The sequence below is a fragment of the Ancylobacter oerskovii genome, from assembly GCF_018390555.1.
Classification (GTDB): Bacteria; Pseudomonadota; Alphaproteobacteria; order Rhizobiales; family Xanthobacteraceae; genus Ancylobacter; species Ancylobacter oerskovii.
Map to the genome: position 1 here is coordinate 338,871 of NZ_JAHBGB010000006.1, position 57,671 is coordinate 396,541.

The window sequence follows — 57,671 nt, forward strand, 5'->3', positions numbered from 1 at the left end:
GCCTCGTCATTCATGACCTCCTCGTCGGGCTGGCCCGGCAGGGTCGGGAAGACGGCGCGCCAGCGGCCTTTCCCGTCGTCGCCGGCCACCTTGAAGAGGTTGGTCCACTGCTCGGGATCGGAGAAATACGCCCGGTAGGCGACGCCGTGCTCGGCGGCGAAGTCATCCAGTGTCGTCAGGACCAGGAAACGCTCCGGGAAGGTGTACCCCTCGAAATCGATGCCCAGCGCCTTGCGAATGGTCGAGCGTCCGCCATCGGCGCCGACCAGGTAGCTTCCTTCGATAATCGAGGGCCCCTGCTCCGTCTCCACCGTGGCGATGACGCGATCGGCCCGCTGTTCGAGGCCGCTCACCGAGGAGAGGAAGCCGAACTGCGCATGCGGGAAGGCGCGCAGGGCATCCAGGCCCATCTGCGCGAGCTTGTGCTGCTCGCACTGGATGACGAAGGGAAAGGCGGTGTCGTCCGACAGGGCGGCATGGTCGAACTCGGCCACCACCCGGGATGTCGGGCGGTCCCAGAACTGGAACGTGCGGGCCAGCAGACCGCGGGCCGCAATCCCCTCCATCAGCCCGAGGGAAGCGAGCATCTCCAGCGACGCGGGATGCAGCGTCGAGGCACGCGGCGCGGCGTTGATCGCCGCGCCGGCCTCGAACACGCGCACGGCAACGCCGCGCCGCGCCAAGGCGAGAGCCGTGAGGATGCCGACGGGCCCGCCGCCGGCGATGAGCACCGGCAGGTCAGCTTCATGTCCCATGACTTGCTCTCTTTCAACGTTTCGGAGAATGGCGCCGGCACGTCCGGCCGGCGCGCCCGATCAGTATTTGCGCATCAGCGGCAGCATCAGCAGGCCGCCGATAATCGAGGAGCCGACCAGGACGAGGAATGCCGCATCGAAGCTGCCGGTCCTGGAGACGATCACGCCCATCACCAGCGGCGCCAGAGCGCCGGCGAGATTGCTGAGCCCGTTCTTCAGGCCGACGGCGGTGGCGAGGGCCCCGCGCGGCACGACATCGAGGATCAGGGCGTAGCTGACGGGAGTGACGGTGCCCCAGCAGAGGCCGCTCAGGCTGAGCATCAGCGCCGTGGTCTGCGGGCTCGGCATGAACGACACGAAGTACATGAAGACGCCCGCCATCGCGAGGCCGAGACCCGCGACGAGCGCCCGCTTGCCGAGCCGGTCGGAGAGATAGGAGCCGCCGATCTGGCCGAGGAAGACCGAGAGGAAGGGCAAGGCGGCGTAGAGGCCCGCCTTGTCGGGGGCGATGTGGCGCTGGTGGATGAGATAGCTCGGAAGCCAGCTGTTCAGCCCCCACAGATAGATGAGGGTGCCGCAGGAGGACACGACGATCAGCCAGAAGCGCCAGTCGGAGGCGAACAGGCGGACGCTCTCGCGATAGGAGGGCTGCGGCCCCGAAACCACCGGCACCGGCGCCGCCTCCATGCCCTTGGCATTGTCGCGGACGAACAGGAGCGCGAGCGGGAGGATGGCGAGGATGTTGAACGCCGCCAGCACGAAGAACGATTCCCGCCAGCCATAGGAAATGACGAGCCAGGTGGTCAGCGGAAAACCGATGGCCGAGCCGAGCGGGCTGCCGATGGTCCAGATCGAGTTACCCCGCGCCCGGAGATGCGGCGGAAACCACCGCGCCACCAGCGAGTTGGCGATGCTGAACTGGGGACCCTCGGCAACGCCGAGCAGCGCCCGCAGGACGATCATGGCCGTGAAGCTGCCGACGCCGCCCATCAGCGCCATGAACACGCCCCACAGCACGATGCTGAGGTAGAGCATGCGGCTCGGGCCGAAAAGGTCGACCAGCGTGCTGAGGAACACGTTCGAGAAGCCGTAGGCGATCACGAAGGCCGTCATCAGCAGGCCGAGCCGGGTGGGATCGAACCCGGTGCCCATGGCGGCCTGGAAATCGGTATTCGTGAAAAGGACGGCGATGCTGATGCGGTCGAAGAAGCCGGCGAGGACGGATAGAAACAGGACCGCCGCGACGATCCAGCGGCGGGAGCCGGCGGACGAAATGGCCTGAACCGGCGGAGAGGTACTACGCTCCGAGCTGGACATATCCATGCTGAATACCCTCTGGATGTATTTTTATATTGGTAATTATTTCATCTCGATGGAAGTTTTATTGTTTATATTTCAAGCATTACGAGGGGATGGATCCTCCCGCCTTCGCCTCAATGGGACGGTGCGGAAAAATCCTGCGGCACCCGGTTCTCGGCGACGCTCACCGGGCGCATGGTCTGCGGGGTATTGCGGGAGCGGCCGACGAAGCGCGGCATGCCGGCGGTGATGACCGCGCCCACCGCCGCGACATCGCCATTGGCGAGGGCGGCGCAGGCATCATTCGTCGAGCCGCCGGCGCACGCATCGATGAGGGCGATGTCGGCATCGCGCCCCGGCGCGATCACCCCCGAATTCAGCCGGTAGACGCGCGCATTGTTGCCGGTGGCGGCGGCGATCGCGAGTTCCGGCGCCATGCCGCCGAGGCTCGACAGATGCGAGATCGTGTAGAGCATGCCGAGCGGCATGATCCCGCTTCCCGTCGGTGTGTCCGTCGCGATCAGGAGGCGGGCGAACGCATCCGCCTCGGTGAGCAGCCGGGCGCATAGCAGGGTGGTGCGCAGATTTCCCGCCGTGCAGACCTGCAGCGCCATGTCCGATTCCTGCACGAGGCGCGGATAGTCCGCGTCGGGCATGGCGATCGGCCCGCCATTGGTGTGGAACGACACGTCCGGCTTCAGGCGCAGCAGATGATCGGCCCAGATGCCCGAGGAGCCGGGGATCGACGAGCCGCCGGTATGGACCAGGGTGATCATGCCCAGTTCCCGCGCCCAGGCGACGCTTTCCTCATAGCCGTAAGGCGTGGGAAACGCCCCGAAGCCGGCCTTGGCGAGCCACACCCCCTGCTCCCGGATCTCGGCGAGGTCGGCCCGGGTCAGGCCGGGCTCGAGGATGACGGCGCCGGCATGGACGCGCATGCCGCCGGGCCGATAATTCTCGAACGACTTGTGCGCGGCCACCGCCAGCGCCTTCACCCCTGCCGGGTCCTTGGGCCGCCCGGGCACATGGACCTCGGAGGCGCTGATCGCCGTCGTCACCCCGCCATGCAGGTAGCTTTCGAGGAAGCCGACGGTGCGCTGCCGGGGGGTATAATCGCCGAAGGTGATGTGCACGTGGCTGTCGATCAGCCCGGGAATGGCGGTCGTGCCCCCGGCGTCGATCACCACATCGCAGCCGGCGAGGACCGACGCGGCCGCGGTTCCCACATGGGCGATCACCGGCCCCTCGCAGACGATGCAGTCGCCGTCGACGGTCGGGTTCGTCCAGTCTCCCGTAACGATGCGGCCGATATTCACGATAGCGGTGCGCATGTGCGCTTCTCCAACGGCTGCAGCCATCCTCAGGCGGAAACGGTCGCGAGCGAGTCCTGATAGGACAAGCCCCCTACCCGCGCGTTCAGCCTGCCGCGATTGGCGAGGCAGAAGATGAGCGCGATCTCGTCCGGCATGGGGGCACCGGACAAGGTGAGGCTCATGCCGTCGTAATGGGAGCGGACATAGACGTCGGTCGCCGCGTTCATGGGCACGTCGATCGCCGCGCCCGGAGCCGCGACCTTCGTCATCGACGAGATCCAGGCGGCGCCGCCGCCCATCGCCTTGCGGAACGGCGTCGCGAAGGTGGTGGTGAGCAGCGCATTGGCGTGCTCCTGCTCCCCCGCGAGGCCGACAATGCCCGCCTTGCCGTAGCTTTGCACGCCATGGGGACCCATCGCCGCCATGGCGACCTCCGCCATGCGGGCGCCGATGCCCTCGCTGGCATCGATCAGCGGCGTCAGATCCTCCACATATCGGCCCAGGCAGGGATTTTGCACCACGGCGATCACCGCCACCTTGCGCAGCACGGGCGCCGCCTGCCGCCCCGCCTCCTCCAGCTTGTCATCGATCACCGTGCTGATGCGTCGGATCGAAATATCCATTGGCTGCCACCTCATTGTCGTATAATTGTCAGTAGATGCATATGTTCAGACAATCTGTCAATCGGAGGCGGACATGAGTGGGTACCTGGCGGGCAACGCGGTCTTGTTTTCGGAAATGTCGCCTCCCGCTGCCGAAGAGGCGGCGTTCAACAGCTGGTACGACGAGGAGCACATCCCGATCCGCATGAAGGCTCCCGGATTCCGCAGCGCGCAGCGCTATCGCGACGGAGACCAGCGCAACTATCTCGCGGTCTACGAGCTCGACGATGCCGGGGCGCTGAACACGCCGGAATATGCGCGCATCAAGGGCGAGCCCTCGGACACCACGCGCCATATGCTGGGCGCGGTGTCGGGCTTCACCCGCTACATCGGCACGCTCCTGGGCGAGCCGCTTGTCCAGCCGGGCGCGGACTTCCTCGCGGCGCCCGTGCTCTATGCCGTCTTCTTCACCGTGCCGGAGGACAGTCTCGCGGAGTTCGACGCGTGGTATTGCGATGACCACGTGCCCCTGCTGCTCTCAGATCCACGCTGGATCGGAACCCGGCGCTTTGCTATCCGTGACGGGATTCCAGAGGGCTACAACCGACTTGCGCTTCATCATCTGGCCGATCGCAAGGTTCTCGATTCCGAGGCTCGGGAAAAGGCCCGTGCGACGCCGTGGCGGGCGCGGCTGGCCCAGCAGCCCTGGTTTCGCGGAAACTATCTGGTGTTCGACAGCTTGGGACCCCGGCAGACGGCTCGGAACGATCGATGAGTGACAACACGGCCGATTTCCTCGCGCTGACGCGCGCCCCCGTCGGGGTGCGCGAACTCGTGGCAGACACCCTGCGGCAGGCCATCATCCGGGGCGACCTGCTGCCCGGCGAGCGGCTGATGGAGGCGGATCTCGCCAAGCGGATGGGGGTGTCCCGCCCCTCGCTGCGCGAGGCGCTGAGCCAGCTCGCCGCGGAGAAGCTGATCACCATCGTGCCCAATCGCGGGCCGTCCGTCGCGAGCATCAACTGGAAGGAAGCCCAGGAGATCTATCAGGTCCGAAGCCTGATGGAGGGCGAAGTCGCCCATCTCTTCGCCCTGAAGGCGACCCGGCCGCAGCTCGATTCCATGCATGCCGCGCTCGCCAGGTTCAAGCAGGCGATGGACCCGTGCGATACGCTGGGGCTGGTCTCGTCCACGGCCGAGTTCTACGCCGTCATGTTCGAGGGATGCGGCAACGGCATCATCACCGAATTGCTGGCGGGGCTGAACGCGCGGATCGGCATCCTTCGCGCCCGCTCCATGTCGCGTCCGGGCCGGGCGGTGCATTCGCTCGCCGAGATGGGGGCCATTCTGGCGTGCCTGGAAAAGGGCGATGCGAAAGGCGCGCGGGCGGCCGTGGAAGCGCATGTCGAAGCGGCGGCCGCCGCCGCGCGCGAGAGCTTCAACCAGCTGAAAAAGCAGGAAGCCGCGTCGAAGGCCCGGTAAGCGGCGTTGGCGGGGCCGGCCGATGAAGAGGCTACGCCACGGCCTCCCCGCCCCTCCTGAATCGAGCTGCGAACAAATCGCGCGGATTGGCGGAAAGCGGAAAAAGACAGCGTCGAGGGAGCAAAGAGCAGGGCCGGCCGTTATTCAACGGGCAACGGGCATCAGATCATGGCCGGATGTCATGGGAGCCTGGCCGGTCAAGGCGACATCCTGTCCGATCTGGCCGGAGAAGGAGACGCCGGATGCCGTCGCACAAAATCTACACGTTCTTGCTGACCTCCGATCTCACGGCGGCCGAAGCTTGGTACACCAGATTGTTCGGTCGCGGACCGGACAACCGGCCGATGGACACGCTGGTGCAATGGGAGCTTTTCGACCAGGCCGGGGTCGGGCTTTCGGCTGACGATGAAATCGCCAGCAAAGGCGCGATATTCCTTATCGTGGACGATGTGGAGGCCGAGCGTCAGAGGCTGCAACGCCTGGGGATCGTGCTGGGCGACGATATCGAAGGCGACTATTCGACGCTGGCGCAGGTGCGCGATCCAGACGGGAACCTCATTACGCTCGCGACGCCCCCCTCGCCGCGCTATCCGCCAGCCTGAGCACGTGGGAAGCGAAACGCGTTGCGAGCTTGAACGCGAGGGCCGATGAAGGCCGGCTTTCGGATACGGCGAGGAACGCGGCGACTGAGAAGAGGTCGTCAGCCGCCTATATTGCGCGGGTTCAGGTCGCCACTCCGAACAGGATTATCGGGCGATAGCGGTGGCCATGTCGCGCCATGGAGGGTAATCGGCGGCGGTTGGCGGGCCGCGAGCGACCAAGAAGAGAACTATGTGTTCGCTATACCCCTATGACGCGCGTTGGCCCATACCTGTCCCCCGCCGCCTTTCAGCGATGTCCGCTTTGCGCCGCCTTCTCGGCCATTGATCTAGCAACGGCCGCGGCCCAAAAGCCGCTCGAAACTTAACGAAATTAAACTTGCTGCCGCCGCCATCGACGGCCACCTTCCGCTCGTCGCGACCATATTTCCGATGGAGCTGAATCGTCGGCGACGGGGCTTGCCCGATCACGGCCAGCCCCTAGGCCGGAGCCACTCAAAATGCAGCGGAGCCTTGGAGGATAAGGTGGCTCGACGTCTTCTCGCAGCAGCTGGACGCTTCAAGCTCCTTAACACTGCCAAATGGATGCCGACGGACTCTCCGAAGCATGCCGGTCCGAATATCATTCGACTACCTGCAATGAGCTCCTGGCTTGGTCGTCTTACAGAGGCGCTGTTTGCAGGGTGCTTTATCACAATCACATTTGCCAGCTTCGCCTATCTCTTCTTGACCTCGGTCGGATCCGAAGAGATCGCGAAGCTCCATGACCGGACCGACCGATGGGAACTTCTTCTGGCGTTCCTGGGCTTCATGAGCCTGATCGGCAGCTCCGGCTGGTTCGCAAATCAATTCGCCAGGCGTCATCTCCTCGGCAACCGGCGACCCGAGGCCGAACGGGAACTGCGGAATGCCATCAACACCATTCCCGCCATAGTATGGAGCACGTCGCCCGACGGTAACAACGATTTCCATAATCAGCGATTGCTTGCCTACACCGGTGTCGACGCGGCAACCGCTCTGGGAATGGGTTGGGTCGACATGCTTCATCCGGACGACTTGGAGAGGCACGTGGCCGCTTGGCGCGATGCCGTGGCGACCGGGACGGCCTTTGAGTGTGAGTCGCGCCTTAAGCGGTCGGACGGGCAATATCGCTGGTTTCTGGCCCGGGCGGAGCCGCTGCGCGACCCATCCGGCAGGGTGATCCGGTGGTATGGCACCAACGTCGACATCGACGATCGCCGCCGGGCGGAGGAGGCATTGCGCCGCAGCGATGCCTATTTGGCCGAAGCGCAGAAACTCAGTCGCACCGGCAGTGCGGTCTGGAACCTCGCGACCGGAGAGGTCGTATGTTCCGATGAATTCTACAGCATTTTCGGCTTCGCACCGAGGTCACGACTGTCGGTCGAGATGATTCTGCAACGCACACACCCGGATGACGCCACGTTCGTTCGACGTGAGCTGGCGCGTGCCGTCGCCGAGGTCGGCCAAATCGATCTGGAGCATCGGCTCCTGATGGAGGACGGCAGTGTGAAGCACGTCCACCTCGTGGCCCACAGCACGCGTGATGCCCAGGAGCGGTGCGAGCTCGTCGGCGCGGTCATGGACGTGACCGCGAGAACGAAGGCATATGCCGCGCTTGAGGCGAGCGAATGCCGATACCGACATCTCTTCGATCATATGCCCGTCGCGCTGGGACAACTCGACCTGGGCGAGATCGCAATACTCTTCGCGGAACTCCGAGCGCGTGGAGTGACCGATCTTGACGCCCACTTCGACGCTCACCCGGACCTCCTGACTTTCTGCCAAGGCTCGCTTGTCATCACCGCGGCCAACGGGAACCTGATCCGACTGCTCGGCGGCGCCAATGAAGGCGCCATCATTGGGCGCTCGGCATTGGGCGGTCTTCTTGGAAATTCCGACACCATCAGGAGGTCCTTGGTGTCGTGCTTCCGCATGGAGACAAGCTTTCAGGACGAGACCAAGATCGAGACTATCGACGGCAGAAGGATCGATGTCCTCTTCACGAGTTCGATCACTAGCTCAGGGCCGGACAGGGACACCGGCGTTCTCGGATTGATCGACATCTCGCAGCGCATCCGCGCCGAGGAAGGTCTGCGGCGGGTTCAAGCCGATTACGCTCACTCCGCGCGGGTGTCGACCCTCGGTCAGCTGACCGCATCCATCGCGCATGAGATCAATCAACCTCTCGCCGCGATAGCCACCCATGGAGAGGCCGGTCTACGTTGGCTGGACAATGCCACGCCGGATCTGGATGAAGTGCGGAAGTCGACCCGGCAGGTGATTGCGAATGCGCATCGCGCCTCCGACATCGTGGGACGCATTCGGGCGATGGCGGTCCGGCGGGAACAGCCGCACGAAGTGCTGGCATTCGACACCCTTCTGCGGGAGACCATTCTTTTTCTGCGCCACGAGGCGCAGTCGCGAGGGGTTACGATCATACATCGTAACAATGCGGACAACCTCGCTGTACGCGCCGATCGAGTTCAGCTGCAGCAGGTCGTCGTCAATTTGATAATGAACTCGATCCAGGCAATGGCGGACGGCGAAGCAGACAGGCGCAGGATCACCATAAACACCGCACCGGACGGAATGGCTGCCCTGCTCTGCCATTTCGATGACAGCGGCCCCGGCATCAAGCCTGAGCATCTCCCTCGCCTCTTCGAGAGCTTCTTCACGACGAAATGCGACGGGATGGGCATCGGCTTGCCCATTTGCCGATCGATCATCGAAGCGCATGGCGGAAGCATGAGTGCGGAGAATGGCGGCTCCGAGGGCGGCGCCCGATTCATCCTTAGGCTTCCGACCGACGTCTCCTCCGCCAACTAGGTCGAGCACATAGGAAGACCAGGGCGTCCCACAGCATCAACTTTCCTCTGGTCGCCCGCCGACGAGGTCCCAGAACTCGTCGCGCGTGTTCGTGCGCGGAAAGTCATCATCCGGAACGGGCACTTCGAGAAAACGACACAGAGGCTCCCATCCCTCTGCCGGGTTGAACACGAGCAGGCGCCCCGGAGCGATCACTTCGCGAACCCGCTCATTGTTCTTGCGATACGCCTCTATCGCGCTCTCGCGCTCGATGCGCGGCCCGAAAGTCTCGGTGACGAACCACCCCTTCATCACGTCGAAGACAGGGACGAGGTGCGCAGGTAGCGTGGGCACGGGATGGGCATTGAAGAGCATCCCGATCGTCCTGCTGTAGCTCTCCCACCACTCTTCCGCCGGTCGTTCAGTATGTATCACTTTGGCCCCGGGGAACGCCTGTTGGACTTCATGCCATACGGCCGCCCCCGGCCAGTCCACCTGAGAACCATAGCCCTCGTAGACATCCTCCCATTCGACGTGTTGCCCCGCGGCAATGGCCTGCCAGAAGCGAAGTTGGCCCGGATTGCTTAGGACCTCGACCATGTGATGGCAGGGGCCAAATCCGAGACGTTCGAGGGCAATCTTGGTCGACATGGTGCCGGTCCGACCGAAGCCCGAGCCAATCACTTTGAGGGCCATGCCTACATCCCATCCATTTTCGCAGTCCTGTCTCAGAGAAGTCGAAGATTACGGGGTTTGGCCAGGTCGTTCAGAAGTTGCCGGGCGGACTTCAGATCACCCGTGTCGAAGCCCTCTCGAAAGCGGCCGTAGATGGCGTCGAGAGTCTCGCGGGCGTGATCGCGCCTCCCTTGTCGTACCAGCAGCCGCGCCAGGCTCGTCGCACAGCGAAGCCCCCACGAAAGCGCTGTTTGTTCCTCGGCAAGCGCGATCGCACGACCATATTCCCTTTCGGCTGCCTCATTGTCGCTTGCTTCGACGGCGAGCGCCTTAAGCCTCAGCAGCTCAGGCCAACTGAGTGACCCCCCTCCCTGGGATATCCTTGCAAGCGCTCGATCGACGGTCGCCTTTGCTCCGTCCACATCCCCGCACGCCAGAAGAGCCTCCGCCAGGGCACAACTCAGCATGGGAACGAACAGCTCGTAGCGATCGGCAAGGAGTGAGGTCACCGACGACTGCAAAAGGCGGATACCGGCGTCGCCGCCGCCTTGTCTTGCCAGTATCTCCCCGGTTATCCCCTGGATGACGGCTTCATAGGGCTTGAGGGAATACCGGTTGGCGAGATCGCTCAGTTGATTTCGACAGGAAGAGGCATTCGCGATGTCCCCGGTCCAAAGGAATATAAACGTCGTCCATAAAAGAGAAATGCAATGCGTGATCGGCTCGCTCTTCTTCGACGCGCTGCTCACGCTTTGCATCGCTACCGCGAGCGCTTGATCCGGAAAGCCTTGCAACCACAGGACCTGAGCCAGGGCATTACGGGCCCGCTCGGCATAATCGAAGCCGATGTCAGTTGCCCCCTGCGAAACCGACGGTTGGGGTTGCAGCGCCCGCTCCAGGTGTACGCGAGCGGCCGCCTGGTGCCCGATGAAGTGGTGGGAAATTCCGGTCATCCAGTGCGCGGCGGGCAACATGTCACTGTTCCCGCTCATGTTGCTCAGGGACTCGGCCTGCTGGGCAAGCGCGAGCATCTCGCGGAATGCCCCCGTACGGATATGGTACATCAGTAGCTGGGCGATCGCTCTCAGATGCACCCGGGGCTGTTTTTGGCCCGCAGCGAGTTCGGCGGCCCTTGAAAGGGCTGCGTGAGCATGTTCGCCATGACCCTCTACGAACATGGACGAGAGCCCCAAGGCGCCCTGGAGTTTCAGCTCCACGTCCGAGCCAAGCATGCCCTCCTCCAGTTTATGCAGGGCGACTCTGCACCATCGTTCGCACTCGCTTAGACGCGAAGATGCCAGCAGGAAGGACGATGCCTGGGCAGCGAGACGGACGAAAAGGTGGGCATCCTCCGGTCTATCGATGCTCCACGTCAGCGCGGCTCGCACGTTGTCGAGCGCCTCGGAGAATTCATCCAGCCCGGGGGCGCCAGGACGCAGGGAGCTGAGATGGGAAAGGAAAAATCGAGCATGCCGACGACAAACGTCGTCGCGATCCGCTCCTCTACCGAGCCGATCGACGGCATATGCCCGCGTCGTATCAAGCAGGCGGTAGCGAGCGGTCGGTCCCGGTGCCGTTGAGACGAGCGACTTGCTGACCAGAGAACCCACCGCTCGTCCCACGAGAGACTCGTCGAGCAGATCGTCCGAGACGACCGCCATCGCGGCTTCGAGGCTGAACGGGCCCACGAACGGGGACAGCCGAATGAAGACCCGCCGTTCCGCGTCATCGAGGAGCTGGTAGCTCCAATCGATCAAGGATCCCAGCGTTTGGTGTCGCTGTTGACCGGTACGCCGCCCCGGCCAAATCAACGGCAGCCGATCGCCGAGCAACGACGCCGTCGCTGTAATGCCGTGGATCCCCACTCCGCCCGCCGCCAACTCTATGGCCAGGGGCAGTCCGTCAAGCCGTCGACAGATCGAGCCGATGGCGAGCGCGTCAGCCTCATTCCCGGCCGCGTATCCGCTCGCGATCGCTCGCTCGACGAAGAGGCGCACGGCCGGGTAACCGAGGGCCGCTATCGGCTCCACGTCAGGCCTGTCCGGAGGACAATCGAGTGGCGAAAGGCGAAAGATGTACTCACCCTCGACTCGCAAGGGTTCCCGGCTTGTCGCCAAGATGCTGACCTGCGGACCCTCCTGGAAAATCCGTTCCGCCAACGCCGCCACGCTGTCTACGAGAGGTTCACAACTGTCCAGCACGAGGAGGATACGTCGCTCCGTCAGCGAACGAATGACAGTGGCAAGCATGTCATCGGCATCGACCATCAGCCCGAGCCGTGACGCGAGCCCGTTGATAAGCGAGCTGGAATCTTCGTAGGCACTCAGATCAAGGAAGAGGACGGCGCCGCCGAACCGATCGATCTGCTCCTGCACGACCGCCAGGGCGACCGTCGTCTTCCCCAGGCCCCCGGTGCCCAAGATCGTGACGAAACGATGCCGTGTCAGGTGCTCAGATACCGCCCGTACCGCGTTGTCTCGACCGACCATGCGCGCCAGTGGCCGTGGAAGATGGCCCCAATTTTCGCGGCCTCCTTGGCGTTGATCGATGCTTTCCGTCGGCCTTTCGGCATCGGCGACGCCCACGAATGAATAGCCTCGCGTCGGCACGTTGATGATGTAACGGGCGCCATCCTTTCCATCCTGCAACACCTTGCGCAGGCTGGCGATATGGACACGCAACGCCACCTCTTCGACGGTGATGTTCGGCCAGGCGCGCGACACCAATTCTTGCTTGGAGACTACCTCGCCGGGGCGCTCGATCAGCGCGACCAGAATGTCGAATGCACGCGCTCCCAGCCGTACCGGCGAGCCATTCTTCTCCAGCAATCGCTTCGCGACCGAAAGCTTGAACGGGCCGAAAGTCAGGACGCGGTCGCTTGTGCCATCCTCAAGCATCTGACCTACGGGTTATCACAGTGGTACCAGCCCGATGCTACCGCAGTTCCCTAGCGGCACGCTAGATCAGAGTGGAGGTATCATGCTCCCGCCATCTGATCGGAAACTTCTCGCGCGCCGCCATCACGCAACAGTCCCGACCTGTTCGCCCGACGGCCTGCTCTAGGCGGCATTGTTAATAATCGTGCCATTCGATCTGGTAATCACCCCTCGCAAATATTACCTATGCTGCGGCAAGTTGATTGATCCAACGATACCTAAACGTGTGGTCGGGACCGATCATTTCACCTGCGGAGATGCTTGCAATGACGTCATCTGAGCCAGACCTTCTGATGAAGCGTGCCTATGAGCCCGCGCGTCCCGACGACGGCGCTCGCGTCCTCGTCGACAGGTTGTGGCCCCGAGGCGTGCGGAAGGATGAGCTGAAGCTGACCTTGTGGCTGAAGGACATTGCACCGAGCACCGAACTGCGGGAGTGGTTCGGCCACGATCCGGCCCGGTTCAAGGAATTCGCGCGACGGTACCGCGAGGAGTTGAGGTCGAACCAGGATGCGCTCGCGCCCCTTGAGCAGCTCCTCCGGAGCGGTCGGGTCACGCTGATCTACGCCGCCCGGGACGTCGATCACAATGAGGCGGTGGTTCTTGCCGATTATCTTCGCGAGCGCATCCGGACGGGATGAAGGCGGGTCAGGAGACGGCGGCGGCAGCTTTGCCCTTCAACCTACGGCTATCCGGCCGACACCATCTGTCCGGAACACCCGGCTTCGCCCTGAAGATCGCCCCCCGTTTCGCCGTCGGTCGGCAGCGTGAAGGGCATCAGAGCTATGCGGCGCGCGTGGTTGCCGGTTGAGGCTCGCAAGCGACGCGGGAGGTGAGACAGGACGCGCCGTATCGACATCCGTCGCGCTCGTGCAGGCGTGCGGCCTGCTGACGATCGGCGGGGCGGCTGGAGCCGCCGCCGCCGTCACCGGCGATCCTGGGGAAGGTCGCGAACCGGCCTCTACCGCAAAAGCGGGTGCTCCCCAGCGGGAATCCTGTTGATGTCCTGGTCGCTGAGATTGGTGTGCGACCGTACGGCCTGTGATGGCAATGCGCGGAGCCACTGGTTGAGCGAAATCTGCTGGAACTCCGGGGCCGCGAACATCTCGAGGAATACGAGATCCTCCTCGCCCGTATTCTCGATATAGTGGCCCGCCATGTTCGAAACGAAACCAACGTCGTTCGCGTTGAAATCCATCGTGCGGGCGGCTTCCTGACCGGGGAATACGGTCATGCGGCCCTTGCCCTTGATCCAGTACTGCCATTCGCTGCCGTTGGGGTGCCAATGGAGCTCCCGAAGGCAGCCGGGCCTTACCGTCACGATCGCGGCCGTGATCTTGGATGAGGCCGGAAAATTGCGGGAGTCGATGATCTTCACGCTTCCGGCTTCGCCCTCATAGGTGGGCTTCATCGTGCCCGCCTTGAACGTATAGGAAAGCGACGGCCGGGAAGCATGGCGTGCGACCTCGACGATCTCTTCGTCGAGCGACTTGTCCGGTTCATCGCTTCGAAAGATGTAGAGCGGCTCGCCCTTCGGCAATTTCGCGATCGCGTCGGCGTCCAGGCCGCAATTTCTCTCGAGGATTTCCGGGGGCGTGTGTTTCAGCCAGTCCGACAACAGGAGCGTACTCTCCTCGGAGAAGTCGCCCTGATTGAAGACCAGCAGGAATTCGCAGCCCTCATCTCCCAATGCCTGGATTGAGTGTGGGGCGCCCGCAGGGAACAACCAAAGATCGCCGGACTCGACGTCATCGACGAACATCGCCCCTTCCGGCGTGAATATGGTCACGCGAGCCCGTCCGCTCAACATGATCGCCCACTCATCGGCGAGATGCCAGTGGAGTTCACGAAAGCTCCCCTTGGCAAGGCGCATGTTGACCCCGGCGATCTCCGTGGAGACCGGCAGTTCGCGGGAAGTGACCTGGTGCGTCCACCCGCCTTCCTGAACGCGTCGATGCGTCAGGTCGAAGGAATACCAGAATGGCTCGACGACGCCGTGATCCGTTGGCGGCGGAACATCGGCGTTTGGGTTGAGCCTGGCGAGAGCCTCGTTGGTGGGGCCCGGGTTCACCGCTGAATCATCGTGTTCGGCGCGGAAGGTCTGGTCTGACAGGGAACCGAAAAGACCGTCGGAAAGAGGCGAGCCTTCTGTAGACATGTTCCATCCTCGTTGGTCACCGGGTTGATCGCGGCCAGAACGTTCTTCCAGCCACGTCATCTGGCGAAAGAGGTGCACGCACTTCCCAATTGGGCCACAAGGCCCCCGAAAGGCTGCGCACGCGAGTCGTCGGACGGAGCGACAATGTCACCGAAGGCATCGGATGGGTTCGGCGTCCATGAGCTTTGTCGACCGACATCTCGAGTACTGTGGTAGCTACGAAGACTCCTGGCGAGTTTATTTTCGTTAATTCTTGCGACCTATTTCGGAACACGAGACCAGAGGCATCCAGGACGACCCGTTGTTGTCGTTTACTGTGCAATCGGTCCAATCCCGCGTCCTAAATTTTAACAATCTTTAACTGGCGACGCGGCCAGTTTCCGTCGATCGTCTCGTCCGCCAGATCGGCCCAGCCGATGCCGCGCCACCGATCGGAGCCCGTCATCGCATGGCTTGGCACCTGCTGAGCAGTCGCCTAGGGAGCAGAACCATGCGCAATGGCTACGTCACCACCAAGGACGGCGTTGAGATCTTCTACAAGGATTGGGGCCCGAAGGACGCCCTGCCGATCTTCTTCCATCACGGCTGGCCGCTCAGCTCGGACGACTGGGACGCCCAGATGCTGTACTTCCTCGGCAAGGGCTTCCGCGTCGTCGCCAGCGACCGCCGCGGCCATGGCCGCTCGGCCCAGGTGAGCGAGGGCCACGACATGGACCATTACGCCGCGGACGCCGCCGCCGTGGTGGAGCATCTCGACCTCCACAATGCCATTCACATCGGCCACTCGACAGGGGGCGGCCAGGTTGCTCGTTATGTGGCGAAGTTCGGCGAGCCGCAGGGCCGCGTCGCCAAGGCGGTGCTCGTCAGCTCGGTGCCGCCCCTGATGGTAAAGACCGCCGCGAATCCGGAAGGCACGCCGATCGAGGTGTTCGACGGCTTCCGCGCCGCACTCGCGGCCAACCGCGCGCAGTTCTACATCGACGTTGCCTCAGGCCCATTCTACGGCTTCAATCGCCCTGGTGCGACCATCTCGCAGGGCGTGATCGACAATTGGTGGCGCCAGGGAATGATGGGCAGCGCCAAGGCGCATTACGAGGGCATCAAGGCCTTCTCCGAGACCGACCAGACCGAGGATCTGAAGGCTATCTCCGTGCCCGTGCTGGTGATGCAGGGCGACGACGATCAGGTGGTGCCCTATAAGGCCGCATCGCTGAGGCAGGACAAGCTGCTGAAGAACGGCACGCTGAAGATCTATCCGGGCTTCCCGCACGGCATGCTCACCACCCATGCCGACGTGCTGAACCCGGACCTGCTCGCCTTCATCAAGGCTTGAACCATCGACCGCAGACGATGAGGTCGCGAGCGGTCAGCCTGCCGGTGCCACTCGATTGCAACTCGGCTGTTGAACGAGTCGGCGCTTTGACTGCACGACCTGCTCGAAGCCCTCCCTCTCCCTACGCCGGGTTCGTCGCTTGGCTTCTCGCAAATGGCTTTTCACCGCGACGGATCATCGGTCACGAAGCGAACGTGAAACTGCCCGCAACGAACGATTCGTTCGAAGAAAGAATGATTCCCTTTGTCGAATCATCGGTGCGTTCGGGGAAGAACTGGTCGGTGGAGCCGCTAGAACCATTCATGTTGCCAATGGCCGGAGACGCCGGGGATGCTGGGAGCCGTGACCGATCTCATCTGGGTGGCGCTGGGCAGTGCACTCGGCGGACCGTCCCGCTACTTCCTCTCCGGGCTGATCGACCGTCGCCTCGCCACGACGTTCCCGTGGGGCACGATCGTGGTGAACATCAGCGGCGCGACCATGATGGGCGCGCTGGCGGCCGCCGCCGCGGTGAAGGGGCTGCTGCCCCTCCCCGCAGCATGGGAATTCGCGGCGGTCGGGTTCATGGGCAGCTACACGACCGTCTCCTCGTTCAGCCTGCAGACGCTGATGCTGGCGCGCGACGGCGACTTTACCCGGGCGGGCGCCAATGTGGGCATCTCGCTGATCGCATGCCTCTCGGCTATCGCCGTCGGCTTCGCCGCCGCGACGTCCGTTCTGCCGTAGGAGAGCGCCGTGAAAGATCGCGTTCCGACGCAGGAGAGAGTTCAAGGTCATTCCTCGGCTGCGTGGAGGCTTGTCCCTTCGGTTGCCATGGGCGCGACGGCCGAACTGTATCTGGCGGTCAGCGCCGGGGCCGTTCTCGGATCGGTGGCGCGGGCACTTGTCGCGATCGTGGCGGTGGCCTCCCTGGGCGACGCCTTTCCGGTCGGCACGCTGTTCGTCAACGTCGTCGGCTCCTTCGTCATCGGCTATTTTGCCGCTCTTACCGGCCCGGGCGGGCGCATAATGGCCTCCACGCGCCTGCGCCAGTTCGTCATGACGGGATTCTGCGGAGGCTTCACGACGTTCTCCACCTTCAGCCTGGAGACGCTCATGTTCGTCCGGAGCGGCGACGTCCACCTGGCGGCGGCCTATGTCTCCGTCTCCATCGTCACCTGGCTGCTCGCGGTGTGGCTGGGTGCCACGCTCGCGATGCGCTTCAACCGCATGTGAGGGACGTAATCATGCAGGTGCCGACGCAAGCCATGCTGCTTCGGATATTCATCGGCGAGGACGATCGCGCCGAGGATCGACCGCTCTATGAGGCCATCGTGCTCAAGGCGCGCGAGGCGGGGCTCGCCGGGGCAACCGCATGGCGAGGCGGCATGGGCTTCGGAAGATCGAGCGTCCTGCACACCATGAAGCTGCTCCGCCTGTCCGAGGACCTGCCGGTGATCGTCGAGATCGTCGACGCCGAGGCGAAGATCAGGGCTTTTCTCCCGACGCTGCATGGCCTGATGGACGGCGGCCTCGTGACCATGGAGAAGGTCGAGGTTCTCAAATACGGGTCAGATGCGTCAGCAACCGATCGCTGATGACCGCGCCGCAGGAACGCCAACGGCCTCGCGACTATTTACGCGCACTCATGTGAACGCCGCTTCTCGTACCGCTTCCTTCCGGAAGGCACCCGGTGTCCGACCGGTCTCCTTCTTGAAGGCGCGATTGAACGCCGCCAGCGACTCGTAGCCAACGCTGCGCGAGACCTCGGCGAGGGCCGCGCCCCGCTTCCGGATCATCCTCGTTGCACGGTAGATGCGCCAATGGGTCAGGTAGTCGAGCGGCGTCCGACCGACGATCGCCTTGAACCGGGCGGCGAAGGCCGAGCGCGACATTCCCGCCTGTCGCGCCAGAGTTTCGACGGTCCAGTCACGCGCCGGCTCCGCATGAATCGCCCTGATCGCGTGCGCCAGGTTGCGGTCGGCGACCGCCCCCAGCCAGCCATGCGAGGGCCCCTCCGGATGCGATGCGAGAGCGCGGATGGCGTGCACGAACAACAGCTCGAACAACCGGCTCGTGACGGCCTCCGAGCCGAGCCCGGGCGCCTCCGTCTCGGCGGCGAGGAGCTCGAGAACGGACTGGAAGGCCAGCGATCGGTTCTGGTCCAGCTTCAGGTGAAGCAGTTTCGGCAGGACGTCGAGGAGCGGCTGCGCATCGAGCGCATCGATCTCAAAGGCGCCGCTGACGAAGGTGGTGAGCGCACCACCCCCGCCGAGCTCGATGCGGTGACCGACGCGCAGCTTCTCGACGTCGACGCAGTCGATCATCTGCGAACTTTCATGATCGAACAGGCGATAAGGCACGTCGTCGAGCATGATGAAGACGTCACCGCTGCGCAGGGGAATGGGATCGGAATTCCTCCCCGCCGTGAGGATTCCCGATCCTCGCACCACCAGCACGAACTTCACGGCCTGCTCGCCCTTGGACATGAAGCCCCAGGGCGCTGTCGCGTCGAGCCGGGTGAAGCTCGCCCTGCGGATGCGCATCTGCGTGAAAATTTCCGTCAAGGGGTCCATGTCCGGCACCTGTTCTGGACGATAGAGCAAAAACTTTGGCTCATCGATATCTATTCGTTCCGCCGCACCGGAGCAATATGTGCCGCAGAAGGAGACCACCAATGGATGCGACCAGAGACGACATCGAGCAGGTTCGGCGCGCCAAGGCACGCTACGCCCGCTTCCTCGACACCAAGGACTGGGATGGGTTCGCCGCGCTCTTCGAGCCGAACGTGCGGGTGCGCATGTTCGACCCGGCGGGAAACATCATCGTCTCCCATGACGACCGCGACAGCTTCGTGGAAGCCGCGCGGGACGGGCTGGAAGGCGGACAGTCCATCCATCAGATGCACAACGATGAGATCGATCGGGTTTCAGAGAACGAGATTTCCGCGATCTGGTCGATGGAGGACATGATCATCTTCCGTCCGGGTTCGGTGGGACCGGCGCGCATGCATGGCTACGGCCACTACCATGAGCTCTGGCGCCGCGGCCCCGACGGTTGGCGCATCGCGCGTCTCGAGCTTCGCCGCACCATCCTCGAATTCACCGAGAAGTAGGAGGCGACGATGACGGCAAACCCACTTCCCGCCGCTACGATGCGGGCGCTCGTGATGGCGCGCGCCGGAGGGCCCGAGGTGCTCGAGCTACGCGAGATCGTGCGGCCGCGCCTCACAGCCGATACCGACATCCTCGTTCGCGTGAAGGCGGCGGGCATCAATCCCGCCGACTGGCAGAACCGCAAGAATGGTGCGGTCTATGGCGATGGACCGACCGGCGCGTTCACGATCCTGGGGATCGATGGCACCGGCGTGGTCGAAGCGGTCGGCGCGGGCATCACGCACCTCAAGCCCGGCGACAAGGTCTGGTATGTCGACGGCGGCTATGCCGGTAATTTCGGCAGCTATGCCGACTACAAGGTGCTGAACGGCCATTACGCGGCCCGCATGCCCACGAGCCTCGGCTTCGTCGATGCCGCCGCGCTGCCGACCGTCGCGCTGACCGCATGGGAAGCCGTGTTCGACAAGGCCAGCGTCCGGCCGGGTGACTTCGTCCTGGTCCATGGTGGCGCCGGCGGTCTCGGGCACATCGCCATCCAGTATCTGCGCACGTTGGGTGCGCGTATCGCGGCGACGGTCTCGAGTGAGGTCAAGGCGGAGTTCGTCCGCTCGCTCGGGGCCGAGCTCGCCATCAATTATCGCACGCAGCACGTGCTCGCCACCCTCCGCGGATGGACCGGCAAGGAAGGCGCCGACACCGTCTTTGACTTCGTCGGTCACGAGAATTTCGCGCGCAGCTTCGACCACGTGGCGCCCTTCGGGACGCTGGTGAATACTGTCGTCTCGGCATGGCCGTCGGGGACCAATGCCGCCGCGGAGTGGAACAACCTCGACATCCGTTTCGTGAACATCGGCCAGCCGCAGATCGCTCGCGATCACGCCCGGCGCCTGCGCGCGGCGGCAATCCTCACGCAGGTGGCGGAGATGGTTGATCGCGGCGAGCTTCGGCCTCGCGTTGACCGGGTCGTTCCGTTCGAAGGCGTGGGGGCCGCGCATGACGCGCTGGAGGCGGGCGAGACGCTCGGCCGGGTCGTCCTCAACGTGTCGCTCTGATGGCGACGTCCACCCCCGTTGCCTACTGAAGGGCTCCACTACAGGAAGAATGACATGGATCTGCAACTTCACGGGAAGCGCGCTCTGGTGACCGGCTCGACCGGCGGCCTCGGGGAGGCAATCGCGAAGATGCTTGCCGCCGAAGGTGCGGCGGTCATCGTCCACGGACGCGACGAGCCCCGCGCCCGGGCGGTAGCCAGCACGATAGCCCATGATGGGGGGCGTGCTGACATCGCACTGGGCGATCTGACGAGTGACGAGGGAGCCGACGCGGTTTACGAGACGGCGTTGGCCCACGGAGAGGTCGACATCCTGGTGAACAACGCGGGTTTCTACGACCACCTCGATTGGAACACGGCGGCCCCGCGGAACTGGGCGGACACCTACGAAATCAACGTCATCGCACATGTGCGCATGATCCAGCGTTTCGTCCCCGATATGCGCAAACGAGGCTGGGGTCGCGTGATCCAGATCGGAGGCGGGCTAGCGGGACAGCCCTTGCCGTCTCTGCCCGACTATAGTGCCTCGCTCGCCGCCCGACACAATCTGGCGGTTTCCTTGGCGCGCGAGCTCAAGGATTCCGGCGTGACCTCCAACGTGGTTGCCCCGGGCGCAATCCTGGTACCCGCGGTCAGAGCACTGCTGGAACGGATCGCGCCGCGGCACGGATGGGGCGAGCGCTGGGAAGACATCGAGCGAGGCGCCGCGCGCGACCTGGTGCCGAACGACGTCGGCAGGCTCGGTCGACCCAACGAAATTGCCGCGGCAGTCGCATTCCTTGCAAGCGCGCACGCCGACTACATCAGCGGCGCGATCTTCCGGGTCGACGGCGGCACCATCCGCTCGGTCTTTTGAGCTGGCGGGAGCGTCTCGCATGCACACGATTGATACCGCTTACATTGACGGCTCCTTCGTGCCGACGAGCGGGACCGTGGCCGACATCGTCAATCCTGCGACGGAAGCCCTGATCGGCCGCGTTCGCTTGGCCGATAGAGACGATGCCCGGCGCGCCATCGCCGCGGCACGACGGGCGCAAGATGCTCTCGCCTCGACGACCAAGGCCGAGCGAGTCGAGATGCTCAGGCGCCTGGAAGCTACGGTCCTGGCGCGGAGCGACGATATTCGCGAAGCAACGATCCAGGAATACGGTGCCCCGCTCGCCCGGGCCCGCTTCGTAAGTGAGTATGCCTCCCAGGCCTTCGCCTACGCCGCCCGGACGCTCGAAGACTACGAATTCATCCGTCCCGCCGGGAGGGCCATCGTGCGCATGGAACCCGTCGGAGTTTCGGCGCTGATCGCGCCTTGGAACAGCGCCGCCGGTACGATCGCCAGCAAGCTAGCGTCCGCTCTTGCGGCCGCCTGCGCATCGATCATCAAACCCAGCGAACTCAGCCCGATCCAGGCCCATATCATGGCCGAGGCCTTTCATGCCGCCGAGCTGCCGCCTGGGGTCGTCAATCTCGTGGTCGGTACCGGCGCCGAGGTGGGAGATGAGTTCAGCGTCAACCCCGACGTGGCCAGAATTTCGTTCACGGGGTCGACGACCACCGGCAAGATCGTTGCCCGAGCCGCAGCGGGTGGTCTGAAGCGGGTCGGTCTCTCGCTGTCCGGCAAGTCCGCTTCGATCATCCTGGACGACGCCGATCTTGCTGTCGCGGTACCCCTCGCATTGGATGGCGGGTTCAACAACAACGGGCAAGCGTGCATCGCCGGTGCCAGGATTTTGGTACCCCGTGCGCTAATGCCCGACGTCATTGATCGGGTAAAGGCACACGTGGCGCAGCTCTGCGTCGGCGACCCGCGTAATCCGGCGACGACGATCGGCCCACTTGCGAACCGGATGCAATTTGATCGCGTCCAGCATTACATCCGCCGCGGCCTCGAACAGGGAGCGAACCTGATCGCCGGGGGCTTAGGCAGGCCTGATGGACTGACCTCCGGCTATTTCGCAATGCCGACCGTTTTCGCCGACGTGCACAATGGAATGGATATCGCGCGCGAAGAGATCTTCGGTCCGGTCCTGGTGCTCATCCCATATGAAACCGACGACGAAGCGGCGAGCCTGGCGAACGACTCTCTCTACGGCCTTCAAGCTTACGTCTTCTCCCGCCAGCGGGAACGAGCCCTGCGCCTCGCCGACCGTCTACACGCCGGAAGTGTCTTGGTGAATACGATCCGACCCGATCTACTGGCCCCATTCGGAGGCGTCAAGCAATCAGGTCTCGGCCGCGAGTTCGGGGTTTTCGGCCTGGAGTCGTTTCTCGAACCCAAGTCAATCATCGTCGAGTGAACATGCGCACCGCTCGAGGCCGCGCTCCGGGAACGTCCAGGCGTGCCGTCGGAGAGCGGATCAGTCGACGCAGCTAAGCATAAGGAAGAGATGTCATGTCCCGTCAAACCTGGTTCATCACCGGCGCCTCCAGCGGGCTCGGCGCGGCCACCGCGAAAGCAGCGCTACGCGCGGGCCACCGCGTGGCCGCCACCGCAAGAGACAGCGCACGTCTCTCAAGTCTGGCCGAAGCCGGAGGCGAGCGGGTACTCGCCCTCTCCATGGATCTGACCGTACCGGATCAGATCGAGGAGGCTGTCGCCGCCGCCGAGAGCTGGCACGGCATCGACGTGCTCGTGAACAACGCGGCGCTGGGCTATCTCGCCGCCGTCGAAGAGGGAGAGGACACCAAGATCCGCACTCTCTTCGAAACAAACGTGTTCGGCCTGGCGCACACCATCCGTGCCGCCCTTCCGGGCATGCGCCATCGGGCGGCGGGCACGATCATCAACGTGTCGTCCTTCAACGGCGTCGTCGCTATGCCCTCGCTCGGTTATTACAGCGCCACCAAGTTCGCCGTCGAAGGGCTGACCGAGGCTCTGGCGCAGGAGGTTGCGGCGCTCGGCATCAAGGTGTTGGCCGTCGAGCCCGGCGGCATCCGCACTGGTATCGTCGAACGCAACCTGCGCAGCCCACCCATCGAGGCCTATCGCGCAAGCGCTCACGCGATCATCGACCTTCTGGAGAACGACAGGGATGGCACGCTGGCTCCGGGCGATCCCGATCGCATCGCCGATATTCTCGTCCGGCTGGCGGAAACCGGCGACATGCCGCGCCGCCTCATTGTTGGCGCGGACGCCTGGGCCGGGATCACCGCGGCTCTCGACGCGCGCCGGGCCGAGTACGAGGCCTGGAAGGACCTGTCGCACGCCACGTCCTTCGCTTAACGACGGGCCGCTCGGCTGCCCGGCCGCTTCCTCATCGACCGGCAATGGGAACTCGGAAATGACGCGTATCGGGTTTGTGGAATGGCCGGACGGGCTGCTTCCGGAGGGCGCGGCGTGGGAGCGGATCGCCGGCGACCTGGACGAGGCGCGGCCCGACGTGCTGGTCACCAACGAACTGCCCTTTGGCAAATGGATCGCATCCGCGCCCGTCTTCGATGCCGCCGCCGCCGCGGCCAGCGTCGAGCTTCACCAGCGCGGCGTGGAGGCGCTGCTCGGGCTCGGCATTGCGACCATCGTGTCCTCGCGCCCCGTCCGGGAAGGGGACAGCCTCGCCAACGAAGCCATCGTCATCGAGCACGGCCGGGTACGTGCCGTTCACAGGAAGCAGTATTTCCCCGCCGAGCCCGGCTGGCACGAGACCGAGTGGTATGACGGGGATTCCTCGGGCTTCGAGCCTACCTCCATGGGAGGGATTACGGCCGGGGTGCTGCTGTGCACCGAACTGATGTTCAACGAACATGCCCGCGCATATGGCCGCGCCGGAGCGAGCCTGATTGCTGTGCCCCGCGCAACGGGCACCGACCAACGATCGTGGCAGATCGCCGGGGCGATGGCCGCTCTCGCGAGCGGCGCCTTCGTGGTCAGCTCCAACCGGGCGGGACGGGCGAACCCGAGCGGCCCGACCTTCGGCGGGCAAGGATTTGCCTTCGCTCCGGGCGGGCGTCTGATCTCGACCACGTCCCCGGGACGTCCGCTGTCGATCATCGAGCTGGATGTCCAGCGATCAGCCGACGCCCAGGCCTCCTATCCGGTTTACGTCGCGGAGTTGCCTCAAGGATAAGAACAAGTTCCACAACGACCCCGTAATGGCACGCGGCGCGCGGCCGCACCTGGTCGCAGCAACGGCGGACGTCCGTGCTGTCACCGATAGGATGTTCGACCGGGGGCTGATCAGTCTGACGGACGATCTCGACGTGCTGATCTCCCGGCACGCCAACGATCCCGATGGCGTGCGCGCCTTCATCAATCGGAGCGGACGCGCCATTGCCCCGCAACGGGCGTTCGAGCGTCCGCATCCGCACTTCCTGCGTTGGCATCGGGAGCACTGCTTCAAGCAGTGAGGCCAACTGCATCGTGACGCTGCAGCTGCATCAAACGCGCAACATCCCGGCGGATGCGCCGCAGTTCTGGCCATGGGAAATGCCGCCCCTCGGCGCCATCAGCACCGATGGCGATCAGCACGTCGAGCTTCGCGGCCAGACCGCGCAGAGACGAAGCCTGCGCTGCCAAGAGCTGCGCAATCAGGTGTTCCTCATCCGCCGAGGCCGCCTCCTCTTGCTGCCGAGCGACGGAGTAGCCAATAGCGTGATCCGCGTCGTCCCAACGCTGCTGATGTGCGCGCAGCGCCTCCGCGACTTCGGCGGGCCGAGTGCGAAGCGACGGCACATCGACCGCAAGCTCGTCGAACTGCCGCAGAGAGGTCACCCGCACCGGGACCGGCAACTCGGCCGCAGTAAGAACCGCCTGCGGAAAGCCGATCGTCCGCGCAAGTTCGGACTCCAGACGCTGCTGCTTCCGACACAGGGCGAGCGTACGCCGATGCGCGGCGCGCCACGCTTTCCACGCAATGACGGCGGCATCCGTCGTGCCGTCATCCTGCGGCGCGGCTGCGCCCGAACTGTTGAAGGAGGTGCTGCCGACCGACAGCAGGACGGTGGAGAGAACGGCCCTTCGGGATGGCCGGAACAGACTCGTGCTAATCTCAGAATCAGCCATGATCCGAGCTCCAAGCAGCTAGGGTTGTGGTCAGGCCAAGTGGAGTGTTGCAAGCGCTCTGCTTGGCCGCTTCGCGAAAATTCCAGCGAAGGAGAGCGAGTGTGAATCGCTCAGAAATTATGTCAAGGTGCTAATTTGTTGACGGCTGAACAGGTGCGGATGGGGCGGGCGGCACTTCGATGGGGCGTCCGGGACTTAGCAAAACACGCGGGCATAACTCCCGCCACGGTGACGCGGATCGAGAGTGGCTTCGCCGCGCACGACAGCACGTTGGCGACCATTCGAAGTGCATTCGAAGCCGCCGGCATCGAGTTTATTCCGGAGAATGGGGGCGGCGCCGGCGTACGCTTCCGCAAGCCATCAGCGTCAGCTTAAGGCCGCGATTGTTGCATCAAATGCACCAAGCAGTTGCGAGCTTAGTGTAGTTCAGCGGCAGCATCACTGCGATGTTTCTGCACGGTGACGGGCACCAATTCGCATCTCTAACGCAGGTTTGACGGCAGCGCGGCGGCGGCCCAATCGGCCTTTGACCGCGAACTCGCGGCATCAACGATCACTCGCGACAGGCCGGCCGTAGCAGCTGCGGCGATGCTAGCGCGTCACAGGTTGACTCGGGCTGCCGCCAACGTTGCTCGGCTGCTTCTTCGTAGTATGTTTGGCGCACCGGCTCCGTTTAGGTGCGGCCGTAACAAAGAAGAAGGAATTGAGCGCAAGATAAAGCGATCTGTCGATCGCAATGTCTGGCGACATTATCTAGATGTCTGCACATTGGTTTTTGCAGTGTGGAGGAAGGTGCGGAGGCTAGTGTGCAAGGTGCTGGCGAGGCGGCCGGCTGAGCTAAGGCTCTGAACAGGATTATGTTTGTCGGTTGGGAGTGCAATGTGCGCTCCACCCTTTGCCCGCTATCGCAAGCCTTTGCACGCTGCTCTGCGAACCCGCCTTTTCTACGCTTGAAGCTTTGAGGCGATGCCGCTCATCGTGCCGGCATGGCACAGGAAGACAGCGACAAGTTCCGGGTTCGGCCCGGCCGGATCCGCCAGCGCGGCACGCGAGGAAGTAGCTTTGCGAAGGTGCCGTTCCGGCGCCAAGTCGAGATTGCCGTGCGCGAGGCCGGCGGGTGGTCAGGCCGGAAGGGAGGCGGACGTTACAACGCCCGCGGTCGCGGGGTCCGGGCGGCGGGTACGCTCTCCAGTGTCGATCGTGGCTGGAAGGCCGATGCTGGTGGACGACACCGCTCGCGCCGCGTGGTGGTCAAGGCGCGGGTGGTGAAGCTCGGCGTCGTCCGTGGCCGCGGCGGGAGGAAGACGGTCGGCGCTTCCGCCAAGGCGGTCGACGCTCATCTGCGCTATCTCCAGCGCGATGGCGTGACGCCCGACCGGCAGAAGGGTCGCTGCTACTCGGCGTCCGAGGATGAGGTCGACGGCAAGGCCTTCCTGGAGCGCGGCCGCGAGGACCGCCACCAGTTCCGCTTCATCGTCGCGCCGGAAGATGGGCTGGAGCTCGGCGACCTCAAAGGCTTCACCCGAGAGCTCATGGGACAGATGGAGAGCGATCTCGGGACGAAGCTCGACTGGATCGCGGTCGATCATCACAACACCGGTCATCCCCACACCCATGTGCTGGTGCGTGGCGTCACCGATGAAGGACGCGCTCTCACCATAGCAGGCGACTACATCGCCCATGGCATACGCCATAGAGCCAGCGACATCGTCACCCGCGAACTCGGCCCGCAGAGCGAGATCGAGCTTCAGCAGAAGCTCGTCTCCGAGGTGGGAGCTGAGCGGCTTACCCGACTGGATCGCCTCTTGATCCAGGAGCAGGAGCGCGAGGGCTTTGTCGATCTGTTCACCAGCGGCAATCGGCTGATCCGCGAGAACCGCGACGTGCTCATCGGCCGGCTGCGCAAGCTGGAAGCCTATGGCCTCGCCCGAGAGGATTTTGCCGGAGAGTGGATGGTCTCGTCACGCACGCAGGCCACGCTCATTGAGATCGAAGCGCAGAACGATGTCATGCGCTCCATACATCAGGCACTCAAAGACAATGGCATTGCTGATGAGCGTGGCAGCAGCCAGTATCGTCGCCATGGGCAGGAGCCGGACCAGACGCTGACCGGCCGGGTGCTGGGCAAGGGGCTGGCCGGCGACGGCCTCAGCGAGGCCAGCTATCTCGTGATTGATGGCGTCGACGCCCGCGTCCACCATGTCGAGTTCCCGGACGCCAGCAGGCTCGACGAGCTCCAACGCGGCATGATCGTCGAGGTGACGCCGCCGATCACCCAGCCGCGTGTTGTCGATCTCAACATCCAGCAGAACGCAGATCAGGATGGCATCTACAGTCCGGGCACCCATCTCGCCCGCATCCGCGACCGCTTCGCCGAACAGGGCAAGGACCCCGAGGCCTATATCCGCTCGCATATCCGCCGGCTGGAGGCGCTCCGGCGCGCCGGCCATGTCGAGCGCGTTCATGCCGAGCACTGGACCATTCCGAAGGATCTCCCAGAGCGCGGGCTGGCATACGACCGCTCGCTTACCGGAGAAGGCCCGGGCATCAAGATCGCCTCGCAGCTCTCGCTCGACCGCCAGATCAGCGCCGACGGCGCCACGTGGCTCGACCGGGAGCTCGTCGCGCCGACACCGCGCTCACCAAATGCCTTTGGCAGAGACGTCACCCTCGCTCTCGAACAGCGCCGAGCCACGCTGGTCGACATGGGCTTCGCCACCCGCGGCCCCGGCGGCGGCATCGAGGCGCCCGATCTTATCAACCGTCTCCAGCGTCGAGAGGTCGAGCGCGTTGCTGCCGACCTCGCCAAGTCCACCGGTCTGGCCTACCGCCCGTCTGGCCGTGGCGAGTATGTCTCGGGCACTGTCACCCGCCAGCTTCAGCTGATCTCCGGGCGCTTCGCTATGCTGGAGGACGGCCTCGGCTTCCAGCTCGTGCCCTGGCAACCGGTTCTCGACAAGCAGATCGGCCGTCACATCTCAGGCGTCATGCGCGGGGATGGCGGGATCGAGTGGAGCATCGGTCGGCAGAGGGGGTTGGGGTTGTGAACGCTCGGTCCCAAGCTGATGTCGCTCCCGGATGGAATAGTGCCGATCGGCGTCACCCCGCCCACAACAGCAGTTCAAGAAGGGATCTTCTGCGCAGAACAGAGTGCCGGTCAGCCACCACTGCCTCAAGGCTGGCGCTCCGCGCCACCGCTCACGCGGCTGCGGCCTTGACCCAGCCGCGGCAGACCGGCAGGGGCTGGTCATCGCGAAAGGAGTGTTGTGAGCAGCCTCTCACTTCCGATGGGATTTTGGACGCGGAGGATACGCCGGGAGGACACGTTCGCAGCGGCTATCACCAATGACGGTTTGGGGGCCGTATCCTGCCTGTCCGGTTTTGGTGGCCCAAATGAGGGAACCTGCCGCTCGGTCGCACAATTCTGGCGGTAGATTTCGCGCGCCATCTCGGACATTCGCGACCGCTACGGCGCTGACAGGACGCTGCTTCCGCTAGCCAGGCTTTAGTCGTCGGCCTTGTCGAGTGCCGAGACGCGATCCAAGATGCCCCTAGTCAGCTGAGCGATTGTCCTCGAGGTGGAATCGCCATCGTGCTACGCTCAATCGAGTCATCATTTTGTATTCTGAGAGCAGCTCGTGAAATGTTCCTGAAATCGATCCTAGGCGAACCTCTCGACTCGCAAATGGAGGGCACCGTATTAACCGGCGCTCCACCCGCACCCGGACCGATTTCTAAGAAGCATTTCACCGTCGTCGGCATGTTCGCTGGCATCGGGGGGCTCGAATGCGGTTTTCATCAACACGGTCATCGGAGCGTCCTGCTCTGTGACGCAGACGATCGCGCCCGTGCGGTCCTCGCCAATCGCTTCCCCAAAGTGCAGATAAGCGACGATGTTCGCACTGTGGGCAAGCTGCCTGACTGCGATGTCTTGACCGCGGGATTCCCCTGCCAAGATCTCAGCCAGGTTGGTCGCAGGAAGGGAATCTCGGGGCCAAACTCGGGCCTGATCGACGTACTGCTTGAGCTTCTCCGGAAGGCTAGGCCGGGGCCTGCATGGCTGGTTCTTGAGAACGTTCCATTCATGCTCAGCCTCGATGGTGGACGCGCCATCGATCGGATCGCAACCGAGCTTGAGGCGATGGGTTTCATGTGGGCCTATCGCACCGTGGATGCGCGCTCCTTCGGCCTGCCGCAGCGACGCCGGCGGGTGGTGATCCTCGCCTCTCGCGTAAATGATCCACGGCCGGCCCTGCTCGGAATCGACGCCCGTGCGCCGTTGATCGACAAACGCGGGGTACATGCGTGTGGCTTTTACTGGACGGAGGGCAACACCGGCATTGGATGGGCCATCGATGCGACACCTCCGCTCAAAGGTGGGTCATCACTGCACATCCCATCGCCGCCGGCCATCTGGTTCCCGAGGCGTCGATTGATCGGCGTGCCCTCAATCGAGGATGCGGAACGCCTACAGGGGTTCGATCCAAAATGGACGGAGGTTTGCGGCGAGGATGCTCGGCAGGCTCGCCAACGCTGGCGTTTGGTCGGCAATGCCGTAAGCGTACCCTTCGCCGCGTGGATCGCGGAGCGACTGCAGCACGCGGGCGAGTATCATAGCGACGACGAACCCTTGCTCACCGGGACCCGCTGGCCGAGTGCCGGTTGGGGATGCGAGGGCCAGCGAGGCCGATCCACGGTGTCGGAATGGCCGGTCGCCCGCCCACAGCAGCACCTCGCCTCATTCCTATCTGGAGTTGTGAAACCGTTGTCCCGCAAGGCTGCGTCCGGCTTCCTTTCCCGGCTTGAACGAAGCACCTTGCGATACGAGGAGGCTTTTCGCCTCGATCTCCATCACCATATTGCAGTGCATGACGCGGCCGAAGCGTCTTGAAGCCGTCGCACCGGCGACCTCTAAACGGATGGCAGCGACAACGGCACGCGACAATTCACGCGAGCGCGCCCTGCGTTCCGAGCTGCACCGCCGAGGTCTGCGGTTCCGCCTACATCAGCGCTTACTGACAGGCTCGCGTCGTACCGTCGATATCGTTTTCCTGGGTGCGCGGACGGCCGTCCTTCTCGATGGATGCTTCTGGCATGGTTGCCCGACGCACGGCACTTGGCCGAAAAATAATGCGGTGTGGTGGCGCGAGAAGATCGAGGCCAATATTGCCCGCGATCGAGACACCGACCGCAAATTGATTGAAACGGGTTGGAAGGTGATGCGCATCTGGGAGCACGAACCGATCGCGGCCGCGGCCGACCGGATCGAAGCCTCGGTGAGGGCGGCCAGCGGTCGTATCGAGGGGAAGCGCGTCTGAGCTTCAAGAGCGGCTCAGATGCGTTGGCTTTCCGGATCGCGCATACCACAGGAGGCTATCGCACTTCTGGGTCACGGTATGAAAACCGTGCTGCGATGGCCGGATATAATCATGACTTTCGGCCCTCATCGGACGTGGCGGTGGGCGCTGGATCATATGAAGACCAAGCTTCACCGCGTCTGCGTCCTTCAATTGCGATGAGAACAGGGAGTGCCCGTCCTCCTCGAATCCAATAAGGCCGTGATCGAATAGGAAGTCGGCGTGCGGGGCCAGCATAAGGCCGTTGAACCCGTCGAGCCGTTCGGCTGCCGTTCCGCAGGCGCGCCATGGCTTGATATGGCTGGGGATCAGTAGGCTGGGCTTATCGACTCCAGTGATGCGGCAGCTCGGCTCGACTTCGAGGACACGCTTGCGGAAGAGGCCTTGCCCGCGACGTGCGCGGGTCAATTGTTCGCGAACCGTGGCGTCAAGTGAGGCGTCATCGAGGATGCTACGCTCGACTAGGTCGTCGAGGGTCGTCGCGAAATCCGCGTTCGTGGTGCTCGGTACGGCTAGAAGATCGAGGTGAGGAAGACGCGCAGCTTCTAGGATTAGATCGATGACACCTCGATCGACCTCGGCGAGATACGCTTTCTGGTTGCCATTGCCGCTGAGAGGTTGGATCGGGGAATGAGTGGGTGGTAGCAATGGTGCCAGGCGAGACAGCAAGTCCTTTGGTCGTACAGCCAATTCGGTGTCGAGCCATTGCACAGGCAACAGCCATCCGACCGCGCTCCAATACGCGCCGATCCTGCCAAATTCCTCGGGTTTCGGCGCACTGATCGCGAAGTCCGCGACGATGCCAATTCCTCCGACGCGTCCCTCCGCGTAGGAGAGGACGATATCGCCTGGTGATGCGGCGCGCATGTTGTCGTAGAATCGGCTACGAGCACCATTGGCCTCGGTCACGGGCGACCAGAGATAGCCGCCCGCGATCTCCTGGCGCATCGTCTGCGCGTGGTTGACCCACCAGTATCGCACCGCGCGATCATGTCTTCTTCGTTCGCGATTTCAAAGCGCCTAATGCAGACGCCTTGGTTCTTCGACATCCGCAATCAGGGTGAGCGGTCGACGATCGAGCGGATATGCCCCCTTCGCAACGGCCAACCAAGGCTCTCAAGCTCCGCGGGCTCCAGCCCGAATGCCGTGGTTTCACAACCGTTCGCGCGATCAATCCAACCTCACAGCGAAGAACGTGCCATTGGGTCCGTTCTCGACCACGAAGGGTGATTGAACGGCGGCGAGCTGCATCTGTAGTGATGCCAGCGGATCGAAGGCGACCACCCCCTGGGTGGTCCATGAGCCGACTCCTTGATCGAAGAATATTGTGCCGGCCCCCCCGCTGGTTCGAAAGTCGAGCCGGCGCCTGTGCGGCAGGTGCTGGTGCAGACGCAACTTGGCCGACGGCGCGACCATCGCCAACATGTGGCGGAGGACCGCGTCACGATCAACGACGTCGGGCCAATCGTCCCTCACCGTACGACCAGCTCGCGGTCGACGACCGTCGCGACGTTGGACCAGCGTGTCCACGTTGATGATCGTATCGACGTTCGCGAATCCGGCGAGAAACTCGGTAACGAGCCGCGCGACCAGGGGGCTGAAAAGATAACGATCCGAGTAGGTGAGTTCGAGACAGGGCTCCGCGAAGACGGCCTTCAGGGCATCGTTCCGCATCATCATTGCGCGTCTGAGCCGCTGCCCGAAATCGGTCGCCGGTCCGTCAATCTCCTGTGACACTTCGAAAATGGTCTCGTGCACGCGCTCGATCAACAGCGCACGAGAATCGATAGGAACGGCGTCCTGCTCCGAAGGATCGACCGGGCCGCGCACGACGGGCGCGGCCGAGGTGCTCGCCCAGGTCGCGGCGATGCGATAGGCTGCGGCGTCGAACGATCGCCAGGCCGTCACACGATCGCCACTTCTCGTGACGGAGAGAAGATCACGTTCGGCGCTGGACACGCCGCGCAGGACTGCGCGCGCGCGCTCGATCCAGAGCGCGATGCGCCGCCGGGTCACGGCGTCGGCGCCGGTCACGGCGTCTGCATCGACCGAGACGATTACGGTTCTTCCACGCGCGCCCCATCTTTCGACGATCGGCGCCATTGGCCATGCATCGAAATCCCATTCCTGCGGGCTGCCGTGAAGGACGACGGTCAATTCGGTCTTCGGATCCGCGGACATGCGTTCGTTGAGGGCGTCGGCGAGCGGCGCGGCTTCGTACACCGTCGCATCTCCGAACAGGCTATGCTGATCCGGAAGGGCGATTCGATCGATCGTAGCGGCGAGCAGCGCCGCGGCGCCTGCGCGATCCGTCGCGTCGGCTACGTGTTGGGCGTCCGGCGCCAGGACACAGCCGGGACAGGCGCGTTGGGCGTCGGGATCGCCGCACCGTCCTGGGCGCGCGCAGTCCAGATGGGCCGCCGCCTCGCGCAACAGCCCCACCGGATCGCGCGAAATGGTCGTCGAGAAACCGGCGCCACCACTCGCCCGATCAAAGACGACGGCGCTGAAGTTGTCGCGGCCGCGAACGTTCGGCGCAGCCGGTGCCGCGAAGCCCATTTCGTCGGCATCGATACCGAGGCGATCCGCTACCGCCTCACGCAGCGCGAGCGCGAGGGTGAGTGCGATGTCCCTGGATCGACACTCGTAAAGCTGAATCTCGCACAGATCGGTTCGGATCTCGTGGCCGAGCATGAGATTGCGCGTCACGGCATAAGGCGCGAACTCAGGCGCGCCGCTGCAGGTGACCTGATCGATCGCAGTGGGTGCGCCTCGCAGCGGTCTGTGCAGGGACAGTCCCGGTCCCCCGGAGGCCTCGGGCTCCGACTCGGCGCGGCCGCAGTGGAGGCACAAGGCATAACCATGGCCATAGTCGCCGGGATTGAACCAAAAGACCGTCCCATCGGCGCTCGCCCGAACCCGTCCGACATCGGGGTCGGGTAGCGAACGCCAAGGCGCCTCTCGCGCGGACACCCAGGGATCGACGACCTTGCTACTCCCGACGTCCGATGGATCGTCGTGCACGTTGAACCGGACGTCGACGGAGAAGCCGCTCGGACTGAGATACCGTCTGGCTTCCAGGTTGCTCGATCCGCATTCGATACATGGCGTCTCCTCGACGGCGGAAGGCTTCGACGCGAGCGCGCCGCAGGTCCTACAGGACCACATGGTGCGAAGGCTCTGGATCTCGCGCAGGCCGGCTTCCGAGACCGGTCGCTGCCAGTTGAGCGTCACGCCGGATGATTCTCGAACCACGCCGTCCACCACGATGCCGCGTCCCGGCGCGTATTCGTATATGCCGACCTCGCGAGAGCGCGAGGGATAGCCGCGGCCGAAACTGCGCTCCTGGGCCTCCTCGCCGGCGTCGGCCGCACGCTGCTTCGCCGCCTTCTCGCCAGCGGTTTCGGTGACGAATTGGACGACATCCGTGGGAAATCCGTAGGACGGAAGGAATCCCCGTCCCGCTAACTCGCCGAGCAGATATCCGCGTTCGAGGCGCCGACGCTGGAGCTCGCGAGCCTTGTTGACCGCTGCGAGTTCGACGTCCCCGGTCGGCGTGGCAGGCACCTCGGCCGCGAGCGCCTCCCATTCGGAGTGCATCTCCGCGGAAATGCGGCCGATTCGACCGCGGAGAACCTCGATCAGATCCCAACCCGGCGCGACCGGTGTTCCTGCGAGGAGCGTGGACAATTGCTCGTTCGTCCCGGGGTCGCTGGGTACGGTGTCGAGCCACGCCAGGAAGGCGATGGCCGGTACCTGCTCTGAGTGCGGGATTGTATCGTTCGAGAGTCCGAAGAATGTACCGTTGGTGAGCTTGTGCAGCTCGGCGCCCAAGCCGGCGAGGAATCTGGCTAGCAGCAGGGCGGCCGCGTGGCGCGTCGCGATCGTCGGGCTCTCAAGGCTAACCCGCGGCGTCTTGACCTGGCGCAAGAGATAGTCAAGCGGATTGGCGATCGTCATACGGTCAAGTGGGCGGTCCTTGCACAGCGTCAATCCCACCGCGATGGGCTGCCGCTGTCGCCCTGCCCGACCGACGCGCTGCCGATAGTTGGCGATCTCTGGCGGCGCGTTGCTGTTCAGGACGGCTTCGATGCTGCCGATGTCGACGCCCATTTCCATCGTTGTTGAGCAGCCGAGAACGTTGATCTGTCCGGCCTTGAACTCACGCTCATACCGTCGAAGCGTCGTGCTGGCCTGTTGGGCCGAATGCTCGGCGGCGCGAAGCCAGGGCGAGAATTTCGCTGCTCTGTCGTGCTGATCACCCCATCGCCCGGCATCCCGCAATTCTCTCACGATCGGATCGTCGGCGAGCCAGCCGTCCAACGTGTCCTCGTCCACCGCGAGCCCGGCCGGATCCCTGCGCCAGGGATAGTGCAATGTCGGCATGGTGATCGGGGTGGCCGTCGGATGGACTCCATCAACGTCATAAGGGCTCAATCCGCGCAATGTCGTATCGAGGACGCGGCGCGTCGTTGGACACCAGAATGCCTTTTCGACTTTTGCTACGGAGAGGGCTCCAAGTTTCAGGCGATAGCCATTTTCGGTCTGCGTCATGAAGCGCAGGAGCGTGCGCCACGCATCGCCGAGGACCTCCGCCACCTTGTCCTTGTCCGAACGATCCTCTGGATCGAGACCAACGGCCTGGAAGAGCAACCGCACGATGCGAGTCAATCGTGGCCCGTAGGGGTTGGGCCAGAGCCTTTCGTAGCGACTGGATTTCTCACCGGGCGCCCAGGGTCTGACCTCGATGTGGCTCTGCCGGCGATCGATCCAGTTCAACCACCAGCGCTCGAAATCGAGCGCGACGTTGGTTCTCAGGAAGTGGGTGACGAGCAATCGCAGGAGATCCCGCCAATCCGCTTCGGTCAGCCCCATCGCACGGGCCGAGGCTGGTAGCGGCACGGTGGCGTCATCGATGCCGGGTAGCTCGAAGCGAAACAGGCCGAGCGTTTCAGCCGAATTGGCCCGAACGGGTCGCCGCATAGCCTCGCGATAGAGGAGGAATTCCGCAAGGGTTTCCGGGTCGTCGAACCGCGGATCCCGGTTCGTGGTCGTCCAGAGCGCGCGCAGGAAATGGTCGACGGTCGTGTGGGATGCCAACCGCCGCACGAGATCACGCCACGGTTTAGCGCCGCCGTCCGTCAACCGAGAGCGCTCCTGCTCAAGGTCGTGGGCCATCTTCGTGAACAGAGCATTGTCCGGATGCTTTCGCAGGCCATCGATCTGCTGGTTCAACTCTCCGATCCTCGCCGGATCGGCCGCCGGCCGTTCCTGAGCGAACTGGTAGATGAAACCACGCACGAAGGTCCGTTCCGAGGCGATCTGGACGTTCGCGGCGTGACGCGCGGTCCCCTGTCGAGCATCGGTGAACGTGATGAGCCGTCGGCCGTCGAAGGGCAGCGGTTCGATCGCGGTCGTTTCCGGAGACAGATCCGCCAGAAACCCTGGCGTGATCTGGGCCATAAGGAAGGGGGCGCCGGCAACGACGGGACGCATGGCGCCCCTCCTAGGATCGACGCGACTTGGGGCCTTGCCGCATGTCGGACAGATCGAGATATCGGGGCTAGCAGCGAAGGTGAGCCGCCGTTCCGCTGTCGTGTCCAAGATTCCGGTGGCGAGGTCCAATTCGAATCGCATCGAACCGGCCTTGACCGGCAGACCGAGGTAGCGGCGAGAGACGATCGTGGGAGCATCGGCAGTGGTAGCCTCTTCCTCCTCGTCCTCCATCACCTCCGCAGGATCCTCTCGTTCGAGTGTCTGTTCGAAGCCGTCCTCGTCATTACCGTCGCTCCAAGGCGCAATCCGTGAGGCGTTGTCGTATTCCTCAGCACGTAGGGCACCGTCGCCGCACAGGGTGCAGCAAACCCATTCGAGAACGATCGACGAGCAATGCGGGCAATGCTCGTGTGCATCCGAGAAGATCGCGCCATACGGCCAATCGGAGCCCTCGTGACGGGATGGGCTCTCAGGGCATTCCGGGTCGATGCACGCCCAAAGACCGGCGATGGTCCTATGAAAGAGATGGACCCGATTGGGCAGGATGGAGTCGCTACCAGACTCGGCCATCACCGGATCCGCGTGCGGGTCCTTCGCTCGCGCCGCTTCGACGAGCATCGCGGTCGGATCGGCCGGCGCTCCGGCGAGCTTCGTCACGCGTTCCGACCAGTCCCGCCAGGAGAAGATCCTACCGCTGCGCAACTCCTCGCGCGTGTCGCGCAACAGGCTCGACCCCGCGAGGATTCCGCCACTGATCTCGGGCGCGAGACCGGACAGATCACCAGAGTCGATGCTGCGAGCGTCGTATCGCGTTGGGGCGGAAGGCAGCGGCGCCCGGTGACCTTCGACGACGTGGATCGCCTCGGCGGGGGCTCCCGATAGATCTTGCAGAAAGCGATGTAGGTCCGCTTTGGCGTTTGCACCACCAATCGTGGCCGAGGTCGCAACGTATCGGATGTCGCTCGGTTGGCGCCCGAACGCGAGCGCGACGCGTCTGAGCAGGAGCGCGATCTCCGCCGCCTGCGCTCCCATGTAGGAATGGGCCTCGTCGAGCACGATGAAGTCAAGCTTCCCTTGCGAGGCGGCGAGGATCGGCGCGTCGTTCTGACGGATGAGCATGTATTCGAGCATCGTGGCGTTCGTGACGAGCACCGGGGGCGGCGACGCCCGAAGGGCCGTGCGGTCGCCGACGCGCCAAGGCTTTTCCGTACGCGAAGCCGCGCGCACAGCCTCCGGGGTCTCCCCGTTGTAGAGGCAGTAGCGCAGGCTTCCGCCGAACGGCTCGAACCATCGGCTGAGCCGCTCCTCCTGACTGCTGATGAGCGCATTCAGTGGATAGAGCATCAACGCGCGCACACCGTCGATCGGCCGCCTGCCGTTATCCGAGAGCCGCACGAGACGATCGAGGATGGGAACCAGGAAGCACTCCGTCTTGCCGGAACCGGTGCCGCTCGACACGATAACGGAGGTTGGATCCGCCGATGTCAGCAGCTTCCAGGCTCGTGCCTGATGGACATAGGGCGGGAAGGATACGGTACGCAGTACGTCGATCGTTCCGGGATGCAGGATCGATGGATCGAGCGCATCCCACCCCCCCTCCAGGGGCAACCAGGGAAAGGCGCCTTCGATGAACGGCTCCGCGATGAGTGAGCCCTCCACGCCAGCCGGCGCGGACCAGATGCCGCGCAGGTGGCGGGCCAATGTTCGGGATTTCGGCCGCAGCATGCCGAGGATGGCGTCGGCGGCCTGCGTTGGCAGTCGCGTCATCATTCGATCGAGATCGATCATGCCCGTCCCTGTCCCATCGTCGTGGCCTCTCGCAGTCGCTTCTCGATGCCGACCGGCACCATCGTCTCGAAATATTCCGGATCGAACAGCCAGACATCCCGACATCGTCGAATCTCTTGGACCGAGAGGTCCATCCGTCCGGCGGCGTGATCGGCTATCGCCAACGGTGTCGCGATGGTCTCGGCAAATCGCTCGTCATAGGGTTCGAAGTGGCGTTGCTGCGCCATCAGAGCGCGCGGCGACAACAGACCGCGCGGTGGAATATCCGTGTCGTCGTGGCGTGCGATCAGGCGATCTATTTCGGAACGGGTGCCATGGCCGACGGGGACCTTCAGAAAATTTCCTTCGCTGCTTTCGATCGTCCTCCCCGCGCGTGCCATTTCCGCCGTCACGAGCACGAGGAAGACAGCGCGGGCATGACCTGCCAGTTCGGGGCGGAGGGCAACGATCTCGCGAAGGGCAAGCAGGATGCTGCGATAGGTGATGGTATCATCGATTCCCGCATCGGCGAGCCGTCGTCGCGTGTCCGCGATGCGGGCTGCGAAAGCCTCCAGCCAATTGGAGATCGTGGTCGATGACCAGAGGAAAGGCAGGTCGCGTTGGAGGTCGAGCAGGGCGGCGCGCTCATCGAGCGAATCGCAGCTCGCCAACAGAAGTGTTGCAAGCGCGGGAGAGCCGTCAAGCGCTTTGATCGCGTCTATCGAGGAGATCGGGAGCCCCTCGCGGCGAGCCACGGTCAAGAGGGTAACGATCGTTCTCCGATCGAGCGACGAGAGCTGATCGGCCTGCGCATAAGCCCGGACAAATGCCACCGCCCTTGCAGCCGAAGCGTCCGTACCGATAGCTCGCTCCAGAAGCGTTTGCTCGTCTTGGAAAGATCGCGGCGCGGCGGGGACGATGCGCGGGCGTATCCTCGCGCCATTCCGGCGGTGTCCATAGACGAGCCAGGGCCCCGCAGGCAGAGCCTTCGAGAGTTCCGCCCGCATGGTGGCCTGGCTCGCTGGTGCGGACACGGCAACCGTTCCAGCCGAGGGATGTGCTAGGGAGAATGCCTTCAGCTCAAGTCCATGTGTTGTTGCGAGCACCGAAAAAGCATTGGGTCGCGGGGCGTCGAACGGATCGACGTCCTCCGCATACCAACGCACCTCCGCGATCTGCTGGCCCGCGCCGATGGCACCGACCGCGATACGCGCGTCGAGACTCTCGGAGCTCCCTAGAAGCTGGTGGATCGTATCGGCGAATGTCGACAGGGGAACTTCGCCCGAAATCGTCCGAACCACGGCCAGCCTCGGGGCGTCGATCGCGCGAAGTTCCAGGGTCAGGGAAACGTCCCTGGTTGAGCGGATGCGGACACCCTTCAAAGCATCGAGCGAGAGAATCGAGCGCGGGGACATCGGGCGATCGGATGAATCGACGAGACAAAGATCATAGCTCGGGTCCGATACGGTAATCGCGAGTTCTGCATCCCAGCGCGGTCGTAGAACGATCGTTGCGACGCCGCTCGGGGGACCGAGCGTGACGATAGCCGCGTCGCGGTCGAACGCGACGGTCAGATTCCCAGAGGCACCGGCTGATAGAAGACGGGTTCGGAGGCCCTCGACCCGAAGTTGGCGTCGGACGGGATCGATGCTGACCTCGAAGTCCGGTGGAACGATGGCAGCCCCCACCGTCAGGCGCAATTCGCCGTTCTCGATGATCGCCAGATCGACGTTGCCCCATGGACGAGCATCTTCGATCGACTGCCATGTCCCGCGCCCTTTCGGTCGCCAACGCATGTTGGTGCGCCGTGGCGCCATGAGATGGCCGTCGCGTTCGATCCAACAGGTCGGCACGCCCCTGAATACAGATTCTCGCACGCCGCGCAGCAGATCTCCTATGAGCACGAGACGTGCGTCGACCGTACTTTCGGCGCTCGTTCGCCAGGACCACGTAGTATCGTCCAGGCGAAAGCGCGCCCTTCCGGAGAACGCGACCAATCGGCGGTCTGATCCGATCACCGCACCCAGATCCTCGAAGCCCGCGGAGAAGGAAACGGCTTCGAAATATTGTCGTTTGACAGCGAGGGCGAGCCTCGATCGGGTTGTCTGTACCGGGGACGGCCCGAGGACGCGCAGGCTTACGGGCCTTCCCTCTTCATCGAGTTGCTCGATGTCTAGCGCGACGACAGGATCCTTAAGCGCTTCGCCGCCAGCGGCAACGAATTGCGAGATCGTCGTCGTACCGGCCTGGACGAGCAGACGCGCTTCGTCCTTTAGCGCGAGAGCGGCGTCGAACCGCGCGACGAATGCCCTCAATTCATGGATCGGTCCGTCGTCCTGGTCGAACGTTTCGATCGCGGCGACGGCGACCATTTCGTCACAATAAGGAGAGCAAGGAAACACACGAAGGCGCCGACCGTCGCGAACCGCCGCGGCGACCGAGTTTGGCAAACGACGAAGGTCGATATTTCCCGACAGACCAAGTGTGGCGCGCGCCTGCCACCCATCTCTGGCAAGAACCAGGCGTCGGGTCACATCGAGTGCGGCACTGCCATCCTCTCGTGTTCGAACGATCCGTTCGACCAGCCCACGAATGTCATCGCACTCGACATCGAACGGCAACTCGTCGCGCCAGCCTGGTCGGCATCCATCGAGAAATTCTACGGGATCTCCGCCGGCATCGCCCGGCGGGAGCAGCCGTCGCAGTTCAACGATCTTGTCGCACAGGTCGACAGCCGGATCGAATAGCGCTTGAGCCAGACGCTCCGATACTCGCCACGCCTCCGCGCCAACCGCGTCGCGCGTCGCAAACCCGCGCTCAGCGCACAGGACCGAATTTTTCAGCCATGACGCGATACGAGGATCTTCGCGGACAGAAGCGACCGGAAAGCCGGCTTCGCGAACGATCGCCAGGAGGCGCTCGCCTCCCGTTGGCTCTGGACGCCGCCAAACCCGGAGCCCCAAGCTTACCAATGCTTCGACGTCGCGATACTGCACTGAGGCGTAAGTGCCATATTCCAGGCCGAGTGTTCGGAGCGGTCTTATCCAGTCCCAATGGCCTCCTCCGCGCTCGCGTCTAAACCATTCCGCGATGTGGCAAATGACCAGCGCCGCACCGCTGCGATCCCGCAGGGCCGACGATCCATGTCGACGGACGATGGCACCGCAAGATTCGATATCGGTGCGAGAAAAACGATAGGCATACAAAGGCCGTCCGTCGGGCTGCTCAAGACCGCGAGTCGCCAGAAGCGAGGTCAACGCTCCTCTCAAATCTGTCACCGCCCCTATGCCCCCAGACCAGTTCTCGACACAGTCTGACGTGTTAGGCGCTCATTGGCACTCAGATTCTACCCCTGCTAGGTCTGCGCCGCAGGCCGTCACGAGGAAGCAGCCCGCGTCCATTACTGTGAATTGACATTGAATGAGGAAAACTGCTCGATCGCCAGACCAGTCACGTTGCAGCAATCCGCGTGTCGATGGCCGCGACAGTCCGTTTGAAGGTGGAAGCGTAACGTCCGGACTGTTCCGATTGTAGGCACGACGCACAACCCATTTGATGTCCGGTTTCGGGAGATCGGCCTTGTTGCTTTGACGACCAAGATGAGGGCGCAAAACCGCCGTTCGCATGGGCGTGCCGAGGTAGCCACTTCGGGTCAAGCAAGCTTTGCGTATTTCCGGTCATAGATCGGCTATTGGTCATCCGTCGCTGTCGCGTCAGTTTTAGGAATGACCAGACGCTCACATTCACCCACTCGATACCCCACATATCAATTTTCGCCGGGCCGCTTGCCCGACAACCTCTACTTCTACGCGGACGCGCCGCCGCCCTGTCGCAGGAGGCGGCCATCCCCAACTCCCGCTCCCATGACCGTCACCGACGACTGGCCGGAATACATTCCGGTGGCTGAGGCGGAGATCGCTGTCTTCGAGGCGTGGTTCGGGGATATTCTGGAGGAGCTGATCCAAGGGGAATGACCGCCTGACACGAAAGGCTCCGCCATGACCGTTCCGCTCCGTGCCGCTTTGTACCTGCGGGTCTCCACAGCCCGGCAAGCCGAGCACGATGTATCGATCCCCGACCAGCGCCGGCAGGGCGAAGCCCATTGCCAGGCGCGCGGCTACCAACTGGTCGAGACCTATGTGGAGCCGGGCGCCTCGGCCACAAATGACCGCCGGCCCGAATTTCAGCGGATGATCGAGGCGGGCACGCTGAAGCCAGCGCCTTTCGATGTCGTAGTGGTGCACAGCTTCTCGCGTTTCTTTCGCGATCACTTCGAGCTGGAATTCTATGTGAGGAAGCTCGCCCGCAATGGCGTGCGGCTGGTGTCGATCACCCAGGAGATGGGCGACGACCCGATGCACGTCATGATGCGGCAGATCATGGCGCTGTTCGACGAGTACCAGTCGAAGGAAAATGCCAAGCACGTCCTGCGAGCGCAGAAGGAGAATGCCCGGCAGGGCTTCTGGAACGGTGCCCGCCCGCCGATCGGCTATCGCGTGGTCGAGGCCGAGCAGCGCGGCGCCAAGGTGAAGAAGAAACTTGAGATCGATCCGCTCCACGCCGATACCGTGCGGCTTATCTTCGATCTAGCCCTGAATGGTGATGGCCGTTCCGGTCCGATGGGCGTGAAGGCCATCGTCAGCCATCTCAACCGTAACCGGATCTACACGCGCGAGGGCGGGCGTTGGGGCATCGGTCAGCTTCATCGGGTGCTGACTCGCCGCACCTATGTCGGAGAGCATCAGTTCAACAGCCGCTCCAAGAGCAAGCAGAAGAAGCCCGAGAGCGAGGTGGTGGTGGTCGCCGTGCCGCCGCTGATCGACACCAAGGTCTTCGACGCCGTGCAGGAGCAGCTTCAGGCACGCAATCCCAAGATCGTCCCGCCGCGCGTTGTGAGCGGCCCGACGCTGCTCACCGGCATCTGCTATTGCGCCCAGTGCGGCGGGGCCATGACCATCCGTACCGGTAAGAGCGGACGCTATCGCTACTATGCCTGCTCGATCAAAGCGCGGCAGGGAGAAACCGGCTGCTCGGGTCGCGCCATTCCGATGGAGACGCTCGACACCCTTGTAGCCAGCCACATCGAGCAGCGCCTCCTTCAGCCGGAGCGGCTGCAGGAAATCCTCGCTTCAATGCTCACCAACCGCCAGGAGCGCCTTGAGCGCCGCCGCGGGCACATTGCCGAGCTCAACAAGCGCGCCACAGAGGCAGATCAGCGACTACGCCGGCTCTATGACGCCATCGAATCAGGTGTCGCCGACATCACCGATCCCGCTCTGAAGGAACGGATCGATAGATTAAAGGCGATCCGAGACCAAGCCAATGCCGATATAGCCCGCGCTCAGACCTCTCTCGCGACGGTAGGCGAAGATGCCGTCACGCCGGCCATGGTGGCGCGTTTCGCCGACATCGCTCGCAAGCGCATGCGCATCGAAGGCGGAGGCTACCGGCGCGATCATTTGCGCGCCTTGGCTCAGCGCGTGGAGGTCGGAGCGAAGGAAGTCCGCATCATCGGATCGAAAGGAGACCTGCTCAGAACGCTGGCTGCCGTCTCAGGAGGAAAATCGGCGACTCTAGGCGTGCCCAGTTTGGGACTGAAATGGCGGAAGGGGTGGGATTCGAACCCACGGTGGGCTTGCACCCACGGCGGTTTTCAAGACCGCTGCCTTAAACCACTCGGCCACCCTTCCCGCCTGCCCGACCGTACATCCCATACCGGCCGGCGAATGCAAGAGGCGGCGCCGATTATCCCCCCTTTGGTCGCATCCCGCCGGTCGCGGCTTCCGGCACGCGCGCGGCCTGGGCCGACGACCATTGCGCCATGTAGGCCCCGGTCAAATCGAGCACCAGCGCCTCCACGGCCGGATGCGTCGGCAGTTGCGCATGGCTGACGAAGCGGGCGCCCGCCGCCCAGGCGTCGATGTTGCGCGCGCCGCGCACATCCGGGAAGCCGGGGCCGTGAATATTGATGCAACGCGCCACCGGGCAGGCCGGCGATCCGGGCGCCGCATCGATGGTGATCACCAGAGGCGCGGCATGTCCCCGGCGCATCAGGTCGCGGGCGAAATTCAGCGCCGTCGAACCGCCGAGCGAATGGCCGATGATCACCTCCGGCACCGCACCGGCCTGCCGGTTGAGGAAATGCGTGTCGCTGCGGGTGCGGAACCCCTGCTGGCGCAAGGGGCGGGACAAGGCGGAAACGCCGACATAGTCGTTCTCGACATAGACGCCGAGACCATCCAGCAGCAGCACCAGCGGTGGCTGGGGGAGCGGCAGCGGCCGGGAAGGCGCGCCAGGCGCCGGGGTGAGGGCCCACGGCCCGGTCGAGGGAAACGGCTCCGCCCGCACCGGTGCGCCCAGAAGCAGAGTCGCGCACAGCGCCACTCCCGCCGCACCGGCGGCCGGCCCTATCGCCCGGCCAATGAGCCCGATTCCCACGCGCATGCCCCGCATTCGTCTTCCCGTCCGTCCCGCCGAGGAACTGCCCTCGCTTGATAGCGGACGAGATGACGCCTCGCCAACGGCGATTTTGCGGCGCACCATCGGGATGGCACGCCGCCTCGCGATCGGCTGAGGAAGGCGCCGGCAGCGGTCAGGCGGCGTGCGAGCGGCCCTGTTCGCCGCCGTGCAGGCCGCAGGCCATCGACCAGCTACGGAAGGCGGCCCAGGCATGGGCCTGCTGCGCCGGCTCCCGCGCCTGCTCCAGCTGCGTCAGCAGCATCTCGGCATAGCGCCCCAGCCGGTCATGGCGCAGCGACCGCAGGAGATCCACCGCACAGGCCACCGAGCGAATCTCGATGGTCTCGCGACCGATCTGGACATGAATGGGGTCGGGTCGGAATTCAGCTATTGAAGGCTTCATCGCGCGGATCCTCCCAGATCACGGCCCTTATGATTTTGCGGCGCGCCGGAGCCGTCATGAACGCGCCGCCTTTGCGCGGAGTTTAACCCGGATTTGCATCAACGGCGCGACACCATTCGGTGATCGCACCGTCCGCGAGGCACGGGCGGCGATGTCGAGGATTTGCGCCTGCATCGGCATGAAAAATACAGAACATTATACATCGAATCTGGAATGCCAGAACGAGGCGCAGGATGATCCGCCGACCGGCACAAGCCGTCTCCTTACCCGAGAAAGCACGCGGTGAATCGAGGCGGCGGCAAATGCGCAGCCGGACGCCCTCCTTCTCGTGAGCGACGGGCATGGGAGCGCCACATCATTTCGGATATCCAAGAAACGAATATCGCCCATTCGAATATATTCTTGTATTTTTACAATCGAATATAAACGTCAATTCGCTTTTTCACTTCAAAAATTCCTCTATATTTCGCTATTTACTTCATGTTACGCTGAAGCCGGACGACGCCAAGATCGTCCCTTCAAAGAGGAAACGCCAATGTCCACCCGCATGAAAATCGCCGCGCTGGCCGCGGCGACGATGCTGCTCGGCTTCGCCCCCGCCTTCGCGCAGGACGAGCTGCCGCACGCGGCGGCCGCGACCGCCTATGTGAAGAAGAACATCCAGCCCTGGCTCAGCGACCCGGTGGTGATCTCCGCCGTGGTGGCCTCCAACAAGGCGCACGCCAAGCTGATGCAGACCGACATCGACGAACTCGACAACAAGTGGAAGGCCAAGGACCAGGCGCTGCGCGACAGCACCATGAAGAACAAGCTGGCCGAGTTCCTGATCAAGAAGAAGGAAGCCTCGGGCGGCGTGATCACCGAAGCCTTCGTCATGGACGGCTATGGCCTCAATGTCGGCCAGACCGACGACACCTCCGACATGTGGCAGGCCGACGAGGCCAAATGGCAGAAGACCTATCCGGTCGGCCCGGGCGCCATCTTCGTCGACAAGGTCGAGGAAGACGGCGGCAAGAAGATCGCCCAGGTCAGCGTCGCCATTTCCGAGAAGGACCAGAACATCGGCGCCGTCACCTTCGGCATCGACGTCGACAAGCTGAAGTAAGCGGGCCGGCAAGGCGGACGACATGCCCGCCGGGGGAGGTTTCGCCTCCCCCGGCGGCTCGCCTTTCCCGGTGTGTCAGGCGCGCGCCATCGCCTGCGGCAGCAGGAACGGCCCCGCCGTCGGCGCGATGCCGATCCGCGCCGTCACCCCATAGAGATCGGCAACCACCGCATCGGTCAGCACCTCGGCCGGGGTGCCGCGCGCGGCCACCTTGCCGCCCTTCAGCGCCACGATCTCGTCGGCGATCATCGCCGCAAGGTTGAGGTCGTGCAGCACCGCCGCCACCCCGCCGCCGGCCCGCGCCACCTGCCGGGCGAGTTCCACCACCATCAACTGGTGCGACAGGTCGAGGCTGGAGGTCGGCTCGTCGAGCAGCAGGTAGCCCGGCCCGTCGCAGCCCGCGAGCTGGGTCAGCGCGCGGGCGATCTGCACCCGTTGCTGCTCGCCGCCGGACAGCGCCGCATAGGGCCGGTCGCGGAATCCGGCGAGATCGACCTTTGCCAGCGCCCCGGCAATGCGCGCCGGCGCCCGCTCGCCCGGCGGCAGGCCGATCGCCACCACCTCGGCGACGGTGAAGGGGAAGGCCACCTGCACGTCCTGTGGCAGCACCGCCCGCCGGCGGGCGAGCCGGGCCGGCCCCAGCGCCGCGATGTCCTGCCCGTCCACCCTCACCTGCCCCCGCTTCGGCCGCATCTCGCCGGACAGCACCTTCAGCAGCGTCGACTTGCCGGCCCCGTTGGGGCCGATCAGCGCCGTCACCCGGCCGGGCCGTATCGAGAGGTCGGCGCCGTCGAGCAGCAGCCGGCCGGGGACGGCATAATCGATGCCCGTCGCTTCATAGGCTTCGCGTGCGTCGATCATGGCTCTCATCCGAACAGCTCGGCCCGCCGGCGCAGCAGCAGCCACAGGAAGAACGGCGCGCCGATGGCGGCGGTGACGATGCCGAGCGGCAGTTCCGCCGGCGCGGCGATGGTACGGGCCACGAGATCGGCGCCGAGCAGCAGCGCGCCGCCGGCCAGCGCCGAGGCCGGCAGCAGCAGGCGATGGCCCGGTCCGATGAGTAGCCGCAGGAGATGCGGCACCACCAGCCCGACGAAGCCGATCACACCTGCCGCCGCCACCGCGGCCCCCGCACCGGCGGCGACGCCGGCGATGGCGAGGCGCTTCGAGCGCTCGACGTCGACGCCGACATGGAAGGCGGCCGCCTCGCCCAGCGCCAGCGCATCGAGCGCCCGTGCCAGCGGCGGCGCCAGCGCCAGCAGCACCAGCACGAAGGGCGTCGCCGCCGCCAGCTTGGCCCAGGTGGCGCCGCCGAGGCTGCCCATGGTCCAGAAGGTCAGGTCGCGCAATTGCTGGTCGGAGGCGATGAACACCAATATGCCCGTCCCCGCCCCCGCCATCGCCCCGAAGGCGATGCCGGCGAAGAGCAGCGTCGCCACCGAGGTGCGTCCCTCGCGCGTCGCCACCACATGCAGCACCATGGTGACCAGCAGCGCGCCGGCGAAGGCGGCGGCCGGCAGGCCGAATTCGCCGAGGAACGCCGGCAGACCGGCAGCCGGCAACGCCGCCGTCAACGAGGCGCCGAGCACGATCCACAACACCGCGGCCAGCGCCGCCCCGCTCGATACGCCGATCAGGCCGGGATCGGCGAGCGGGTTGCGGAAAATGCCCTGCATCACCGCCCCGGCGGTCGCCGTCGCGGCGCCGACCATCAGCCCCATCAGCGTGCGCGGCAGCCTGATGTCCAGCACCACCACGCTCTCGCGCAGCCCGATTTCCGGGGCAACGACGCTGCCGCCCATCGCGCGCCAGAGAATGGCGAGCACATGCTCCACCGGGATCGTCACCGGCCCGATGGCCAGCGAGGCGAGCGCCGCCGCCGCCGCCAGCGCCGCACAGGCGGCGAGGCCCAGCCGCGCCCGCCGCTCCCGCGCCGTCCGCTCCGGCACCGTTCCCACCGCGACCGCCTCGAGCATCACTGTGCGCTCCCCGGCGTGCGGGTCCAGGCCCGCTCGGGCAGTTTCGGCAGGTCGAGCTCGGGATAGATCGCCGCGGCGAGATCGCGGGCCGCCTGCGGGGTGCGGGGTCCAAAGGCAAGCAGATAGGCCCCGTCCACCGGGATGAGCCGCTTGTCGCGCGCCGCCGGCGGCGTCGCGAAGGCGGGCAGCTGGAGAAGAGCGTCCGCCGCGCCGCCGCCCTGCCCCATCTTCACGACCGCATAGGGCTCGACCGCCAGCACCGCTTCCCCGGAGGCCGGCTTGTAGCCGGTGATGGCGCCCATCGCATTGGTCACGCCGGCAAGCTTGAAGGCCGCGTCGGCACCGGTGCCCGCGCCGCCCACCATCGGCGAGCCCCCGCCCATCGACATCACGAACACCGCGCCGCGGGGCTCCTTGATGCGGGTCCGCATCGCCTCGAGCGCCGCGAAGTCCTCGGCCACCGCCCTGGCCAGCGCCTCGCCCTTCTCGTCCACCCCCATGGCGTGGGCGACGAAGCGGATCTTGGCGGCGACGCCGGCGGCATCGTGCCCCTCCGGCACCAGCAGGAACGGCACCGAGGCCTGCTGCAGCACATTGATGGTGGCGGGCGGGCCGGACCCCTCCATCGCCAGCACCAGGCTGGGGCCGAGCGCCAGCACGCCCTCGGCGGAGAGCGCGCGCATATAGCCGACATCCGGCTTGTCCTTCAGCGCCTGCGGCGGGAACACGCTCGTCGTGTCCACCGCGACTATGCGGTCCTGAAGCCCGAGCGCATAGAGAATCTCGGTGATCGACCCGCCAATCGCGACCACCCGGCTGGTGTCCTTCACCGCCACATGCCGGCCGGCGCCGTCGACGATTTCGGTCGGCACCGGCTCGGCGGCACGGGCGTAATCGTGTGGTAAAAGTGACACGGCCAGAAGAAACACAAGTTTTAAACTATTATAAATCGCATTGACCATGGCGGCACCTCTCAATCTTGCCGCTTATGTGAACCAATGATCGCGTTGATTCAATTCATTTTCGAAAGATTGATTAGGTCAAAATCGCAGCATTTGTGTATCTTATAATTATTATAAAATGTAACTAAACTTTGTTGACTCCGATATTTACATGAAAATATCACCCAATGTGACGCAGATGCGAGGCGGAGTCGAAATGCCGGTCCCGGCAGCTCCCCGGCCTCGCGGCTTACGCATTGAGGATGATCATGGCCGCGACCTTCCCGCGCGCCGGCGCCCGGCGCCGTCCGCTTTCCCGACGCTCCGCCCTCCTGGGCATCTCGCTGACCGCGCTGCTGGCCGCGACGCCGGCGCTGGCGCAACAGGCGGCCACCGCCGCTTCGGGAACCGCCGCGTCGGGTACGGGCGCGACGGCCGCCGCCACCGAGGCGGAGGCCCTGCCGACGGTGACGGTGCAGGGCGCCGATGGCCGGCTGGTCTCCGATCCCTACTCCACCCCCTCGGCGGTCAGCACGGTCAACATGCTGAACAACCTCAACCAGTCGTCCCGCCTCGACACCGTGCTGCGCACCGTGCCCGGCACCTTCACCGAGCAGAGCACCTCGAATCCCGGCGTCGCCATCAATATTCGCGGCTTCCAGGGCTTCGGCCGGGTCAACATGATGATCGACGGCGTGCGGCAGAACTTCCGCTTCGTCGGCCATGAGGCGTCGGGCTTCGCCTACGTCGACGAGCAGCTGCTGGCCGGCGTCGACATCGCCCGCGGCGCGGTCTCCACCGCCGGCGGCGCCGGCGCGCTGGCCGGCGCGGCGGACATGCGCACCCTCGGCGTCGACGACATCATCAAGCCCGGCAACCAGTGGGGCGCGATCGGCAACCTCACCTGGGGCAGCAACGGCCAGGGCTGGCAGGAAATGTTCGCCGGCGCCGCCAAGCTGAACGACCGCGTCTCGGTGGCGGTCGCCATCGCCAATTCCAGCCCGACCAACTACGAGAACGGCGCCGGCCAGATGGTGCCCTATACGTGGCAGAACCTTTCTTCGGGCCTGTTGAAGAGCGACATCAAGCTCACCGACGACTCGACGCTGAAGCTCGGCGCGGTGTTCTACAACAACTTCTTCTACGCCAATTCGGCCGACCAGCAGATCACCAACAACACCTACACGGCGAAGTATCACTACGACCCGGACAGCGAGCTGATCGATTTCCGGTTCAACGCCTATTACAACGACCTGACGATGACCTACCTCAACACGCCGCGCACGACCTCGAATTCGCGCGGCCGCGTCATCGAGGACCAGGGCTGGGGCTTCGACACCTCCAACACCTCGAACTTCATGTGGGGCGAGGTCGCGGTCTCGACCATCAACGGGTTCGAGTATTTCTACGACGACGTCAGCGCCTCCAACAGCGTCAACCCCGCCAATTATGGCGGCGTCAATCCGGCGGGCACGAGCAGCGTCGGCGGCGTCTTCTCCGAGACCACCTTCAGCTACAACATCGTCGATTTCATCCTCGGCCTGCGCTACGATTTCTACACGCTGGACGGCTCGGGCTATGAGAACCTGCCCGGCGGCGCGGTGCCGATCGGCCCGTGGGAGGTGAACGAGAGCGACGGTCGCTTCGACCCGAAGTTCACCCTGGCCATCAACCCCTATGATTGGCTCCAGCCCTATGTGACCTATGCCGAGACCATGCGCGCGCCGACGGTGAGCGAGACCATGGTCGGCGGCGAGCATCCGGGCGGCGCCAACCAGTCCTATTCCGCCAACCCCTATCTGCAGCCGGAAATCTCGAAGGGCTGGGAGTTCGGCGTCAACATTCGCAAGGACGGCCTGTTCACCGCCAACGACCAGTTCCGCCTGAAGGCCGACTACTTCTCGAACGACATCTCCAACTACATCGTCACCTGCCTGGGTGGCCGCTCCACCCAGACCTTCTTCTGCAATGTCGACGGCACCTCGCAGGTCAGCGGCGTCGAGCTGGAAGCGACCTACGACGCCCGCACCTTCTTCGCCTCGGCGAGCTTCACCCACAACGACAACGACCTGCCGCCGCAGACCCAGGGCTTCGGCACCAACCAGTATTTGCCGGACAACATCTTCTCGATGACCGCCGGCCTGCGCTTCCTCGACGAGAAGCTGACCATCGGCGGGCGCTACTCCTTCTACTCGCAGTCGACGCTGATCGGCTTCAACCCGACGTTCACCGGCGCCGCGATCAGTTCCACGCCCTCGCCGAGCTACAACCTGTTCGACCTGTTCGGCAGCTACCAGATCAACGACAGGCTGACCTTCCGCGTCGACGCCACCAACCTGTTCGACGAGGACTACACCCCCGCGCTCTCGGTCAACCCGACCGGCTTCACCGGCAACACCGGCGAGGGTCGCACCGTGCTGATGAGCCTGCGCGCGCATTTCTGAGCCGCGCGCCGGTTTCCTTCTCTCGATGCCGGACGCTATCGTCCGGCATCACCCATCCGACGAATGAGGGACATTCCATGTTTATCGCCATGAACCGCTTCAAGGTGCAGCTCGGCTCGGAGGCCGAATTCGAGCGCGTCTGGCGCGAGCGCGACAGCCACCTCTCCACCGTGCCGGGCTTCAAGAAGTTCGACCTGCTGCGCGGCCCGCAGCGCGACGACCACACGCTCTACGCCTCGCATACCATCTGGGGCAGCCGCGCCGATTTCGAGGCCTGGACCAAGTCTGAGGCCTTCCGCGCCGCCCACAGGAATGCCGGTGGCAACAAGCCGCTCTATCTCGGCCATCCCGAGGTGGAGCTGTTCGAGGCGGTCGATCTCGGCCGCTCCGAAAAGGCCGCCTGACGGCGCTTCATCCGACCGTCCGACACCTCACGCCGGGCCCGCCCTGCGCCCTGCGCGCGGCGGCCCGGCATCTTCGTGAGTTGACGCCGGACCGCGCCTCGATTAACGGCTCGCGCTTGCTTTGAAACCGAGCCCGACATCATGGCCGATCTCGCGTCGATCGACGCCCCGCACAGCCCCGCCGGCGAGGCGCCGCGCATCTCCTTCGTCTCGCTGGGCTGCCCCAAGGCGCTCGTCGATTCCGAGCGCATCGTCACGCGCCTGCGCGCCGAGGGCTACGAGCTCTCGCGCAAGCATGAGGGTGCCGACCTCGTCATCGTCAACACCTGCGGCTTTCTCGACAGCGCCAAGGCCGAGAGCCTCGCCGCCATCGGCGACGCGCTGAAGGAGAATGGCAAGGTCATCGTCACCGGCTGCATGGGCGCCGAGCCCGAGCAGATCCGCGGCGTGCATCCCGGCGTGCTCGCCGTCACCGGCCCGCAGCAATATGAGAGCGTTGTCGAGGCGGTGCATGCCGCGGTGCCCCCTCGCCACGATCCCTTCATCGACCTCGTGCCGCCGCAGGGGGTGAAGCTCACCCCGCGCCACTACGCTTATCTCAAGATTTCAGAGGGTTGCAACAATCGCTGCACCTTCTGCATCATCCCCAAGCTGCGCGGCGACCTGGTCAGCCGGCCGGCCGGCGAGGTGCTGCGCGAGGCCGAAAAGCTGGTCGCCGCCGGGGTGAAGGAGCTGCTGGTCATCTCGCAGGACACCTCGGCCTATGGCGTCGACCTGAAATATGCCGAGAGCCAGTGGAAGGACCGGCAGGTTCGCGCCCGCTTCCTCGACCTGTCGCGCGAGCTGGGCTCGCTCGGCGCCTGGGTGCGCATGCACTATGTCTATCCCTATCCGCATGTCGACGAGGTGATCGGGCTGATGGCGGAAGGCGTGATCCTTCCCTATCTCGACATCCCCTTCCAGCACGCCTCGCCGACGGTGCTGAAGCGCATGAAGCGCCCGGCGGCGCAGGAAAAGACGCTGGCGCGCGTGCAGGCCTGGCGCGCCGCCTGCCCGGACCTCACTTTGCGCTCCACCTTCATCGTCGGCTTCCCCGGCGAGACCGAGGCGGAGTTCGAGGAGCTGATCGCCTTCCTGGAAGAGGCGGAGCTCGACCGCGTCGGCTGCTTCAAATACGAGCCGGTGGCGGGCGCCCCGGCCAACGATCTCGGCGAAGCGATCCCCGACGAGGTGAAGCAGGAGCGCTGGAACCGCTTCATGGAGGTGCAGCAGCGCGTCTCCGCCCGCCGGCTGAAGAAGAAGGTCGGCACCCGCCAGCAGGTGATCATCGATTCCGTCGGCCCCACGGTAGCGGTCGGCCGCTCCAAGGCGGATGCGCCGGAGATCGACGGCGTGGTGCATGTCGCCTCGCGCCGGCCGCTGCGCGTCGGCGAGATCGCCACGGTGAAGATCGAGCGTGCCGACGCCTACGACCTGCACGGCACCGCGGTGGGGTTCTGAGGGCGGGCGGCAGTTTCCCCGCCGCTGCGCCCGGAGCGCAGCATCTGTCTCTGCGTCCATCTCGAGCGGCCTCATCCTGAGGTGCGAGCACAGCGAGCCTCGAAGGATGCCCGCTCAAGCGCGCCCGCATAAGCATTCTTCGAGGCCCGGCTGACGCCGGGCACCTTAAGGATGAGGGTGCTCTTGCGAGACGGCGACGCTACCTTACTGCCCCGGGACGAGCCCCTGTCTCCCATCCACCTCGAGCGGCCTCATCCTGAGGTGCGAGCGCAGCGAGCCTCGAAGGATGCTCGCTCAAGCGCACCCGGCCGATCCCGGAGGACGAGCAGGAAACAAGGGAATGACCGCCAAGGGGAATGGCGGGCAAGACTGCGCCACCGCGCGGTGTCGACCCCGCCCCCTATTCCAGGATCCGCCGCAGATCCTCGGAGGGGATGATGCTCTCGTCCACCGTCGGCCAGGCGAGCCCGACCGTGTAGGCCAGCGTCACCGAGAAGGCGATCGAGAAGGTCGCCAGCGCCAGCCGCAGCTGCGGCCGCCGGCCGACATGCAGCGCCGCCAGCCCGACCTGCGACAGCACGCCGAGCAGCAGCACCACCAGCCAGCGATGCGGCGCCAGGTCGGCATGCAGGATGAAGTAGCGGTCGGTCCGCAGCCGCCGCAGCTCGGTCTGGCCGGCGAGCAGCGCGCTGCGCACATGGCTCGCCACCGTATTGTCCGCCTCGGCGACCGCCACGGTAGAGACCAGCGTGTCGAAGGCCTGTGATACTTCCGGCTGCGGATAGACCCAGCCCTCGTCCCATTCATAGTGCGAGAGGGCCCGCGCATAGGCGCTGACCGCCTCGTCGATATTGGCGCAGGTCGGGCCGCAGACCCGTGCGGTATCCAGCATGGCGTCGAGCTTCTGCACCTCCTGCAGCACCGTCTGGGCGTAGCGGGTCTCGCGGTTCCAGATGTCGCTCACCATGAAGGCGAGGAACAGCGCGAAAGGCAGCGTCAGCGCCGGCAGGTAGGAGGTCTGCAGGTCGCGCGGATCGAAGATCGCGATCACCCGCGGATGCATCGCCCCCCAGTAGCACAGCAGGCCGGTGGCGAGCGGAATGGCGCCGATCGCCGCGACGAACCACGCGAAATAATCGTCGATGAACAGGTCCAGCAGCGGCATCATCGGCCGTCTCGTCTATCCGCCACGCCCGCCTATGCCTTCAGGAGGTCGCGCAGCGCGCCCTCGACGATCCGCGTCGCCTTGTCGAGGTCGGAGATGCGGACATGCTCGTCGGCGGCATGGGCGTTGGCTTCGAGGATGGAGCGCGGCCCGGCGCCGTAGAGCACGGTCGGCACCCCGGCGGCGGTGTAGTGGCGCGCATCGGTATAGAGCGGGACGGCAGTCGCCGGCGCCACCTCGCCCAGCACCGCGCTCGCGTGCTTCTGGATGGTGTCGACCAGCCGCTCGGTGCCCGGCAAGGTGCGCAGCGGCTCGGCGAGAATGATGCGCCGGCACTCGATGTCGATGCCGTCCCAGCCGGCCACCGCCTGTTCCACCAGCGCGGTGAGCCCGGCCTCGACCTCCTCGCCGTTCTCCTCCGGCGTGAGCCGCCGGTCGACGCGCAGGGTGATGCGGTCCGGCACCACATTGGTGTTGATGCCGCCGGAGATCAGGCCGACGGTGATCTTCGGCGAGCCGATGCCCGGCGTGGCGCTCACGATGCCGTAGAGGCGGCGGCGCTCGCCATAGATGGCGGTGAGGATGGCGGTGGCGGCCTCCAGCGCGTCGGCGCCGGTCTCCGGCATGGCGGCATGCGCCTGCTTGCCCCGCACCACGATCTCGAGATGCAGCGCGCCGTTATGCGCCACCACCACCGCATAGGAGAAGCCGGCGGAGATCGCGTAGTCGGGCTGCGAGATCCCCTGCCCCAGCAGCCATTTCGGCCCGACGAAGCCGCCAGCCTCCTCGTCATAGGTCAGATGCAGCTCGACCGTGCCGTCGAGTCCCTCGGGACGCTGCTTCAGGGCGAGCAGCGCGAAGGCGTAAGTGGCGAAGTCCGATTTCGACACCGCCGCGCCGCGCCCGTAGATCGCGCCGCTTTTCTCCTCCCCGCCATAGGGATCGAAGGTCCAGCCCTCGCCGGGCGGCACCACGTCGCCATGGGCGTTGAGCGCGATGACCGGCCCCTTCGCCTCGCCGAAGCGCTCGCGCACCACGAGATTGACCACCGACTTCATGCCGTAGCTCTTCACGAAGGGCTCCGGCACCGGGTGGCGCTCGACGATGAAGCCGAGTTCCTCCAGCAACTGCCCGGTCACCTCGGCATGCACCGCGCAGTCGCCGGGCGGGTTGTCGCTCGGCACGCGGACCAGCGCCTTGAGGAACGCCACCTCGCGGGCGAGGCGCCCCTCGGTGTCGGCGGCAGGGTTGTCCTGGCTCACTGGTCGGCTCCATTGGGACTGCTGGCCAATTGGGGCAGTGCGAAGCGTTCGATGAAACGCACCAGCGCCGCCACCGCAAGCCCGATATCCTCGGGCGCCGCATATTCCGCGGGATTGTGGCTGATGCCGCCGCGACAGCGCACGAACAGCATGCCGATCGGACAAAGCTGCGACATCGCCTGCCCGTCATGGCCGGCGCCGGACGGCAGGGTGGGCGCGCGGTGGCCGAGATCGGCAGCCGCGTTGCGCAGCCTCAGCTGCAGGTCGCGGTAGCAGGGCACGGTGCCGACCTCGTGGAAGGCTGAGATCACCACGCCCAGCCCGCGCGCATCGGCGATGCGGTGCGCCTCGCGCTCGAACTCGGTCAGCGCCTCGCGCCGCGAGAGGTCGGAGCCGGACCGCAGGTCGAGGGTGAAGACCACCCGCGACGGGATGACGTTGACCGAGCCGGGCTCGACATGCAGCCGTCCCACCGTGGCGACCATGCCGTGGCGGTCGGCGCGGGCGATCTTCTCGGCGACCAGCGCCATCTCGGCGGCACCGGCGAAGGCATCGCGGCGCATGCGCATCGGCACGGTGCCGGCATGCCCGGCTTCGCCGGTGACGGTGATCGACAGCCGCGAGGCGCCGGCGATCCCCGAGACGATGCCGAGCGGCTGGCCCTCGGCTTCCAGCACCGGCCCCTGCTCGATATGCGCCTCGATATAGGCGATGGTCTTTTCGGGATCGTAGGCGGCGGCCGGTATGTGGGCCGGGTCCTTGCCATAGGCGCGGATCGCCGCCTCGAGCGAGATGCCGTCGGCGTCGCGGGCCCCGAGCCAGGACGGCAGGAAATGCCCGGCGACGGCGGCCGAGGACGACAGCGTGGTCGGGAAGCGCGTGCCCTCCTCGTCGCCGAAGGCCAGCACGTCGATGCCGTAGGGACGGATCACCCCCGCCTTGATCACCGCTTCGAGCGCCAATATGCCGGCCACCACGCCCATGGTGCCGTCATATTTGCCGGCCTGGGCGACGGTATCGATATGCGAGCCGATCAACAGCCGCGGCGCGTCCGCGCCGGCCGGATGCCAATGGCCGCGCACGGTGCCCAGCGCATCCTCGGAGACGTCGAGCCCGGCCTCGCGCATGAAGCCGGCCACCAGATCGGCCGCGCGGCGATGTTCCGGGGTGAGGAAGAACCGGGTGAGGCCGGCCTCGCCCTGCGAGACGGCGCCGAGCGCCTCCAGCATCGCCGTCGCCCGCGCGCCCGTCGCGGCGATGTCCACCGGTATCGTCATGCCTGCGTCGCCGCTCCCGTTTCCGCCCGGGCCCCAGGTCGGGTCCGGCACGGCATCCCCCGGCGCCTTCGCATATGGAGGTGGCTTTGGCAATCGCCGCGCCGCCGGGGTCGCGGCGCCCCCTCCCCGGTGTCGTATCCGGGCCTGCCGCTGTCGCGCGGCTCCCGCCCGCCGGCGAAAATCCCCGGGGGCGAGCCCGGGGATCACGCGGCGCCGGGCTTCAGGCCGCGGGCGTCACTGGCCGGGCACCTTGTCGTCGATGCCCTTCACGTACCAGTTGAGCGACAGGATGTCCTTGTCCGACATCACCTCGCCCTCCTTCACCATCAGCGTGCCGTCCTGCTTGTAGACCGGGCCCTTGAAGGGGTGCAGCGCGCCGGACTTGATCGCCGCCTCGGTCTCCTCGGCCATCCTCTTCACGTCGTCGGGCATGTTGGTGTAGTCAGCCATGTGCACGACGCCTTCCTTCAGCCCGTCCCAGGTATCGGTCGAGCTCCACTTGCCGTCGAGTTGCTCCTGCACCCGCTGGACATAATAGGGCGCCCAGTCGTCGACGATGGCGGTCAGCTGCGCCTTGGGGCCGAACTGGATCATGTCCGAGGACTGGCCGAACGCCTTGACGCCGCGCTGCTCGGCGGCCTGCATCGCGGCCGGGCTGTCGGTGTGCTGGGCGATGATGTCGGCGCCCTGGTCGATCAGCGCCTTGGCGGCGTCGGCTTCCTTGGCCGGGTCGAACCAGGAATTCACCCACACGATCTTCACCTTCATGTCCGGCTTCACCGATTGGGCGCCGAGCATGAAGGAATCGATGCCGGAGATCACTTCCGGGATCGGGAAGGACGCGATGTAGCCGACGGTGCCGGCCTTCGACATCTTGGCGGCGATCTGGCCGAGGATGTAGCGGCCCTCGTGGAACTTGGCGTTGTAGGTCGCGACGTTGGCGGCCCGCTTGTAGCCGGTGGCGTGCTCGAAATGCACGTTGGGGAAGCGCTTGG

At 64.9% G+C, this 57,671-nt stretch carries 44 protein-coding genes, 1 tRNA gene and 2 pseudogenes (2 of these 47 cut by a window edge); 25 read left to right on the forward strand and 22 right to left on the reverse strand.

From position 1 onward, the window contains the following. The 4 genes from KHC19_RS06760 to KHC19_RS06775 form a co-directional block, all read right to left on the reverse strand. Window positions 1-755: the 5' portion of an FAD-dependent oxidoreductase gene (locus KHC19_RS06760; RefSeq protein WP_213351583.1), read on the reverse strand. 469 nt of this gene lie to the left of the window's left edge; 755 of the gene's 1,224 nt are visible here — the first part of the coding sequence; it begins with the start codon at window positions 753-755; the stop codon falls past the left edge of the window. A gap of 60 nt (window positions 756-815) precedes the next feature. Next, on the reverse strand, window positions 816-2,078 hold the full coding sequence (locus KHC19_RS06765; protein ID WP_213351584.1) for an MFS transporter: 1,263 nt from the start codon (window positions 2,076-2,078) through the stop codon (window positions 816-818). A 110-nt stretch (window positions 2,079-2,188) separates the two neighbouring features. After that, window positions 2,189-3,385: an amidohydrolase family protein gene (locus tag KHC19_RS06770; RefSeq protein ID WP_213351585.1), complete on the reverse strand. Its 1,197-nt coding sequence runs from the start codon at window positions 3,383-3,385 to the stop codon at window positions 2,189-2,191. Window positions 3,386-3,414: 29 nt separating this feature from the next. Continuing rightward, window positions 3,415-3,990 carry an amino acid synthesis family protein gene (locus tag KHC19_RS06775; protein WP_213351586.1) on the reverse strand — a complete coding sequence of 192 codons (576 nt, stop codon included), beginning with the start codon at window positions 3,988-3,990 and terminating at the stop codon, window positions 3,415-3,417. 73 nt (window positions 3,991-4,063) lie between these two features. Here KHC19_RS06775 and KHC19_RS06780 point away from each other — a divergent pair, with 73 nt between their 5' ends. The 4 genes from KHC19_RS06780 to KHC19_RS06795 all read left to right on the forward strand — a co-directional run bounded on the left by KHC19_RS06780 (window position 4,064) and on the right by KHC19_RS06795 (window position 8,897). After that, window positions 4,064-4,744 carry a DUF4286 family protein gene (locus KHC19_RS06780; protein WP_213351587.1) on the forward strand — a complete coding sequence of 227 codons (681 nt, stop codon included), beginning with the start codon at window positions 4,064-4,066 and terminating at the stop codon, window positions 4,742-4,744. Continuing rightward, window positions 4,741-5,451 (forward strand): GntR family transcriptional regulator, encoded by a 711-nt coding sequence (locus KHC19_RS06785; protein WP_213351588.1) that lies wholly within the window; start codon window positions 4,741-4,743, stop codon window positions 5,449-5,451. Before KHC19_RS06780 ends, KHC19_RS06785 begins: the two co-directional genes overlap by 4 nt. A gap of 242 nt (window positions 5,452-5,693) precedes the next feature. After that, window positions 5,694-6,053: a VOC family protein gene (locus tag KHC19_RS06790; RefSeq protein WP_213351589.1), complete on the forward strand. Its 360-nt coding sequence runs from the start codon at window positions 5,694-5,696 to the stop codon at window positions 6,051-6,053. A gap of 636 nt (window positions 6,054-6,689) precedes the next feature. Further along, window positions 6,690-8,897 carry a PAS domain-containing protein gene (locus KHC19_RS06795; protein ID WP_213351590.1) on the forward strand — a complete coding sequence of 736 codons (2,208 nt, stop codon included), beginning with the start codon at window positions 6,690-6,692 and terminating at the stop codon, window positions 8,895-8,897. Between the two features lie 36 nt (window positions 8,898-8,933). Here KHC19_RS06795 and KHC19_RS06800 read toward each other — a convergent pair whose 3' ends face one another. Both KHC19_RS06800 and KHC19_RS06805 read right to left on the reverse strand, forming a co-directional pair. Next, entirely contained in the window at window positions 8,934-9,572 is a 639-nt protein-coding gene (locus KHC19_RS06800; protein WP_213351591.1) for a sulfotransferase family protein, read from the reverse strand. 32 nt (window positions 9,573-9,604) lie between these two features. Beyond that, on the reverse strand, window positions 9,605-12,448 hold the full coding sequence (locus KHC19_RS06805; RefSeq protein ID WP_213351592.1) for an ATP-binding protein: 2,844 nt from the start codon (window positions 12,446-12,448) through the stop codon (window positions 9,605-9,607). A gap of 305 nt (window positions 12,449-12,753) precedes the next feature. On the opposite strand from KHC19_RS06805, the gene KHC19_RS06810 reads away from it, so the two are divergent. Then, the gene (locus tag KHC19_RS06810) at window positions 12,754-13,128 is read left to right on the forward strand and encodes a DUF488 domain-containing protein (protein ID WP_213351593.1); all 375 of its coding nucleotides are present in this window, start codon (window positions 12,754-12,756) and stop codon (window positions 13,126-13,128) included. Window positions 13,129-13,448: 320 nt separating this feature from the next. Here the strand turns inward: KHC19_RS06810 and KHC19_RS06815 are convergent, their stop codons facing one another. Beyond that, on the reverse strand, window positions 13,449-14,645 hold the full coding sequence (locus KHC19_RS06815; RefSeq protein ID WP_213351594.1) for a cupin domain-containing protein: 1,197 nt from the start codon (window positions 14,643-14,645) through the stop codon (window positions 13,449-13,451). A 490-nt stretch (window positions 14,646-15,135) separates the two neighbouring features. Here KHC19_RS06815 and KHC19_RS06820 point away from each other — a divergent pair, with 490 nt between their 5' ends. The 4 genes from KHC19_RS06820 (at window position 15,136) to KHC19_RS06835 (ending at window position 17,555) form a co-directional block, all read left to right on the forward strand. After that, window positions 15,136-15,978 carry an alpha/beta fold hydrolase gene (locus tag KHC19_RS06820; protein ID WP_213351595.1) on the forward strand — a complete coding sequence of 281 codons (843 nt, stop codon included), beginning with the start codon at window positions 15,136-15,138 and terminating at the stop codon, window positions 15,976-15,978. A gap of 342 nt (window positions 15,979-16,320) precedes the next feature. Then, window positions 16,321-16,704, forward strand: a complete 384-nt coding sequence (crcB, locus tag KHC19_RS06825; protein ID WP_343207667.1) for a fluoride efflux transporter CrcB — start codon at window positions 16,321-16,323, stop codon at window positions 16,702-16,704. A 9-nt stretch (window positions 16,705-16,713) separates the two neighbouring features. Beyond that, window positions 16,714-17,193 (forward strand): fluoride efflux transporter CrcB, encoded by a 480-nt coding sequence (gene crcB, locus KHC19_RS06830; RefSeq protein WP_343207668.1) that lies wholly within the window; start codon window positions 16,714-16,716, stop codon window positions 17,191-17,193. 11 nt (window positions 17,194-17,204) lie between these two features. Continuing rightward, window positions 17,205-17,555, forward strand: coding sequence for a DUF190 domain-containing protein (locus KHC19_RS06835; RefSeq protein WP_213351597.1), 351 nt, complete (start codon window positions 17,205-17,207; stop codon window positions 17,553-17,555). 48 nt (window positions 17,556-17,603) lie between these two features. On the opposite strand, the gene KHC19_RS06840 is transcribed toward KHC19_RS06835, so the two are convergent. Next, window positions 17,604-18,533 (reverse strand): AraC family transcriptional regulator, encoded by a 930-nt coding sequence (locus tag KHC19_RS06840; RefSeq protein WP_213351598.1) that lies wholly within the window; start codon window positions 18,531-18,533, stop codon window positions 17,604-17,606. A gap of 101 nt (window positions 18,534-18,634) precedes the next feature. On the opposite strand from KHC19_RS06840, the gene KHC19_RS06845 reads away from it, so the two are divergent. The 7 genes from KHC19_RS06845 (at window position 18,635) to KHC19_RS06875 (ending at window position 24,462) form a co-directional block, all read left to right on the forward strand. After that, on the forward strand, window positions 18,635-19,072 hold the full coding sequence (locus KHC19_RS06845) for a nuclear transport factor 2 family protein (protein WP_213351599.1): 438 nt from the start codon (window positions 18,635-18,637) through the stop codon (window positions 19,070-19,072). Between the two features lie 39 nt (window positions 19,073-19,111). Beyond that, window positions 19,112-20,125, forward strand: a complete 1,014-nt coding sequence (locus KHC19_RS06850) for a zinc-binding dehydrogenase (RefSeq protein WP_213351760.1) — start codon at window positions 19,112-19,114, stop codon at window positions 20,123-20,125. A gap of 54 nt (window positions 20,126-20,179) precedes the next feature. Further along, a complete protein-coding gene (locus tag KHC19_RS06855; protein WP_213351600.1) occupies window positions 20,180-20,980 on the forward strand; it encodes an SDR family NAD(P)-dependent oxidoreductase in 801 nt (266 codons plus the stop codon). Between the two features lie 19 nt (window positions 20,981-20,999). Continuing rightward, window positions 21,000-22,415 carry an aldehyde dehydrogenase family protein gene (locus KHC19_RS06860; protein WP_213351601.1) on the forward strand — a complete coding sequence of 472 codons (1,416 nt, stop codon included), beginning with the start codon at window positions 21,000-21,002 and terminating at the stop codon, window positions 22,413-22,415. Between the two features lie 95 nt (window positions 22,416-22,510). Then, window positions 22,511-23,341: an SDR family NAD(P)-dependent oxidoreductase gene (locus KHC19_RS06865; RefSeq protein WP_213351602.1), complete on the forward strand. Its 831-nt coding sequence runs from the start codon at window positions 22,511-22,513 to the stop codon at window positions 23,339-23,341. 58 nt (window positions 23,342-23,399) lie between these two features. After that, window positions 23,400-24,182 (forward strand): carbon-nitrogen hydrolase family protein, encoded by a 783-nt coding sequence (locus tag KHC19_RS06870; protein ID WP_213351603.1) that lies wholly within the window; start codon window positions 23,400-23,402, stop codon window positions 24,180-24,182. A 25-nt stretch (window positions 24,183-24,207) separates the two neighbouring features. After that, window positions 24,208-24,462: a hypothetical protein gene (locus KHC19_RS06875; RefSeq protein ID WP_378296562.1), complete on the forward strand. Its 255-nt coding sequence runs from the start codon at window positions 24,208-24,210 to the stop codon at window positions 24,460-24,462. On the opposite strand, the gene KHC19_RS06880 is transcribed toward KHC19_RS06875, so the two are convergent. Further along, the gene (locus tag KHC19_RS06880; RefSeq protein WP_213351604.1) at window positions 24,452-25,117 is read right to left on the reverse strand and encodes a hypothetical protein; all 666 of its coding nucleotides are present in this window, start codon (window positions 25,115-25,117) and stop codon (window positions 24,452-24,454) included. The genes KHC19_RS06875 and KHC19_RS06880 overlap by 11 nt on opposite strands. A gap of 159 nt (window positions 25,118-25,276) precedes the next feature. Between KHC19_RS06880 and KHC19_RS25790 the strand changes: the two genes are divergently transcribed. The 4 genes from KHC19_RS25790 (at window position 25,277) to KHC19_RS06895 (ending at window position 30,435) form a co-directional block, all read left to right on the forward strand. Next, on the forward strand, window positions 25,277-25,492 hold the full coding sequence (locus tag KHC19_RS25790) for a helix-turn-helix domain-containing protein (RefSeq protein WP_246548409.1): 216 nt from the start codon (window positions 25,277-25,279) through the stop codon (window positions 25,490-25,492). Between the two features lie 611 nt (window positions 25,493-26,103). Next, window positions 26,104-28,164: a DUF3363 domain-containing protein gene (locus KHC19_RS06885; protein WP_213351605.1), complete on the forward strand. Its 2,061-nt coding sequence runs from the start codon at window positions 26,104-26,106 to the stop codon at window positions 28,162-28,164. A gap of 596 nt (window positions 28,165-28,760) precedes the next feature. Continuing rightward, the gene (locus tag KHC19_RS06890) at window positions 28,761-30,008 is read left to right on the forward strand and encodes a DNA cytosine methyltransferase (RefSeq protein ID WP_213351606.1); all 1,248 of its coding nucleotides are present in this window, start codon (window positions 28,761-28,763) and stop codon (window positions 30,006-30,008) included. After that, window positions 29,986-30,435 carry a very short patch repair endonuclease gene (locus KHC19_RS06895; RefSeq protein WP_213351607.1) on the forward strand — a complete coding sequence of 150 codons (450 nt, stop codon included), beginning with the start codon at window positions 29,986-29,988 and terminating at the stop codon, window positions 30,433-30,435. Before KHC19_RS06890 ends, KHC19_RS06895 begins: the two co-directional genes overlap by 23 nt. A 3-nt stretch (window positions 30,436-30,438) precedes the next feature. On the opposite strand, the gene KHC19_RS06900 is transcribed toward KHC19_RS06895, so the two are convergent. The 3 genes from KHC19_RS06900 to KHC19_RS06910 form a co-directional block, all read right to left on the reverse strand. Next, window positions 30,439-31,422 carry an HNH endonuclease gene (locus KHC19_RS06900; RefSeq protein ID WP_246548326.1) on the reverse strand — a complete coding sequence of 328 codons (984 nt, stop codon included), beginning with the start codon at window positions 31,420-31,422 and terminating at the stop codon, window positions 30,439-30,441. A 222-nt stretch (window positions 31,423-31,644) separates the two neighbouring features. Further along, window positions 31,645-37,758, reverse strand: coding sequence for a DEAD/DEAH box helicase (locus KHC19_RS06905; protein ID WP_213351608.1), 6,114 nt, complete (start codon window positions 37,756-37,758; stop codon window positions 31,645-31,647). Beyond that, window positions 37,755-40,994 carry an STY4851/ECs_5259 family protein gene (locus tag KHC19_RS06910; RefSeq protein WP_213351609.1) on the reverse strand — a complete coding sequence of 1,080 codons (3,240 nt, stop codon included), beginning with the start codon at window positions 40,992-40,994 and terminating at the stop codon, window positions 37,755-37,757. The genes KHC19_RS06905 and KHC19_RS06910 overlap by 4 nt, the downstream gene beginning before the upstream one ends. A gap of 741 nt (window positions 40,995-41,735) precedes the next feature. Here KHC19_RS06910 and KHC19_RS26425 point away from each other — a divergent pair. Continuing rightward, a pseudogene (locus tag KHC19_RS26425) lies at window positions 41,736-42,761 on the forward strand (recombinase family protein); the annotation flags it as partial. A gap of 576 nt (window positions 42,762-43,337) precedes the next feature. Here the strand turns inward: KHC19_RS26425 and KHC19_RS06920 are convergent. The 3 genes from KHC19_RS06920 to KHC19_RS06930 all read right to left on the reverse strand — a co-directional run bounded on the left by KHC19_RS06920 (window position 43,338) and on the right by KHC19_RS06930 (window position 44,599). Beyond that, window positions 43,338-43,427 (reverse strand) — tRNA-Ser (locus tag KHC19_RS06920). 55 nt (window positions 43,428-43,482) lie between these two features. Then, window positions 43,483-44,181 carry an alpha/beta hydrolase family protein gene (locus tag KHC19_RS06925; RefSeq protein ID WP_213351610.1) on the reverse strand — a complete coding sequence of 233 codons (699 nt, stop codon included), beginning with the start codon at window positions 44,179-44,181 and terminating at the stop codon, window positions 43,483-43,485. A 148-nt stretch (window positions 44,182-44,329) separates the two neighbouring features. Next, the gene (locus tag KHC19_RS06930) at window positions 44,330-44,599 is read right to left on the reverse strand and encodes a hypothetical protein (protein WP_213351611.1); all 270 of its coding nucleotides are present in this window, start codon (window positions 44,597-44,599) and stop codon (window positions 44,330-44,332) included. Between the two features lie 535 nt (window positions 44,600-45,134). Between KHC19_RS06930 and KHC19_RS06935 the strand changes: the two genes are divergently transcribed. Further along, on the forward strand, window positions 45,135-45,704 hold the full coding sequence (locus tag KHC19_RS06935; protein WP_213351612.1) for a hypothetical protein: 570 nt from the start codon (window positions 45,135-45,137) through the stop codon (window positions 45,702-45,704). Window positions 45,705-45,779: 75 nt separating this feature from the next. Here KHC19_RS06935 and KHC19_RS06940 read toward each other — a convergent pair. From KHC19_RS06940 to KHC19_RS06950, 3 genes and pseudogenes are all read right to left on the reverse strand, one after another. Further along, window positions 45,780-46,550 (reverse strand): annotated as a pseudogene (locus tag KHC19_RS06940) (heme ABC transporter ATP-binding protein); the annotation flags it as partial. Between the two features lie 20 nt (window positions 46,551-46,570). Beyond that, window positions 46,571-47,680, reverse strand: a complete 1,110-nt coding sequence (locus KHC19_RS06945; protein ID WP_213351614.1) for a FecCD family ABC transporter permease — start codon at window positions 47,678-47,680, stop codon at window positions 46,571-46,573. Continuing rightward, window positions 47,680-48,645: a heme/hemin ABC transporter substrate-binding protein gene (locus tag KHC19_RS06950; RefSeq protein WP_213351615.1), complete on the reverse strand. Its 966-nt coding sequence runs from the start codon at window positions 48,643-48,645 to the stop codon at window positions 47,680-47,682. The genes KHC19_RS06945 and KHC19_RS06950 overlap by 1 nt, the downstream gene beginning before the upstream one ends. Window positions 48,646-48,893: 248 nt before the next feature. Here KHC19_RS06950 and KHC19_RS06955 point away from each other — a divergent pair, with 248 nt between their 5' ends. From KHC19_RS06955 to rimO, 3 genes are all read left to right on the forward strand, one after another. Next, window positions 48,894-51,068 carry a TonB-dependent receptor domain-containing protein gene (locus tag KHC19_RS06955; protein WP_213351616.1) on the forward strand — a complete coding sequence of 725 codons (2,175 nt, stop codon included), beginning with the start codon at window positions 48,894-48,896 and terminating at the stop codon, window positions 51,066-51,068. Between the two features lie 77 nt (window positions 51,069-51,145). Then, window positions 51,146-51,472, forward strand: coding sequence for a heme-degrading protein HmuQ (hmuQ, locus tag KHC19_RS06960; protein ID WP_213351617.1), 327 nt, complete (start codon window positions 51,146-51,148; stop codon window positions 51,470-51,472). 141 nt (window positions 51,473-51,613) lie between these two features. Further along, window positions 51,614-52,972 carry a 30S ribosomal protein S12 methylthiotransferase RimO gene (rimO, locus tag KHC19_RS06965; protein ID WP_213351618.1) on the forward strand — a complete coding sequence of 453 codons (1,359 nt, stop codon included), beginning with the start codon at window positions 51,614-51,616 and terminating at the stop codon, window positions 52,970-52,972. A 400-nt stretch (window positions 52,973-53,372) separates the two neighbouring features. On the opposite strand, the gene KHC19_RS06970 is transcribed toward rimO, so the two are convergent. The 4 genes from KHC19_RS06970 to KHC19_RS06985 all read right to left on the reverse strand — a co-directional run. Beyond that, a complete protein-coding gene (locus KHC19_RS06970; protein ID WP_246548328.1) occupies window positions 53,373-54,140 on the reverse strand; it encodes a bestrophin-like domain in 768 nt (255 codons plus the stop codon). Window positions 54,141-54,169: 29 nt separating this feature from the next. Continuing rightward, window positions 54,170-55,399, reverse strand: coding sequence for an ArgE/DapE family deacylase (locus KHC19_RS06975; protein ID WP_213351619.1), 1,230 nt, complete (start codon window positions 55,397-55,399; stop codon window positions 54,170-54,172). After that, window positions 55,396-56,676 carry an allantoate amidohydrolase gene (locus KHC19_RS06980; protein ID WP_213351620.1) on the reverse strand — a complete coding sequence of 427 codons (1,281 nt, stop codon included), beginning with the start codon at window positions 56,674-56,676 and terminating at the stop codon, window positions 55,396-55,398. The genes KHC19_RS06975 and KHC19_RS06980 overlap by 4 nt, the downstream gene beginning before the upstream one ends. 234 nt (window positions 56,677-56,910) lie before the next feature. Then, window positions 56,911-57,671: the 3' portion of a BMP family ABC transporter substrate-binding protein gene (locus KHC19_RS06985; protein WP_213351621.1), read on the reverse strand. 325 nt of this gene lie beyond the right edge of the window; only the last 761 of its 1,086 coding nucleotides appear in the window; its start codon lies off the right edge, out of view; the stop codon is at window positions 56,911-56,913.

Excerpts from the sequence above, each read along its gene's own strand:
- KHC19_RS06765 (WP_213351584.1), bottom strand. The coding sequence starts at position 2,078 with ATGGATATGTCCAGCTCGGAGCGTAGTACCTCTCCGCCGGTTCAGGCC.
- KHC19_RS06770 (WP_213351585.1), bottom strand. The coding sequence starts at position 3,385 with ATGCGCACCGCTATCGTGAATATCGGCCGCATCGTTACGGGAGACTGG.
- KHC19_RS06775 (WP_213351586.1), bottom strand. The coding sequence starts at position 3,990 with ATGGATATTTCGATCCGACGCATCAGCACGGTGATCGATGACAAGCTG.
- KHC19_RS06780 (WP_213351587.1), top strand. The coding sequence starts at position 4,064 with ATGAGTGGGTACCTGGCGGGCAACGCGGTCTTGTTTTCGGAAATGTCG.
- KHC19_RS06785 (WP_213351588.1), top strand. The coding sequence starts at position 4,741 with ATGAGTGACAACACGGCCGATTTCCTCGCGCTGACGCGCGCCCCCGTC.
- KHC19_RS06790 (WP_213351589.1), top strand. The coding sequence starts at position 5,694 with ATGCCGTCGCACAAAATCTACACGTTCTTGCTGACCTCCGATCTCACG.
- KHC19_RS06795 (WP_213351590.1), top strand. The coding sequence starts at position 6,690 with ATGAGCTCCTGGCTTGGTCGTCTTACAGAGGCGCTGTTTGCAGGGTGC.
- KHC19_RS06800 (WP_213351591.1), bottom strand. The coding sequence starts at position 9,572 with ATGGCCCTCAAAGTGATTGGCTCGGGCTTCGGTCGGACCGGCACCATG.
- KHC19_RS06805 (WP_213351592.1), bottom strand. The coding sequence starts at position 12,448 with ATGCTTGAGGATGGCACAAGCGACCGCGTCCTGACTTTCGGCCCGTTC.
- KHC19_RS06810 (WP_213351593.1), top strand. The coding sequence starts at position 12,754 with ATGACGTCATCTGAGCCAGACCTTCTGATGAAGCGTGCCTATGAGCCC.
- KHC19_RS06815 (WP_213351594.1), bottom strand. The coding sequence starts at position 14,645 with ATGTCTACAGAAGGCTCGCCTCTTTCCGACGGTCTTTTCGGTTCCCTG.
- KHC19_RS06820 (WP_213351595.1), top strand. The coding sequence starts at position 15,136 with ATGCGCAATGGCTACGTCACCACCAAGGACGGCGTTGAGATCTTCTAC.
- KHC19_RS06835 (WP_213351597.1), top strand. The coding sequence starts at position 17,205 with ATGCAGGTGCCGACGCAAGCCATGCTGCTTCGGATATTCATCGGCGAG.
- KHC19_RS06840 (WP_213351598.1), bottom strand. The coding sequence starts at position 18,533 with ATGGACCCCTTGACGGAAATTTTCACGCAGATGCGCATCCGCAGGGCG.
- KHC19_RS06845 (WP_213351599.1), top strand. The coding sequence starts at position 18,635 with ATGGATGCGACCAGAGACGACATCGAGCAGGTTCGGCGCGCCAAGGCA.
- KHC19_RS06850 (WP_213351760.1), top strand. The coding sequence starts at position 19,112 with ATGCGGGCGCTCGTGATGGCGCGCGCCGGAGGGCCCGAGGTGCTCGAG.
- KHC19_RS06855 (WP_213351600.1), top strand. The coding sequence starts at position 20,180 with ATGGATCTGCAACTTCACGGGAAGCGCGCTCTGGTGACCGGCTCGACC.
- KHC19_RS06860 (WP_213351601.1), top strand. The coding sequence starts at position 21,000 with ATGCACACGATTGATACCGCTTACATTGACGGCTCCTTCGTGCCGACG.
- KHC19_RS06865 (WP_213351602.1), top strand. The coding sequence starts at position 22,511 with ATGTCCCGTCAAACCTGGTTCATCACCGGCGCCTCCAGCGGGCTCGGC.
- KHC19_RS06870 (WP_213351603.1), top strand. The coding sequence starts at position 23,400 with ATGACGCGTATCGGGTTTGTGGAATGGCCGGACGGGCTGCTTCCGGAG.
- KHC19_RS06875 (WP_378296562.1), top strand. The coding sequence starts at position 24,208 with ATGGCACGCGGCGCGCGGCCGCACCTGGTCGCAGCAACGGCGGACGTC.
- KHC19_RS06880 (WP_213351604.1), bottom strand. The coding sequence starts at position 25,117 with ATGGCTGATTCTGAGATTAGCACGAGTCTGTTCCGGCCATCCCGAAGG.
- KHC19_RS25790 (WP_246548409.1), top strand. The coding sequence starts at position 25,277 with ATGGGGCGGGCGGCACTTCGATGGGGCGTCCGGGACTTAGCAAAACAC.
- KHC19_RS06885 (WP_213351605.1), top strand. The coding sequence starts at position 26,104 with ATGGCACAGGAAGACAGCGACAAGTTCCGGGTTCGGCCCGGCCGGATC.
- KHC19_RS06890 (WP_213351606.1), top strand. The coding sequence starts at position 28,761 with ATGTTCCTGAAATCGATCCTAGGCGAACCTCTCGACTCGCAAATGGAG.
- KHC19_RS06895 (WP_213351607.1), top strand. The coding sequence starts at position 29,986 with ATGACGCGGCCGAAGCGTCTTGAAGCCGTCGCACCGGCGACCTCTAAA.
- KHC19_RS06900 (WP_246548326.1), bottom strand. The coding sequence starts at position 31,422 with ATGCGCCAGGAGATCGCGGGCGGCTATCTCTGGTCGCCCGTGACCGAG.
- KHC19_RS06905 (WP_213351608.1), bottom strand. The coding sequence starts at position 37,758 with ATGATCGATCTCGATCGAATGATGACGCGACTGCCAACGCAGGCCGCC.
- KHC19_RS06925 (WP_213351610.1), bottom strand. The coding sequence starts at position 44,181 with ATGCGCGTGGGAATCGGGCTCATTGGCCGGGCGATAGGGCCGGCCGCC.
- KHC19_RS06930 (WP_213351611.1), bottom strand. The coding sequence starts at position 44,599 with ATGAAGCCTTCAATAGCTGAATTCCGACCCGACCCCATTCATGTCCAG.
- KHC19_RS06935 (WP_213351612.1), top strand. The coding sequence starts at position 45,135 with ATGTCCACCCGCATGAAAATCGCCGCGCTGGCCGCGGCGACGATGCTG.
- KHC19_RS06945 (WP_213351614.1), bottom strand. The coding sequence starts at position 47,680 with ATGCTCGAGGCGGTCGCGGTGGGAACGGTGCCGGAGCGGACGGCGCGG.
- KHC19_RS06950 (WP_213351615.1), bottom strand. The coding sequence starts at position 48,645 with ATGGTCAATGCGATTTATAATAGTTTAAAACTTGTGTTTCTTCTGGCC.
- KHC19_RS06955 (WP_213351616.1), top strand. The coding sequence starts at position 48,894 with ATGGCCGCGACCTTCCCGCGCGCCGGCGCCCGGCGCCGTCCGCTTTCC.
- hmuQ (WP_213351617.1), top strand. The coding sequence starts at position 51,146 with ATGTTTATCGCCATGAACCGCTTCAAGGTGCAGCTCGGCTCGGAGGCC.
- rimO (WP_213351618.1), top strand. The coding sequence starts at position 51,614 with ATGGCCGATCTCGCGTCGATCGACGCCCCGCACAGCCCCGCCGGCGAG.
- KHC19_RS06970 (WP_246548328.1), bottom strand. The coding sequence starts at position 54,140 with ATGATGCCGCTGCTGGACCTGTTCATCGACGATTATTTCGCGTGGTTC.
- KHC19_RS06980 (WP_213351620.1), bottom strand. The coding sequence starts at position 56,676 with ATGACGATACCGGTGGACATCGCCGCGACGGGCGCGCGGGCGACGGCG.